This window comes from Legionellales bacterium, assembly GCA_026125385.1.
GTDB lineage: Bacteria > Pseudomonadota > Gammaproteobacteria > JAHCLG01 > JAHCLG01 > JAHCLG01.
This window is the reverse complement of record JAHCLG010000001.1, coordinates 57,672-115,342: the sequence shown is the minus strand read 5'-3', so window position 1 is coordinate 115,342 and position 57,671 is coordinate 57,672. Positions and strand designations below refer to the sequence as shown.

At 36.2% G+C, this 57,671-nt stretch carries 32 protein-coding genes and 4 tRNA genes (2 of these 36 cut by a window edge); 5 read left to right on the top strand and 31 right to left on the bottom strand.

What is annotated here, in order from left to right:
- The 8 genes in view from KIT27_00460 to KIT27_00425 are tightly spaced (at most 17 nt apart) and all read right to left on the bottom strand, a layout consistent with a single transcriptional unit that may run on beyond the window.
- On the bottom strand, positions 1-3,707 hold the 5' portion of the coding sequence (locus tag KIT27_00460; protein MCW5588108.1) for an amino acid adenylation domain-containing protein. Its footprint begins 3,013 nt before the window's first position; 3,707 of the gene's 6,720 nt are visible here — the first part of the coding sequence; it begins with the start codon at positions 3,705-3,707; its stop codon lies beyond the left edge, outside the window.
- Positions 3,704-11,893, bottom strand: coding sequence for an amino acid adenylation domain-containing protein (locus tag KIT27_00455; protein MCW5588107.1), 8,190 nt, complete (start codon positions 11,891-11,893; stop codon positions 3,704-3,706). Before KIT27_00455 ends, KIT27_00460 begins: the two co-directional genes overlap by 4 nt.
- Positions 11,894-11,905: 12 nt before the next feature.
- Positions 11,906-12,619: a hypothetical protein gene (locus tag KIT27_00450; GenBank protein ID MCW5588106.1), complete on the bottom strand. Its 714-nt coding sequence runs from the start codon at positions 12,617-12,619 to the stop codon at positions 11,906-11,908.
- Positions 12,591-14,216, bottom strand: coding sequence for a histidine ammonia-lyase (hutH, locus tag KIT27_00445; protein MCW5588105.1), 1,626 nt, complete (start codon positions 14,214-14,216; stop codon positions 12,591-12,593). Before hutH ends, KIT27_00450 begins: the two co-directional genes overlap by 29 nt.
- Positions 14,209-15,522, bottom strand: a complete 1,314-nt coding sequence (locus KIT27_00440; GenBank protein MCW5588104.1) for an MFS transporter — start codon at positions 15,520-15,522, stop codon at positions 14,209-14,211. The genes hutH and KIT27_00440 overlap by 8 nt, the downstream gene beginning before the upstream one ends.
- Before the next feature lie 9 nt (positions 15,523-15,531).
- On the bottom strand, positions 15,532-15,930 hold the full coding sequence (locus KIT27_00435; protein MCW5588103.1) for a hypothetical protein: 399 nt from the start codon (positions 15,928-15,930) through the stop codon (positions 15,532-15,534).
- Between the two features lie 17 nt (positions 15,931-15,947).
- The gene (locus tag KIT27_00430) at positions 15,948-17,393 is read right to left on the bottom strand and encodes an oligopeptide:H+ symporter (protein ID MCW5588102.1); all 1,446 of its coding nucleotides are present in this window, start codon (positions 17,391-17,393) and stop codon (positions 15,948-15,950) included.
- An 11-nt stretch (positions 17,394-17,404) separates the two neighbouring features.
- A complete protein-coding gene (locus KIT27_00425) occupies positions 17,405-17,704 on the bottom strand; it encodes a hypothetical protein (GenBank protein MCW5588101.1) in 300 nt (99 codons plus the stop codon).
- 391 nt (positions 17,705-18,095) lie between these two features.
- Between KIT27_00425 and KIT27_00420 the strand changes: the two genes are divergently transcribed.
- Positions 18,096-19,352 (top strand): MFS transporter, encoded by a 1,257-nt coding sequence (locus tag KIT27_00420; protein ID MCW5588100.1) that lies wholly within the window; start codon positions 18,096-18,098, stop codon positions 19,350-19,352.
- A complete protein-coding gene (locus KIT27_00415) occupies positions 19,339-20,406 on the top strand; it encodes a hypothetical protein (GenBank protein ID MCW5588099.1) in 1,068 nt (355 codons plus the stop codon). Before KIT27_00420 ends, KIT27_00415 begins: the two co-directional genes overlap by 14 nt.
- Here the strand turns inward: KIT27_00415 and KIT27_00410 are convergent.
- From KIT27_00410 to KIT27_00345, 14 genes are all read right to left on the bottom strand, one after another.
- Positions 20,396-21,187: a class I SAM-dependent methyltransferase gene (locus tag KIT27_00410; GenBank protein MCW5588098.1), complete on the bottom strand. Its 792-nt coding sequence runs from the start codon at positions 21,185-21,187 to the stop codon at positions 20,396-20,398. The genes KIT27_00415 and KIT27_00410 overlap by 11 nt on opposite strands.
- A gap of 19 nt (positions 21,188-21,206) precedes the next feature.
- Positions 21,207-22,571 (bottom strand): amino acid permease, encoded by a 1,365-nt coding sequence (locus KIT27_00405; GenBank protein MCW5588097.1) that lies wholly within the window; start codon positions 22,569-22,571, stop codon positions 21,207-21,209.
- A 4-nt stretch (positions 22,572-22,575) separates the two neighbouring features.
- The gene (locus KIT27_00400) at positions 22,576-30,522 is read right to left on the bottom strand and encodes an amino acid adenylation domain-containing protein (GenBank protein ID MCW5588096.1); all 7,947 of its coding nucleotides are present in this window, start codon (positions 30,520-30,522) and stop codon (positions 22,576-22,578) included.
- The gene (locus KIT27_00395) at positions 30,512-31,408 is read right to left on the bottom strand and encodes a proline iminopeptidase-family hydrolase (GenBank protein MCW5588095.1); all 897 of its coding nucleotides are present in this window, start codon (positions 31,406-31,408) and stop codon (positions 30,512-30,514) included. The genes KIT27_00400 and KIT27_00395 overlap by 11 nt, the downstream gene beginning before the upstream one ends.
- Positions 31,409-31,426: 18 nt before the next feature.
- The gene (locus KIT27_00390; protein ID MCW5588094.1) at positions 31,427-32,959 is read right to left on the bottom strand and encodes an MFS transporter; all 1,533 of its coding nucleotides are present in this window, start codon (positions 32,957-32,959) and stop codon (positions 31,427-31,429) included.
- A gap of 139 nt (positions 32,960-33,098) precedes the next feature.
- Complete coding sequence (locus KIT27_00385; protein ID MCW5588093.1) at positions 33,099-33,308, bottom strand: helix-turn-helix domain-containing protein; 210 nt, start codon at positions 33,306-33,308, stop codon at positions 33,099-33,101.
- Between the two features lie 97 nt (positions 33,309-33,405).
- Positions 33,406-34,287: an integrase domain-containing protein gene (locus KIT27_00380; protein MCW5588092.1), complete on the bottom strand. Its 882-nt coding sequence runs from the start codon at positions 34,285-34,287 to the stop codon at positions 33,406-33,408.
- Between the two features lie 682 nt (positions 34,288-34,969).
- Positions 34,970-38,377, bottom strand: coding sequence for a TM0106 family RecB-like putative nuclease (locus KIT27_00375; protein ID MCW5588091.1), 3,408 nt, complete (start codon positions 38,375-38,377; stop codon positions 34,970-34,972).
- Positions 38,374-39,552 (bottom strand): UvrD-helicase domain-containing protein, encoded by a 1,179-nt coding sequence (locus tag KIT27_00370; protein ID MCW5588090.1) that lies wholly within the window; start codon positions 39,550-39,552, stop codon positions 38,374-38,376. Before KIT27_00370 ends, KIT27_00375 begins: the two co-directional genes overlap by 4 nt.
- The gene (locus KIT27_00365) at positions 39,539-41,212 is read right to left on the bottom strand and encodes an AAA family ATPase (protein ID MCW5588089.1); all 1,674 of its coding nucleotides are present in this window, start codon (positions 41,210-41,212) and stop codon (positions 39,539-39,541) included. Before KIT27_00365 ends, KIT27_00370 begins: the two co-directional genes overlap by 14 nt.
- A gap of 40 nt (positions 41,213-41,252) precedes the next feature.
- On the bottom strand, positions 41,253-44,231 hold the full coding sequence (locus KIT27_00360; GenBank protein MCW5588088.1) for a type I restriction endonuclease subunit R: 2,979 nt from the start codon (positions 44,229-44,231) through the stop codon (positions 41,253-41,255).
- The gene (locus tag KIT27_00355) at positions 44,228-45,481 is read right to left on the bottom strand and encodes a restriction endonuclease subunit S (protein ID MCW5588087.1); all 1,254 of its coding nucleotides are present in this window, start codon (positions 45,479-45,481) and stop codon (positions 44,228-44,230) included. Before KIT27_00355 ends, KIT27_00360 begins: the two co-directional genes overlap by 4 nt.
- Complete coding sequence (locus KIT27_00350; protein ID MCW5588086.1) at positions 45,478-47,508, bottom strand: N-6 DNA methylase; 2,031 nt, start codon at positions 47,506-47,508, stop codon at positions 45,478-45,480. Before KIT27_00350 ends, KIT27_00355 begins: the two co-directional genes overlap by 4 nt.
- The gene (locus KIT27_00345) at positions 47,492-47,704 is read right to left on the bottom strand and encodes a helix-turn-helix domain-containing protein (protein MCW5588085.1); all 213 of its coding nucleotides are present in this window, start codon (positions 47,702-47,704) and stop codon (positions 47,492-47,494) included. Before KIT27_00345 ends, KIT27_00350 begins: the two co-directional genes overlap by 17 nt.
- A 418-nt stretch (positions 47,705-48,122) precedes the next feature.
- Here KIT27_00345 and KIT27_00340 point away from each other — a divergent pair, with 418 nt between their 5' ends.
- Positions 48,123-49,859 (top strand): AMP-binding protein, encoded by a 1,737-nt coding sequence (locus KIT27_00340; GenBank protein ID MCW5588084.1) that lies wholly within the window; start codon positions 48,123-48,125, stop codon positions 49,857-49,859.
- Positions 49,860-49,869: 10 nt separating this feature from the next.
- Here KIT27_00340 and KIT27_00335 read toward each other — a convergent pair whose 3' ends face one another.
- Both KIT27_00335 and KIT27_00330 read right to left on the bottom strand, forming a co-directional pair.
- Positions 49,870-50,685 carry a DUF3050 domain-containing protein gene (locus tag KIT27_00335; GenBank protein ID MCW5588083.1) on the bottom strand — a complete coding sequence of 272 codons (816 nt, stop codon included), beginning with the start codon at positions 50,683-50,685 and terminating at the stop codon, positions 49,870-49,872.
- A gap of 71 nt (positions 50,686-50,756) precedes the next feature.
- Positions 50,757-52,856, bottom strand: a complete 2,100-nt coding sequence (locus KIT27_00330) for a response regulator (protein MCW5588082.1) — start codon at positions 52,854-52,856, stop codon at positions 50,757-50,759.
- A 227-nt stretch (positions 52,857-53,083) separates the two neighbouring features.
- Here KIT27_00330 and KIT27_00325 point away from each other — a divergent pair, with 227 nt between their 5' ends.
- On the top strand, positions 53,084-53,329 hold the full coding sequence (locus KIT27_00325) for a helix-turn-helix transcriptional regulator (GenBank protein MCW5588081.1): 246 nt from the start codon (positions 53,084-53,086) through the stop codon (positions 53,327-53,329).
- Positions 53,330-53,552: 223 nt separating this feature from the next.
- Here KIT27_00325 and KIT27_00320 read toward each other — a convergent pair.
- The 7 genes from KIT27_00320 to KIT27_00290 all read right to left on the bottom strand — a co-directional run bounded on the left by KIT27_00320 (position 53,553) and on the right by KIT27_00290 (position 57,300).
- Positions 53,553-53,641 (bottom strand) — tRNA-Leu (locus KIT27_00320).
- Between the two features lie 14 nt (positions 53,642-53,655).
- Positions 53,656-53,726, bottom strand: a tRNA-Cys gene (locus KIT27_00315).
- Between the two features lie 45 nt (positions 53,727-53,771).
- Positions 53,772-53,847 (bottom strand) — tRNA-Gly (locus KIT27_00310).
- Between the two features lie 157 nt (positions 53,848-54,004).
- Positions 54,005-54,562, bottom strand: coding sequence for a CDP-diacylglycerol--glycerol-3-phosphate 3-phosphatidyltransferase (pgsA, locus tag KIT27_00305; GenBank protein ID MCW5588080.1), 558 nt, complete (start codon positions 54,560-54,562; stop codon positions 54,005-54,007).
- 120 nt (positions 54,563-54,682) lie between these two features.
- Complete coding sequence (gene uvrC, locus KIT27_00300) at positions 54,683-56,521, bottom strand: excinuclease ABC subunit UvrC (protein ID MCW5588079.1); 1,839 nt, start codon at positions 56,519-56,521, stop codon at positions 54,683-54,685.
- A gap of 5 nt (positions 56,522-56,526) precedes the next feature.
- A complete protein-coding gene (gene uvrY / locus KIT27_00295) occupies positions 56,527-57,174 on the bottom strand; it encodes a UvrY/SirA/GacA family response regulator transcription factor (protein MCW5588078.1) in 648 nt (215 codons plus the stop codon).
- A gap of 35 nt (positions 57,175-57,209) precedes the next feature.
- Positions 57,210-57,300: transfer RNA gene (locus KIT27_00290), tRNA-Ser, on the bottom strand.
- A 361-nt stretch (positions 57,301-57,661) separates the two neighbouring features.
- Here KIT27_00290 and KIT27_00285 point away from each other — a divergent pair.
- A protein-coding gene (locus KIT27_00285) for a Bax inhibitor-1/YccA family protein (GenBank protein MCW5588077.1) crosses the window boundary here: on the top strand, positions 57,662-57,671 show its start. The gene runs 668 nt beyond the window's last position; 10 of the gene's 678 nt are visible here — the first part of the coding sequence; it begins with the start codon at positions 57,662-57,664; the stop codon falls past the right edge of the window.

The following is a 57,671-nucleotide window of genomic DNA, read 5'->3' as shown; positions in this document are numbered from 1 at the left end:
TGTATCAGTGGCGAATCAAAAACCTTTATTTTTTGGTATGCATCTTCTATCAATGAATTTTGTACCTGGGATATATCAGTATTTATATCGGTATAGTAGTAGCATTCTTGAATTGGCGAATCAGCGTAAAACTGAATAACGTTTTCAGAATCAAGTGAAAATCTTATTTTTGAAACATCAATATTGTCAAAAAGCTTATTTAAAATACTTTTCATGTCTATTTTCAGAAACTTTTTATTTAACCTGATTGGTAAAACTTGAAGATATCGATCTTGATTTTGTAATTTTTGGTTAAAAAACCATTTCTGTATAGGGGTTAATGGAATTTTTCCATTCAAAGTATCAGCACATTCTTTATCTGATGGGGCATCAAAATTTTTTAAAAACCTGTCAATCTCATATATGTTTTGTAACTTATAAAGATCTCTCGTACTAACTTTGCAACCTAGATCCCTCATTTTGGAAACCAATTGAATAGCCATTAAAGAATCACCACCTAAAGAAAGAAAATCATCATGGGCTGCTATATCCTGATTATCAAAACATTCTCGCCACAATTGAAGTAATGCGTCTCCTATCGGTGAAAGGTCATCATTCTGTAAACTGTTAGCAAATTTAAGCTCTTGGTATGGAAGTTTTCTTAACGTTTTTTTGTCAATCTTGGCATTAGTAGTTAACGGTATTAAAGAAACAACTCTGTAATCTGATGGTCTCATATAAAATGGCAGCTTATTTACAAGCTGTTCTTTAATATCATTAAACGACAGATTATAGTCTTCACTATCAAAAACTAAATATGCAATAATTTGCTTGTTCTCATTCTTTTCATCTATTATTGCCACAGCATCCTGTACCCCAATAATATCTTTTAATACATTTTCAATTTCCCCTAATTCAATACGATATCCATTTATTTTAACCTGCTCATCAACCCTACCGATGTATTGCAAAATCCCATCGGCAGACAATTTTGCTAGATCACCGGTTTTATACATCAATTCAGTACTCGAATTTTGCTTAAATGGATTTTTTATGAAACGTTCTGAGTTCAGATTTTCATTATTTAAATACCCTTGTGCTAACCCAATCCCAGAAATATATATTTCTCCAATTGTGCCTAAAGGTACGGGACGCATAAGGTAATCAAGAATATAGATTTTATAATTTCCTATTGGCCTACCTATCGGAACGGCGGATGGAATTTTTTTTGTCTTAGAGTCAAATGTAAAATTCATTGCTCCGACAGTTGTCTCTGTTGGGCCATACTCATTGACAAAGATTGATTCATGACAATATTTCATTAAAAAATTTAAATGTTCTAAATATAACGCCTCGCCACCAATAACAAAGCAAGTTGATATTTTTGAGAGCACATCTGGTGATAAGTGTTGTTGCATGATTCTTAGATGGGCTGGTGTAATCTTAATCAAACTATAATTTTGCCTTTCTTCTAACGCTCTTAGTAAACCTTCTATTCCCGAGTCATCATGGACCATATAGGTGGTCTTTCCACAGTAGATTGCAGAAAATAAACTGGTTACGGTTAGATCAAAACTAAGCGAAGAGTGAACCAAAGTACCACAACCCTTACCTCTAATATAATGCCGAACACTCCATTGAATGTAGTGTGTTAATGAACTGTGTTTGACAACAACCCCTTTAGGCTTACCCGTAGAACCAGAGGTATAGATGATATATGCCGGATCTGATAGTTTTGAGCAGTCAATAGCTGGAGCAGAATACGTAATATCATTTTTTTGCAAGTTACTAAAATAGTTCTCGACATTAAAACTAGAATAGTTCTTTGTGCTCAAACGAGTACTTGCATTATTGTCAACAATAATACAAACAGCTTGACTATCTTTCAAAATATATTCAATTCTATCCTCTGGATACTCTGGATCAATTGGAACGTAACAATAGCCAGCTTTAAAAATCGCAATAATTGCAGCTAAAGAATATATATCTCTATTCATACATAGCGCGACAATTCCAGGCCCATCTCCACAATTATTTATAAGCCATTTAGCGAAGCAAGATGAAAGCAAATCTAGTTCAGCATATGTCATGCTACCTGAACACCCAACAACTGCTATACTACTTGGATTTTTACAAACTTGTTCTTTAAAAGCTGATACTATGCTTTTTTTATCGGATGAAAAAGAAATATTATTGTAATCCTCTATGACCTTACGCTTTTCTTTAGTCGTTACTGCATGAAGGCATTTAAGAGGCTTATATTTTACCTCGGGTTTTTCAAATTGTTTCAATAGCTCTATAAATCCATCTAATAGCCGTTTTATAGTTCCTTTTGCAAATAAATTATTATTATATTCAACCTCTAAATCAAATCTATCATTTCTAATTTTTAAAACTGAAAGAGTCAAGCTAAATTTTGCCAAGCCACTATCAGGAACAGGAGCATGTTGTATTTTACCATCAAAAAACTCGGTTTCTGAATCTTGAACTTCCTCATAAAGAAACATGGTATCAAATAGATTTTTTTTATTTTCCCCCATTAATAGTTTAAGCTCACTCGTTGTAATTAAGTTATTGTTGAAAATATCCTTAACCTGCTTAGATATAGTTTTTATAAATGTAGAAACACTGTTTTCAGAATCTATTACAACTGACATAGGCAATGAATTTACAAACATTCCCACAATGTCCATAAATTCATATTTCTTTCTAAGTGTAGTAGTGATTCCGATGGTAATATAATCTTGGTTGCAAAAATCTCTCATTAGTAAAACATAGATAGCCATAAAAAAATTAAATGGCGTTATTTTAAGCTCATTCGTAATAATATTGCTTAAGGTTTTGGACAATGATCGCTTAAGACTAAACTTTAATTTACTACCTGAGAAATTTTTCAAGCCATCATCAACAAAATCATAGGGCAAATTTATTTTGGATAAATTGGCTAATTGTTTTTTCCAAAAATGATTTTCACGATCCATATAAATGTCTCGCTGTAAACTATACCAATCGATAAAATCAAAATATGAATAATCATTTTTATTTAAAATGGATCCATCTTCATAATAAGCTTTGTTAAATTCATCCAAAAGGATCCCTATGGATACGCCGTCAAAAACTAAGTGGTGAAAAACAAAAGAGATATAGTATTCACTTTTACTAACCTTAATTACTGATACAAAATATAACGGCCCAGACTCTATATCAAACTGATAATTCGATACTTTCCTTAAAACACTATTTTTATCAAAAGATTCTTGCTGTGATTCATAGTTAAGATATTCAAAGCAGGGTTTTTTATCTAGGATAGATAAATGATAAGAACTTCCTTTTTTATCTATTTTAGCATTAAGTATTTTATGCTTTTGTATAATAGATTCTAATGCATGCTCGAACTTTTTGAGACAAAAATCCCCGTAATAATGCAGAGTAATTGGCACGTTATACAAATGTTTTTTATCTGTTAGTGACACTGCATCAACGATATCTGATTGCATCTGAGGTAATGGAAACTCAGATATAACCTCTTCACTTTTGTGAGTTGTTATTGGATTATTGGATAGTAGCTCTATTAATTCATGCTTATGCTGAATCACTTTTGTCTTTAATATATCTGGAAATACCTCTTTAGCCTTAAATTTTAGCTTTCCATTTTCTACCCATAGTTTCACACCATGATTTCTAACTTGCTCCAGAATTGTCACTACCGAACTCGTTTCATTTATCATATCTCACCCTCTTCTAGTGCATCTGAAAACTCATCAACAGATTCATATAAATAATCTCGAAGCATTTCTATAGATGATGCCAAATCAGATAATATTGGGTTTTCAAATAATAAAGTTATTGGAACATTAACGGAAAATACTTTACGCATTAAGAAAGCGGCCTTTGTTGCTAACAAAGAATGACCACCCACTTCAAAAAAGCTTGAATACCTACTTATATTATTGATATTGAGCAACTGAGACCATATTTCTTTAATTTTGCTTTCTGTTTCTGTCGTCTTTTCTTCAAAAGATACAGGCGGATTTACAGAGCTTGGCAATGGCAATGATTTCCTATCTATTTTTCCATTTTCCGTCAAAGGCAATGAAACAAGCTGGATAAAATAGCTTGGAACCATATACTCGGGTAGCTTTGATTTTAATTCACTGCGAATTACATTTTTTTCTATTTTTACATTATCTACAGAAACAATATACGCAACTAAATAAGTATTATTATCGTTATCCTTATAATCAATGACTATTGCCTTATCTATATCTACTCTTTCAGTAATTTTACTTTGAATTTCTCCTAATTCTACACGGTAACCACGAATCTTAACCTGATGATCATTTCGCCCTAAAAACTCAATATTACCATCCGGTAAATAACGACCTAGATCGCCCGTCTTATAAATAACTTCCCCTGTAGTCGGCAACTTAATAAATGAAGCATTCGTTCTTTCAAAATCGTCCCAATACCCACTAGCAACCCCCGCTCCACCAATATAAAGTTCTCCAGCAACACCTATAGGCAATTGCATCCCTGACTCATTGAGCACATAAAACGATTGATTGCGGAGTGGTTTTCCATAAGGAATACTCTTCCATTCGCGATTAATGGAGCTGACGTCATACGCTATTGACCAAATAGAGGCTTCAGTAGCGCCACCCAGGCTTGTTAAGCTCGCTTGTGCTCCAATATGGTCCCGAATTTTTACTGGTAAATCTAATGGGATCCAATCACCACTTAACAATATATTCTTTAAACAACCTAGTGAGTTAGGTGACTTATTAAGTGATATATAATCACACAGCATTTGCATCAGAGCTGGAACTGAGTTCCAGAATGTAATTTTATTGCCCTGTATGTCAGACAACCATTTTTCAGGATTTTTTTTATCATTTTCACTAGGTAAGACTAATGTTCCTCCAGCAGCAAAGGTACCGAATATATCGTAAACCGATAGATCAAAATTCAAAGAAGAAATACCATAAATCACATCACCAGCGCCGATATTGAATCGATCGTTAATATCTAAAATCGTGTTAACTACAGATTCATGTTTAATCATGACGCCTTTAGGCTTTCCTGTGGAACCTGATGTAAAAATGACATAAGCTAGATCATCCTTTTTCCTATTAATTTTTGGCATATCATCAGAACAATCTTTATATAAATGCTCACTATCAACACTGATACATTCACAACTTGATAAGTTATCTAATTTTCTTCTAAATACGTCTTGCGTTAAGAGAAACTCACATTTTCCAGATACTAGTAACTCATTAATCCTATTAATCGGATCATGCGCGTTTATTGGCAAATATGCTGCACCCGACTTTAGTATTGCGTAAGCTGCAATAATCTGCTCCCAACCTTTTTCCATGACAATTGCGACTAAGCTTCCGCGTTTTATTTTTCTTGAAACTAAATAATTAGCTAATTTGTTAGAGATAGTATTAATTTCATCATACGTTAGTGATCTATTATCTGTAACAAGGGCAACTTTGTTATTTTTATTTATAAAATTCTCGTTTGAAAGCTCATCAAGAAGAAAATCTGATTTATTAAAACAATACTCTGTTTTGTTAAATGATTCTAACAAGAGTTTTTCACTTGACCCCATATATTCATACTCGTTAAGGTTTTTATTAGGGCACTTGCTAGATAATGATAAAAATGAAGCAAAATTTGCAGCTATCCTAGTGATAGTATCCTTATTAAATAGATCAGTGTTATATTCAAAAGTAAAAACTAATTCTTTATCAATTGTTGAAACTAAAACAGACATATCAAATTTTGAGGTGTAATGTGGTGCCTGCTCTTGGCTCGCCTTGATTCCCTCTATTTGAATAGAGTCATCCAAAGTGTCTTGCATGACAAATAATGTTTGAAATATTGGACTTCTAGACATATCTCTATCGTGTACAAATTCCTCCACAAGTCTTTCGAAAGGAGTGTTCTGATGCACAGACAATTCTTCTAACTCTTTACTTACCTTTAATAAAATTTTATAAAACGTATCATTATTATTTATATTTAATCGTAAAGGCAGTGTATTTACGAAATAACCAATGACATCTTCATATTTTTTATTATTCCGATTAGCAAAAACAGTTCCAACAATTAAATCATCTTGACGTGTGTACGCATTTAGTAAAACAAAATAAGCAGATAGTAAGTATGTAAATAGGCTAAGGTTATTTTTTCTTGCAATGTCATTTATGCTATTTAGGACTTTACCCTCTATTTTTATTTGTACAGAATCTCCGTTAAATGTCTGCTTTGCTGGTCTACTTTTATCAATAGGTAACTGAAGGAGTGGTAGTTTGTTCGAATATTTTCCCCTCCAATATGGAGAAATATCGTTTCTAGTAGATTTTTTCTCAGAGTAGACATAATCTAAAAAATCAAATGATTTATTATTAACTGATTGATTAGAATGGTTATAGAGCTTAGATAATTCTTTCAAAATAAGTGAACACGACCATCCGTCAGAAATAATATGATGCATGCTCATTAACAATACGTTAACATCATTATCCTGATGAATAATACGAAATCTAATTAATGGATCATGCTTCAAATTAAAAGGCTTTTTTAATTCAGATTCGATTACTGTTTGATAGTTCTTTGCATTTATGACTTCAAAATCAAATTGTCCGTGCTGAGATTTAGTTTGATATGGCATTCCATCAGTTTGACCAAAATTTAAAAGCAAGGCTTCATTAGAGAGACATAAGGCTTCACAGGCATGTCTGAATCGTTGTATGTCAAGCTCGCCCTCCAGCTTAAAAATAAGTGGAATAACATTTTCAATGCTGCCATTGTTGAACTGATCTAAAAACCATAAACGCTCTTGAGAAAAAGAAAGCGGCATCTTTTTCTCTCTCACATGATTGATATTTAAATCCGGCAACCCAGATTTATCTGCTTTCTCAACTAAAGATGCAATTTCTTTAATTGTCGGATTTTTATAGATATCCCGCAAACTAATGTCAACTTGATAGTTTTTTCTAAGCTCATTCAGCATTTGTATTATCAATATTGAACTTCCACCTAAAGAAAAAAAGTTTTGATCAACAGAAATTTCGTTTATCGAAAGAAGCTTTTTCCATAATTCATATATTTCTTGCTCAACAGGACTAATAGGATGTTTTATTTCTTGATGACTTAATTTTTCATAATTCGCTTGACTGGAGAGCGCCTTCACATCTATTTTTCCACTAGCAAGCAATGGGAAATCATCTAGAATAACTATGATTCTTGGAATCATATACTCAGGTATAATATCTTTAAGAAGGTGTTTAATCTTCTCAGCATCAAGTTGAAAACTGTTATGAGAGTTCGGTTTAATATAGGCAACTAAATATGCTTCCGAGCCACTATCCAATTTCGATAAAACAACAGCGTAGGATACATCCTCAAGATTTCTAATAGCTGCTTCAACTTCACCTAACTCAATCCTAAAACCTCGTATTTTCAATTGACTATCATTTCTTCCAATAAACTCAATGGTTCCATCTTCAAACATTTTAACCAAGTCACCTGTTGCATAAATCTTTTCCTCGTTATCAGTAAAAGGATTTTTTACAAATTTTTCATTAGTCAGATCGGTTCGATTTAAGTAGCCTAATGCTAAACCTATCCCCCCTACGTATAGTTCACCTGGAACACCAAATGGCACTATTTGTTTATTTTGATCTAGCACATAACAAGAGGAGTTAGCAATACATTTTCCTATCGGTACTGAATAGGACTCACCATCTTCCTTCGTACATATATGCAAGGTTGAATTAATTGTATTCTCAGTTGGACCATAGGAATTAAATAAAACCTTATTCGGAAACAGTTGATAAAATTTCTTAACAATTTTCGGCGTTAAGGTCTCAGCACCAGAAATAACATATTTTAATGAATCAAGATCTTGTGAATTGTTTAGTTCAACATAATCCAAAAAAACTCGATGGAGTGATGGAATAAAATTTATTGAGGTAATACTATATTTCTTAATAAGTTCAACAAATTCTTTAGGGTCATAATTAAATTGTCTTGGAGCAAAAACAAGTGTGCCGCCTGAAAATATTGGTAAAAGCAGTTCCTCTAAAGAGGTATCAAAGCTATATGAACCATACTGTAAATGTCGACTCGTACAATTGTATCGATAAAAATCAATCAAGCAGAACACTCTATCAACAATGCTACGATGCGAAATTAAAACACCTTTTGGCGTACCCGTCGAACCTGAAGTATACATAACGTAGGCGATGTCAGTTTCGTTTATCTTATCTTTTTTTAACTTACACTTTTTTTCATGATTCGTATGTTTATCGAAAGAATCAACAGAAATTAGCTTCAATGAAAAATCTTTATACAGGTGTGACGAAACATCATCAATCAATGCAAACTCAGCATTAGTATCTTTAACGATATATTGAATTCTGTCTAAAGGAAGGTCTGGACTAATTGGTAAATATATTGCGCCAATTCTCCAAATGGCCAGCATAGAAATAATCAATTTTTCTGACCGTTCCATTGTAACAGCAACGTAATCTTGATGGCCCACTCCAATGCTCAACAATTTTTTAGCCAACTGATCGACCTGCCTATCTAGGTCTGAGTAATTAAGCTTTAAACCTTCAAACTCAACTGCAAGCCTGGTTGAGTGATTCATAAGAGTCTGTTCAAATAATTCACTTAGTGAGGCTTTGGCTGGATATTGTGTATTTGTATGATTCAAGGTTTTAATTAATTTGTTTCTATCAGACTCAGAAATATAATCAACGCCTGAGATATTCTGATTTAAATCTTTTAGCATCGAGTCCATGACCCTTTTATAACTATCTAAGAATCTGACAATTGTGCCTTCTTTAAACAAAGAAGCATCATATTCAATAACAACTTCACGCTGACCATCATGCATAGGCTGAATAATGAGCGACATATCCACTTCAACTGTGTCACTGCCAATTTCAAACCAACGAATTGAATTTTTATTATCTATTTTTCTTGACGCTTGAAAAGCTTGGTAGGTAAACATACTTTGATAAATAGGATGATATCCCCATTCTCTTGTAACTTCTGCTTCGCTAGCAATACGATCGAAAGGTAAAAATTTGTTCTCTTCAACAGAAATCATATTATCACTGATATGATTAACTACAGATTCCATATTATCTAATGCTTTTCTATCAATCCTAAGCGGTATGATATTAACAAAAAAACCAATTGCATCATTTAATTGAGAAAAATTTCTAGTAGAAACAGGAATACCAACGACAACGTCATTTTGATCGGTATATCTAAACAATAAAATACAATAAGCTGCTAAATATATAGTGTATGGGGTCACGCCTAATTCGTTAGCTAGCTTAGTGATGGCTCTATTCTGTTCTTCATGCAAAAGATGTTTTAACCTTTTAGCTGGCTTTTTTTCATTATCTGTCGATCTGCGATAATCGGTTGGAAAATTTAAAATTCCAGAATATCCAGAAAGATATTCTTTCCAAAATTTAACAGACTTATTATCATTTAGTAGTGATTCATATGTATCAGTAATTGAATTATATGAAGAAAAAGACTTATCTAAACGCGGCTCTCTGCATAAGGATTTTGCTCTGATTATTTTAGAAAGATCTTTTGATAGAACCTCTAAAGACCAACCATCAAAAATTAAGTGGTGGACTTTAAACAAAATATAAAATTTTTTATTCTCAGTAACGCGAGCCAGACAAAGTTCAGTTAAATTAACATCGGTATTAATCGGTATTGAATTACACTCATCGGCGTAAGCCAATAAATCATTTATCTCGTTGAAATCATGAGTTTTATCTTTTAACACAGTGTTATCTGATCGACTAAATATAGCTTTACCATCTACATGCTCTAACTTCATCAATAACAAATGATGCCTTTCTAACAAGGCAATTATTGAATCTCTTATTACACTCTCACCATACTCTCCTGATATTTCAAACACTGACATCAAATTAAAGATGGAATCTGAGCCATTCATTAATTCCTGCTGCATCAGTATTCTTTTTTGAATAGGTGACAATTTAATTTCTTTAGTATCTGGCGTAACAAGCCTTTGGATATCTTTTTTTTCATTTGGACCACAAGCATTTAAAATAATTTCAGATAGTGCCAAAGGAGTTGGGTCTTTATAGAACTGATTAAAAGAGACATAAGAACCAAGCTTTTCCTTAAGTTTAATTAATGCTTGTGAAGCTTTTAATGAATCGCCACCTAATTCAAAAAAACCATCAGCAACACCAACTTCCCTTATACTTAGAAGCTCTTCAAATATTTCCACGATTTCTTGTTCAGTATTGTTTTTAGGCGGAATCAATTTCGATTCGAGTGACCTTTCATACAAATTAGGTATATCTAAGCTTATCCTATCAAGTTTTCCATTAGGCGTTAGCGGTAGCGCTTCCAGTTGAACGTATCTAACTGGCACCATATACTCTGGTAGTTTTTTGCGGAGTTTTTCTTTTAAACTATTTGGGTATATTTTCTCATTTTTAGAAGCCACAAAATAACAAAATAATACTTCATTATCTGGATCGAAAATAACTGCTGCTTTTTTTACTTCAGATAGGCTATTTAAAACCAGCTCTATTTCCTCTAATTCAGCACGTTGTCCCCGAACTTTTACCTGGTTATCTTTTCTTCCCAAGTACTCAATTGCACCAGATTTCAATATACGACCATAATCACCGGTTTTAAAATAGGTTTCTTCAGAATTACTTTCTTTATATGTAAATTGCTTATCTCTTATGTCAAATTTACCTATATATCCTTGTGCAACTCCTGGCCCTGAAAAACAAATTTCACCAGCCTCATTAAATTTCGCAATATTTCCATTTTCTTTTAACACAATTACTTTTGAATTAGCTATAGGAGTACCTATTGGTATAAAACTTAGCTCTTCTGCACTATTAACTCTAAAGAAGCAGCCATCTTCTATTTCTGTAGATCCATAGATATTGACGAGCTCAGCATTTGGAAACAAACTATAAAACTTAGCAGCTAGCCTACCTGAAAGCCGTTCACCACTAGTCATCCATAATGTTAACTCATTTAATTTAATCCCACTTCTGCACACCTCTTCCATCACATTTTCGAGCAATGATGGAATCAAAATGATTCTATTTACTTTATTGTTATCAAGAATTTGTGTGAATTTTCTCGCATCCTTTACATCATTAGATTTTATTAAAACAAGTGTACATCCAGAGACAAGAGGTCCGAATGCTTCCCAAACAGATGGTATAAAATTTAATGAGGTCTTGTGACATAAGACATCATCCTCACTTACGGGAAATTCATGCAAAGTCCAGGTAAATCTATTAATGATTGATCTATTTGAACCAATTACACCTTTAGGGTTCCCTGTTGAACCAGATGTAAATAAAATATGCACAGGATCCAACGTGCGTATATTTATATTAGGTTTGGGCTTCTTGTTTTTTTTAGCTAATCTTATTAACTCACTTATGACAACTAATTTTTTTGATACCGCATCAAATCTATCGCTATAATCCTGATGACATATCACCACATCTACTCCAGCAGTATCGATGATATATTTAATTCTTTCTTTTGGATACGAAACATCAAGCGGAACATATGCACCACCGGCTTTTAACACACCTAAAATTGATATCAATCTTTCTATCGTATTTTCATCTGCGATACCTACTGCTTTAACTCGTTTATTTCCATGTAGTGCTATTAGGTGTGCTGCAACACTATCTGATAAACTTTCCAGTTCTTCGTACGTGATATGGTAGTCATCTTCAATTATCGCGATTTTGTTTGGATTGCTTAAAGAAACTTCAGATATCCATGAGATGAGAGTTGAATATTTACCATATGATAATTTAATACCTTGACTATTGCAGAAGTTATTTTTCATAGTAATCTATCCCTAAATTCCATAAAGTTCATAAACTGTTTCGTGATCAATATCTTTTAGTAGATCAGCTTCAGAACACCATGACATAGCTATAGCAATCCTAACAGCACTCCATACAATAGGTGTCACACGATGCAAGGTTGTATCAGACTTCATTAAATAAAATGAGCCATCATCGTAATGATATATTTCTGATTTATTACTGTTAACAATTTCGTGTACTCTAGGATTCTTTCTATCCCAATTTGTATTTCGTATACACTCAACTGCACCACCTTGATCGGGTGAGGGTGATTTTGCTATAAAAACTAATGCGTAAGAATAATCATCCCAGTGCCACCCATGTGTGTCACTAGAATTAGATAGCCCATTGATTACATATCTTTCTCCTGCCCATGGCAAAGTTTTAACTTCTTCTTGAGCTAAAGTAGAAAGAAACTGTTTGACGGAGGAATCATTATAAAATTCTGGTATAATTTTTGACACTTCATCAATTGCTTTTTCTGGGACAGAGAACATGTTTCTAGGCGTGTTCTCTGTCTGCTTCATTAAGAAATCTTTGCGTTGTAATTTTTTGTTATATACGCACAAAGTATCTTTAATTAGTGAATTGATAAAATCAACTTCAAAAAATTTTGTAATATTAACAACACTTTTCTCTCGAAGTTGCTTAATCGCATCTTCTATTTCACTATTGTTATGCTTGAGCAAATTGAAGTACTTCATCTCGTAAACCTCCATTAATGTTATTAGCCTGACACTCACCTTCATGAAGGAATGAAGGTAATTCCAAATAGTTTTTAATATCTTTAAAACTGTATTTTTTAATAAAATTAAAAATGCTTTTAATATCATCTGCCATATATCGATCTTGAGTATAAAAAGGAACTAGATCTCTTATACTTTTAAAATAGTGCTCTAGCTCTATAGATGATTCCAAGGGTCGTAAAAAATCAAAACCCTGAGCCGCTGACAGCAACTCAATAGCAATTACATTGGCTGTATTATCAAACATATTGAAAAGCCTTCTTGCAGCATGAGTAGCCATACTGACATGATCTTCTTGATTTGCTGAAGTAGGTATAGAATCAACCGAACATGGGTAGCTCAAAGATTTATTTTCACTAACAAGAGCAGCAGCAGTGACTTGCGCAATCATAAAGCCAGAATTAAGCCCGCTTCCATTAATCAAAAATGCTGGTAATTGACTTATATTGGGATCGACTAAAAGTGAAATACGCCTTTCACTCATTGAAGCAATTTCACAAAATATCATCGCAAGTTTATCAGCAGCAAATGCAATTGGTTCTGCATGAAAATTGCCGCCAGATAAGATTTCCATTTTATCTGAAAGTACAATGGGATTATTTGTAACGGCATTAATTTCGTTAGTTAATACATTTGCAATTTCAATTAGTTGGTCTAAGCAGGCTCCCATAACCTGTGGCTGACACCTGAGAGAATATGGATCCTGCACTTTAGAGCAATGTGCATGTGATAATCTAATTTTACTATTTTCAAGTAGTTTAGATAACAGGCGCGCTACTTTTATTTGACCGCTTTGACCACGCAACTGATGTATCTCATCACGAAACGGCGTGCTACTCCCTTTTAATGCATCCGTAGACATTGCACCGCTAACCATTGCTACCGCCATTAGTTGCTCTGCGTCAAAATAAGCTTTTAGTGCAAATGCTGTTGAAACTTGTGTTCCATTTAATAACGATAATCCTTCTAAAGGCGCTAATTCTAATGGTTTTTCTCCAATAGCATTTAAAGCTTCATTTCCTGATATGATTTCTCCATTTTTTCTCACATAACCTAAACCAATCAATGGCGCTGATAAATGTGCCAATGGAGCTAAATCTCCAGAAGCACCTACTGAGCCTTGACAAGGAATACAAGGATAGTAACCCTCATTAATTAATTTTAATAATAATTCTAAAACCTCTTCTCTAATACCTGAATAACCTCTTGCAAGACTATTGACTTTCAAAAGTGAAATTAACTTAACAATCTTGTCATCAACAAGCTCACCAACCCCTGTGCAATGTGAGGCAATCAGATTATGTTGTAGCCTAACTAAATCTTTTGTTTCTATCACTGTATTAGCTAATTTGCCAAATCCAGTATTTCCACCATATACTACTTTACCTTGGTTGATCATGTTATTTACGGTATTAACAGATTTTCTGATATTGCTATATGATTCCTTGCAAATAGAGATCCGAATCTCTTCCACCTCTAAAATTTTCTGCAATTCGCTCAACTTCAGATTTCCTGGCTTTATAATAAACTTTCCATTGCTATCAAAACTATTCATATACTGCCTCCTCGCGCCCAAGCTTTAAATTTACTAAGTGTTCTTTCCTTCCAGGATTTTTAATAGCGAATAAAGAAAGTAAAAACGAAATAAAATAAGCGCCCAAAATAAGCAATAACCCTCTCTTAAAATCAAATATTGAGTAACTAGAAAATGCTTCTTTTCCAAAGCAACTGATAAATGCACCTATGAGGGGTTGAAAAATAGCTCCTGAAGTAACAACTGCCATATTATTGAAAGCAATTGCTGTTGCCCTAACTTTTTTAGAATTATTTCTTTCTACTAAAAAGAAACTCAGTGCTTGACCAGAACATGCAGCACCAGAAAGCAGCAGCACTATAATTAAATAGATTCCGTGAAGGTGTATTTCTATTAGCACCCCAAATGAAACGACGCCTACTAATGAACTCAAAATGAGCGGAAATACTTTATTTTTTACTGAGGCTGAAAGTAAACCAAGTAATGGACTTGCTATCGCCAATCCCAACCACATCATAGAGCAATAAAGTGCTGCACTATTTCTTGTTAGACCATCAAATTTCTCCAAATATGGCACACCCCAAAGTGACGCAAATCCTGACATGGGCGACCATAGCAGGCATGCATATAAACCTATAAACCATGTTTGTGGATTCAATATAATTAGCTTTAATGAATTTCTTATGGGGGTTGAGCTAGCCTTAGTATCAAGTTCTGCTTTCGTTTTATCTGCGTCAACACCACGTAGAATAAAAGAAATAATTAATGCCAATCCAATACCAACTGCCCCTAGTATAAACATCGTATTTCGCCAGCCAGTCTGACTAACCATAATACTAATAGGCAACTGGCCAGACATCGCTCCAAAAGCAGCTAACATCTGAGTAATACCAGTAAGCACAGGAAACCACTTTGATTCAAATAATTTTGATGCCATTACCAAAACTGAAACAAATGCAAAAGCAGATCCTGCACCCATCAATATTCTTGCAAAGCAACCAAAGTAAAAATTACTTACACATCCAAATAGAATAGAACCAACCGAACAAACAACAACAGCAGAAACAATAATAGTTAAAGCATTAAACCTATCAAATAACAATCCAGATGGTATTTGCATACTCGTATATGAGTAAAAATAAGCACTTGACATAACCCCGAGTTCAAACGCACTGATACCTAATGACTGCATCAAATTAGCTGCCATCACACTTGGCGATACTTGCACTGCCATTTCAAACGCCAGAAATAATGATACAACTATATAAATCGCTATAGCCTTATTTTTTGAAATACCATTTTTCAGCTTGCTATGCTCGATATTCATTTTTATCACTTACTGTTTATTTTCAATAATGATTTCGTTGCCGTAGGGAGTACATAAACCGGCATATTGATAATATTTCTCACCGCCTTTGACACTGACAACACCTCCTGACTTCGTATAGTCATAATCAAAGTTGATATACTGATGGTGTTTATTATCTATGTAGCCAATTTCTCCTTCTGCCTTATCGCCTAACATCACATAAGTAAACTCTTTTCCTGGCTCCAAGTTAGGATTGCCGCGAATGGCAATGCCACCGCCACAAATCCCAGTAAAATCAAAATTAGCGTTTGACTTGTCTACTATTTTTAATTCATTCGCACACTGTTGCGTTGCTAAAGCAACTTGTGTCCCTAGCAACACGCCTAGAAGACATAATGCCGAAGCTGCTACTTTTACCTTTTTCATAAAAATCTCCCTTCCCGTTATATTTGTTTCAACACTTTGTTTAAAGCAGGGCGACAAGCCCACATGAGAATTGCAATTAGAGCTGTTGCTATACCAATTTCTCCAAACACATTTCCATAAATGTGTAAACTGGTAACACTCGACATAGCTACATTAGGATTTGACACTGTAGTCAAATCACCAACCCAAGCTCCAATAGGCCCAGCTAACATACAGTTCAAAAACCAAAACCCCATTACAAATCCACAAATATTTTCTGGGCATAATTCAGCAACCATTGCTAATCCAAGACCAGAAATTAATAGCTCACCTGTTGACTGAAAAAAATAGGTCAGCAACATCCATAACGGAGATACAATCCCAGTGACTGAGATATACTGTGGTATGGCCAACACAAAAAATGCGATCGCACATAAAGTCATTCCCATACAGAATTTAGTAACATGAGTAGAAGGATATTTTTTATAAGCCCAAGTTAATATCGGGGACATCACAATAATGACTATTGAATTTAAAACTTGGTATTCGGCAGGCGGTATATTCCAACCTAAAATTAGGTTATTAACATTATGTAATGCAAAAAAGGTTAAGGATGTTGGCATCTGATTGTATAAAACAAAGAAAGCAATACCTTGAAACACTAAAATTAAAGCTACAAACATTCTTGAACGTTCAACGCCACGCAAGCTTAATGCAATTTTTATGAAAATAATAAACGCTACCCCAACAATTGTATAAATCAACCAACTGCAAATTTGTGTATGAACGAGTAATTGTGAAATGCCTAATATTGCTAATATACTCGCACATAAAATTTTAAAAAATAAAAAATTTGAAAAAGGCTTTCTACCAGCATCAGTGGAGATATATTTTAATGCATGGTTATAAACACGATAGTTCGCTAATCCTAGGAATAAACCAGCGGCACAAATCCAAAATGCAATAGACCAACCATAACGCGATGCCACAATCGGTGTAATCGCCATAGATATCATCGAACCAATATTGACAGCCATATAATATAGTGTCATTGCGCCATCAAATTCTGGATCACCCTTTTTATACAATTTTGAAATAAGTGAACTTGGGTTCGCCTTAAATAAGGCATTACCAACAATAATTCCTGACAAGGCATAAAAAATAGTGTGATAATTTGAAAGCGCTAATCCTGAATATGACAAGGCTAATATTATTGCGCCCAAAACCATTGTTCTTTTAGCGCCAAAATACTTATCTCCAATCCATCCGCCAATCCAAGCAAAACCATTCACAAATGCACTAAAAGAACCAAAGATATAAAAACTTGTTGACTCGCTGTAACCTAACTGATTAACAAAATAAAGTGCTAATATTGCCTGAACACCGTAATAACCAAATCTTTCCCAAAGCTCTATCGCCCAAAGTACCCAAAATGGCTTACTGAGTTGCCCTGAAATTTTTATATCTTCGATTACAGTTTCCATATTTCCCTCAACTATCGCTTAAGCTTTATTGAATCAACCAAGCGATTTTGCCTTTCTTCCAATAACGCTTTATATGCTTCAAGTAATTGCAGCTCGGCATCAATTTCAGCCTTCTTACCTTCCATCTCTTCGCAAAAATCATTTAAATCCTTTAGTACTGTTTCAAGTTCACAACGGCTCAAATCACCATTTCTTGCCACTGATGAAAACCAAGCAATATCTTTGTTAGCAGGGCTTATCTCACTACCATTTCCCATATCCGGTATACTTTTGTCTCTAAAGAACAAGCTATTTGTCATTTTTACTGCCATAGCACTTACCTCGCTTTCAGATACCTGGCATGCCTTGCCTACTCACCAACTCCTATGTACAATCTGACCAATGTCTTACCATTCCAAGCCCTGCTAAAAAGCCCATTACTTGGGATGAGAGCGCGCATAGATAAGGCGACTTTTGACCGTTGAACAGCATCAATTACTAGCCGCATTGATGTACCGGCGCTGCTCTCGTTGTGATACATCATTCTGTCCATTTCTTAGCCTCTAATTTAATATGACGACCATGAGCCAACAAGCGGGTATAATTTCCACGCTTAGGCGGGTAAAAACCCACCAAATTTGGTAAAATTTTGAACTAAATTGACTGAATTGGGCTCTTTGCCCGTGGTTGAGGCTTAGTTTTTTGAAAAATAGGGAGTAAAACGTGCCTTATTGGAATGGCAGATCGTTAATCAAATACACTGCTTCTAAACCAGTGAAGCAGTCTTTGGCCATTGTGATGGGAACAATATTCCAGTGGTTTGATTTTGCTCTATTTAGTGCAGTTTCAACTAAACTCGCTAGCTCATTTTACCCCTCCACCTTACCGCACACCTTATCGATGCTAATGGTCTGGCTCTCTTTTGCTGTAGGCTGGCTGTTAGCGCCTATTGGCGGAGCTGTCTTTGGTTATATCGGCGACACCTATAGCAGGAAAATAGCTCTAACTTTGTCTATCACCTTGATGTCTGGAGCATCTTTATTAATCGCACTGCTACCAACTTATCAAGCTATTGGAATCTGGGCTCCCATTCTGTTACTGATCGCCAGATTGTTGCAAGGATTATCCAGCAGCGCCGAATACAATGGTGCAACTATCTATCTTGTGGAGAATGCACCAGATCGACTCAAACCTTTTGCTGGCTGTTTACCTAATATTTCTAATAGTGCGGGCATGATGCTGGGATTTTTAGCAGGCGCCATTTTTACCAAAAGTAATATGCCAGACTGGGCGTGGCGCATACCATTTTTGCTTGCTTTCATTGGATTGATCTGCGCTTATCAACTGAGGGGTAAGGTACTGGAAAGCGATGTAAATTTTATTCATCTACTAAAACACAAAACCATCAGTTATTCAGGAATACTGAAAAAAGCAAGCTTTATGGTTGTGCTTGCCGCTTATAACGGTGTGACGAGCTGGGGAATATATGTATGGTTACCCGTATTATTAACTTATTTTGGCTTGTCTAGCTCACAAGCTTCACTCGTTATATTAATCGGATTGGCATTAGATATTGTGCTCGAAGCAATGACAGGACTATTTGCCCAGAAAATAGATAACAAGAAAATATTTTTACTTTTTTCAACTTTATTTGTTATTGGGCTTTACCCCACTCTTAAATTATTTCAACTAGGGAGCTTTTATCTTGATATAATTGGTATGATTTTTATTACGTTACTTATTTCTCCCGCCACTGCAATGATCAATAGCATTGCCGTTCAGTCTGTCGAGAAAAAAGTTCGTTATTTAACATTAGGTATATTTTGGAATATTGGCATGACACTGTTTGGTGGTACTGCGCCTGCGGTTTTTTCTTTTTTTATGCATTATGCAGATCAAGCAAGTCTGCTAATAATGCTCTACATGAGCATATTTGTATTGCTCGGCTTTATAATGGTAAAACGGTATGCTAGACGATAAATACTTGCGACAAATTCAGGAGTACAGTAAAGAAGAACTAAAACTGTATAGCGATATTCTATCAGTAAAATACTATAAACAAATCGAAGAAGCTTGCCACGATATCACCAACTTTGGAATTGATTATATTTCTTTAGGCATCTTTACAGCAGCACAAGCACCCATTTTTTTAAGCAACATGCCAAATTGGTCAATTCCATACAATAAAGAGGGCTTATGGAAACTGGATACGATTAACACTTCAAAGACCTTCTATCTACTAGGAACCGATCATATTTTACAAAACAGCTTTAAAAAAAGTGATTCGCAAGAAAAATTATATGAATTTTGTGAAGCATTTAATATCTACGAAGTATTTTCAATGCTAAAATCGCTAGGCAAAGTCGATATTAATATCATCGCACACACACGCTATCCTATTTTAGATCTCAATCGATTTTATGTTACGCATCGACAACACGTTATTGATTTCGCATGTTTACTTATAGCTCGACTCCAATCCATATTAATCGAGATATGCCCTTTCTTAAAAGGGAATCCAATATTGTGGAATCAAGAGATCCTCCAGCAAGTTCTTAGCTCAAAACTTGTGTATTCACCGCTAACTAAAAAAGAAACGGAAGTTCTATACCAAACGAGCCAAGGACTAACAGCAGACAAAGTCGCACAAGAACTAGGCGTATCAATAAAATCAGTTAATCGAGCTTTAGAAAGGGCCCGAAAAAAACTTGATTGCACGAGCACATTTCAAGCGGTTGCCAAAGCGCACTCCCTTAATATATTTCAAAATATACCTACTATCGATTCAATAGATAATAGCCTGAAATTTAAGTATCTTGTATCTGAAAGAGAGCTGGAAGCAATTTTCTGGACTTCTCTGGGTTATAGCGCCAAAGAAATCGCCAGATTTATGCAAATTGAATATAAAACGGTAGAGAAATACCTTAGCACTGCTCAAAATAAACTTGAGTGCCATAATAAGGTTCACTTAGTTTATAAGGCACATTATTACGGACTTTTAAACGAACATTTCCTTCGATACATTAGCTCTTAGCAGCAACTATTTGCGTTTGCCTAGAAAGCGTAAAAATATAATCATTGTTTGTTTCTAAACTTTCAATATTATTCAACAAAAATTCGAACTCTTGAGTACCAATTAAATTAGCATTGATAAATTTCTCTGCCGCCGATTTTAATGAAAGTCGTAAAATTGATTTACGTTCTTTAGTATATAAAACGGGTTGAGAAAAACTGACGCTCTTAATAAAGCCACCAAGATTTTTAACTTTAGTTATTAATTTCAATCCAATATCATAATCATGTTTAAAAGTTTCGCCCAACTTGAGCAGAAGTTTAATAGCTTCTTGATATTGCTTTGATTCAGGATAACAAAAGTTACTCGATAAGGTAGGCTCTTCAAGCAAAAGTATGCCATTTTTATTTAATTTTGAAATCATGCTCTTAAGTGCTCGATCAGGATCATCTAAATGCATGAATAGAAATCGACAATAGATACAATCAAAATCATTTAAAGCATTCAAATCATAAACAGAACCTACTTTTAATAACAGATTTTTATTAACATCAATTTTAGACCTGATAACTTTTATTTGCTCATTGTCAGCATCTAAAGCAGTCACACTGCCATCATGGCCTACTTGATCTAAGAACCAAGGTATCATATGTCCATGTCCAGCGCCCACCTCCAATACATTCATCCCTTCTCTTATATAAGGCGAAAGAAAAGCCTGGCTTTCAGCATTACAAATATCATTTAATATTTCCAGCCTACTTTGATCCTCTTCACCGAAGCAAAAGGCGTAATCTTTATTCATGAAATTCTCTCCATAAAATTTATTCAATCTTTGATAGTTGCTTTCTATTTAGGATTAAATAGATAAAACCAAATATCACCCAAACCAATCCCACCCTGTGTGTTTGTGGATCAAGCCCTGAAAAAACCCAAACAATACTAACAAAGCCTAATGAAGGGATAATTATATAAAACAAAATGGTATACGGTTTATTTTTAATGTCTGTTTTTCTAAAATTAGTAAAGTAAAAATAAATGACTGATATATTCAATATTGCAAAGCCAAGCAATGCGCCAAAATTTACTAAACTAGCAATATCGACTAAATTTATTGTACTTCCCAATAAAATCCCAACAACCACAATGATCAAAATATTAATGTGTGGTGTTTTCCAGCGATTGTTAATTTTTGCAAAAATATTCTTATTTAAAACACCGTCTCGACCCATGCCATATAATAATCTTGCCGTGGCTGCTGTTGCCACAATATTGAATAATGCCATACTGGTTACGAATCCAATTGAATAAAATAATGCAAACTTGTTCCCCCCTGCTAACCTAGAAACATGAAATAATGCTGTGTCGATCCAATGTGGTTGGATTATTAACTCTCGCCAATTAGGTATTGCCAATACAGCTAAATAACCTGTAAGCATCATTGTTAATCCACCTATAAAAATAGATAGAAAAATTGCTTTTGGAATATCTCTAATTGGATTTTTTGCTTCTTCTGCTAACGTAGTAATAGCATCAAACCCTAGATAACTTGCTACCGCAAGTGAAGTGGCACTTATAAGTGAAGCAACACTCTTGAAGTGAAAAGGCATTAAACTAAATAAATGATCAACTCCCGCATGCTGGATAACCTTATCACCCCAAACTAAAAAACTAGACAGCACTACCAACTCTATAAATAACAACATGATAAGACCGAAATTAGCAACCAATTGAATGCCAAGAATATTGATAACTCCTGTTATGCAAAAAAATATAATTAATGTTATTTCATATGGAATTTGAGGGAACAACTGATGAATATAAAGTGAAGCACTCATGGAAGTTACTGTCGTAATAAGCAAATAATCAAGCAGCAAAATCCATCCTGCCATAAATCCCAGGTATGGGTGACAAGCTCGGCTTACAAAATTATATAATGATCCCGCTAAAGGAAAATGCCTAACCATTAAAGAATAACTAGTCGCCGTAAAAAGTATAGCAATACCCGCGATAAAAAATGGCAAAACAACTGTCCCACCTGATCGTAATAGGACAAAGCCAAAGAAAATAGCTGGAGATAGTGGGATCATGTAATTCAAGCCAAAAGCAGTTAACTGCCAAACGTTTAAATTACGCTTCAGTTCTTGCTTATAACCAAATTGCTTTAAGGTCTTACTAAAATTATGCATAAAACTATCCCCTTGTAATACTATCTAAACTATCATCTGGGGATTTGAGAATTTTTTTTAAGATCTTTTGATATCGAAAAACCATTTGCTTAATAGTATCTGAATCAAATAAATCAGTATTGTATTCAAAAATACCAAGATAACCTGACTCTGTTTCAGAAAGACCCAGCATTAAATCAAGCTTGCTAGTATCATTATGACTAAATACACTTTCCGTTTTTATGCCATTGAAAGATAATGTATCGCCGCCAATACTATCTTGTAACAACAGCATCACCTGGAAAACTGGTGTATAACTTTTTTGGCGCTCGATTCCTAATTCATCAAGTAAAACCTTAAATGGGATATCCTGATGTTGATAGGCAGCTAAACATGTTTCCTTGACTTGCATTAATAGCTGACGATAATTCAATGTCTGTAAGTTGACACGCAAGCCCAGTATATTAGCAAAAAATCCAATCATGTTTTCTAAGTAGGGAGCATTTCTGTTAGCAACAGCCGTCCCGATAACGATATCATTTTGATCAGCATCCTGACCTAACATGATCGAAAAACCAGATAGCAAAGTCATAAACAATGTACAACCATTCTGAAAAGAAAAATGCTTTAACTTATCCATCAGGTCTTTTGAAAATTGAAAATGATATTGAGCACCGTTGTAAGAAAAATTTTCTGGCCGAGATCCTTTGGTTTGTAATAATAACGGTTGCATATCGCTTAATTGTTTTCGCCAATACTCCTTACATTGGTTAAAGCACCGTCCTTTTAAACATTCCCTTTGCCATCGAGCATAATCTGAATATTGAATTGTCAACGGAAATAAGTTCTTTAGCGGATCGATTTCACCAGTGGAAATTACATTATACAATGTAGATATTTCACTTAATAATATTTGGATTGACCAACCATCTGTAATGATATGATGATGATTAATAAAAAGATAATATTCACCACTATCAGAAACGCAAAATAATTTAATATAAAATAATGGTGGTTTCTTAAGATTAAATTGATGAAGTGACTCCAGACCAAGAACTTCCATACATTCTTCAATTGAATCTAACTTTAGGATATCAAATGGGTAACTACCTTCTTTTTCATAATCTACTATTTTTTGATAGACTGAGCCGTCTTCATCTTCGACAAAATAAGTGCGCAAACTTTGGTGACGATCAATTAGTAAATGAAATGCTTTTGCTAATGCTTCAACATTTAAAGCTCCCGTTAAATGATAGGCCATTGGAATATTATAGTGATGGCTATCACCATGCATATTTTTATCAACAACCCACAAACGTTCTTGGGTAAGGGAAATTGGTGCTAAATCGTTAGCAGATGCGGCAGGTATTTCAAAATTAGTTGGATAGGCACTTAATAACATACTTTGTATATGAGCAGCTAAAGACTTAATAGATTGAAATTTGAAAATTGCATCTATAGAGACATCAATATTGAAAATCTGTTTAATCTTAATAATGGATTGCATCAACTTGAGAGAGTGTGCACCTAACGAAAAAAAACTATCATTTAAACCAATTTTATCCACTCCCAAAATTTCACGCCAAATACCAGCAAGGATTTGTTCAATTTCATTACGCGGCGCTATGTATTGTTTTCTATTAAGAGTAGTTAAGTTAGGAATAGGAAGAAGAGCACGATCAATTTTACCATTATAAGTTAACGGCATCTGTTTCAGATAGACGTAAACACTCGGAATCATATACTCGGGTAACTGAGTGAACAGGTATTGAACTATTGTTTGATCTGGTATTTCCTCTTTTGCAACATAATAGGCAACTAATAATTGCTCATCTTTATGATTTAAGTATATCACTACGCATTGTTCTAACTTAGGAAATTGGGATAGTATGGTTTCGATTTCAGCTAGCTCAATACGATACCCCCTTACCTTAACTTGAAAGTCTCGCCGCCCCACAAACTCCAATATGCCATCTTTATCCCATTTTGCCAGATCTCCTGTTTTGTATAAGATGGCATAAATATTTTCTGATTGATGCCATTCACTATAATAAGGATTTTTGATAAAGCGTTCCTTGGTTAAATCCTCTCGATTCATATAACCAGGAGAAACCCCGTAGCCAGCCACATGAATTTCACCCAAAGCACCTATTGGTACAACTTCTTGCTCTTGATTCAAAATCAGGATTTTTGTATTGGCAATGGGCTTGCCTATTGAACTACTGGTAATATTATTTTCTGTAAGGTAAGATTCAGTCACCACATGTGTTTCAGTTGGACCGTATTGATTAACCAACCTAATTTTTTGGCTATTTTTTATAAAAGACTTAACTGCTCTGCTTACATTCAGCTTTTCACCCGCGATGTAAATTTTTGTTAAACTCGTTACCTCATCAGTTATGATCTCAACAAATATTTCGAATACCTTGGTTGGCAAGAAGATTTCGTTAATGTTATTCGCTTTGATGAAATTTAATAGTAAGGTTACATCTTTCTTCATAGCCTCAGTTGCTATATTCAAAGTATATCCGTTTAATAACGCATAAAATATTTCTTGAACATGCACATCAAAGCTAATAGAGCAATATTGCATAGTATTGAGGCTGTTATTCTCATTAGTTGTAGTTGCTTGAATCAAATTGACGATAGTTCGATGAGTTTGAACAACGCCTTTAGGGAGGCCTGTGGTTCCTGAAGTATAAATAATATAAGCAGGCGAGTCAGGGGCGACTTTAGAAAAAGTCTTTTTTTGCACTTTAATAGAATTAGAAATTCTATTAAAATTAATGATGAATGGATCTGTCAGCTCAGTTATTTCATTATTTTCATCATCGATAATCAAACACGCTGACTCGCTGTCTTTTAAAATGAATTCCTTACGTTTAATCGGCAGTGCTTTCTCTATTGGCAAATAGCAAGCGCCTAATTTAACAATTGCTAATATTACAATAATTAAATTGATTCCTCTATCCATGGATACAGCAACTACAGATAAGTCAGATACTCCTTTCGATGAAAGTAAATTAGCCAAGTTATTTGATCTATCATCTAACTGGGAATATGTAATTTCTTCTTCTTCAAAAGCTACTGCTATTCTATTCGGCGATTTCTTAACCTGTTCAGAGAACAAATCAATAATAGAGTATTTCCCAATATTAAAATTCTTGGTGTCGTTCCAATCATTTATTATCTTGTTAAATTCAATTTTCGGTATAATATGATGAGCACTAATTTCATTGTCTAAATCAGCACTCGATAACAGATCGTCAAGTGTAGTTTGATAATACAAAACCAACCTTGATACATCATCCTTGAGTATTTTATTAGGGTCATATAAAAAATTTACATTAACGGAGTTAGGCAGCTTTTCACAATTTACCAATAATGGGTAATTAGTGTGGTCATAAACGCTTATCTGCTTAATTTTCAGACTTGATAGTTCATTTGCATTTTCTACAATATAGAAATCAAGATAATTGAATAATATGTCAAACAAGTTTGAGTGATTCGATGCTTCAATTATATTTGGCAGAGGGTAGGAAGAATATTTATTAATTTTTGCTTCATTAGCATAAACCGTTTCAATCAATTGCTTCCATGTTTTATTCCTAAAATGATCAACTCGAATAGGCATAGCACTAACAAAAACCCCAAGCGATTTGTCAAAGCCATCTATTGGCAATCTGCCATTAACTGTAATTCCAGTAATAATATCTTTTTTACCCATTAATACTGAAATCACTTTTAGGTGAACTGCAATAAATATTGTTTTAATTGATACAGAAAGCTCATCAGCTAACTGTGAAATCTTTTCTAGATAAACTTCAGACAAAGACAATGATTTAGTCAATAATAGCCTCGAAGTAGAACTAGCCCCCTTCTTAATAAATGGAGCTAGTTTATAGTCAAAACCGTCAATGTAATCTTTCCAAAATTGTTTATATTCGATATTTTTTTCAGCCTCATGTTCTGAGATTAGATATTGTGGGATACCAATATTTGAAAACAAACTTTGTGCTTTAACTTCTTGATCATCAGCGTTCAAAAGCTTTAATAAACTAGACAAAAGAACTGCGATACTCCAGCCATCCAATATAACATGGTGATAGGCAATTCCTAAAAAATGCGTGTTATCATCAAGTGTGCACAAGAAAAATCTAATTAATGGTGCGCTCGATAGTTCAAATTTAGCATCAATTTGATTATGCCACCAACTTGAAATATATTGATCATATTTCTCTTTGCTTTTTTTGGTACAATTCAAATAGGAAAATGGCAAGTCAATAGTTTTATAAATTAGCTGTACTGGTTGTGAAAATTGATATAAATCAAAGCTTGCTCGAAGCGCTTGATTATTGCGTAAAATAATTTCTAAACACGCCTTAACCTTATCTTCTCTTATTTTACCTGACAACTGGATTCCGAATACCGTTTTATACATCGAATTTGATTGATTTTTTTCAGCATAATAGAGCATAGCCATTTGAGTATTAGACAATGGATAAGCATCTTCTATACCAGGCAATGATTTTACTTTTTCTTTGTCATCAGCCTCAAGTAATGAGAATGCTGTTACCGATAATTTATTTCTCCCATCTTTTATATCAGCAGATTTAGCCAGTTTTCTTATAGTTTTCAATCTAAGAACATCATAAATTGAAAAAAATATTTTATTATCTTCCGATAATGAAATCATTCTAATCAGCTTTATAGAATCACCACCTAATGAAAAAAATTCATCATCTAGGCTTATTTGCTCCTGATTTAATATATCTTTCCATATTTCTACTAGTTTTGATTCTATATCATTACGAGGTGAAACAATTATTCTTTTTTGGTGATAAGAAATAACAGGATCTGGCAAAGCTTTTCTGTTCACTTTACCATCTAGTGTCATTGGCAAATGTTTAATAGATACAAAATAATTTGGAATCATGTAATCTGGAAGGTAACGCTTTAAATACGCTTTTAATTTTTCTTCTTGAACTTCTACATCTGAGACAAAATAAGCAACCAGTATATTGTTTATAACACAAATATATGAAGAATTTATGCCAATAAAATTATTCATCCATGCTGTGATTTCTCTAGGCTCAATTCTAAATCCTCGAATTTTTAATTGTTCATCTCTCCTACCAAAAAACTCAATGTTCCCATCTTCCAACCAACGAGCCACATCGCCCGTTCTAAATAATCTATTGGCTGCTTTATTATTAAAGGGGTTAAGAATAAATCGTTTCTTGTTCTCGTCTTCATTTGACCAATACCCCTCAGCCAAGCCCATACCCCCCAAATATAGTTCCCCATAAAATCCAACTGGGACAGGGTTTACTTTTTCATCCAGAATATATGCAATATTGTTTTGTATAGGCTTGCCAATAGGTGTGATTTTATAATCTTTATTATTAACCTTATATAAAGTCGCGCAAACTGTTGCTTCAGTAGGGCCATAGCCATTAATTACTGTTATATCTGATATGTTGTTACTGATTTCATATAATATTTCGTTATCAATTGGCTCAACACCCACTAATAGTCGCTTCAAGCTTAGTTGGTGTTCTTTAGAAAAATCCTTCAACTCATCTAAAATATAAGCAGGCAAATATAATGAGTGGATGCGATTATTATGCAGATAATGCAACAATGCCTTTATATTTTTTCTCAGTTTGTCTGCCAAAATATGTAGTGTTAAACCATATAACAAACAAGACCAGATTTCATAGATCGACACATCAAAGCCAAACGAGGTCCAAAGTGTTCCACTCATTCCAGGTTTAAGAGGCCTTAGTGATTGAAATGATTCAAGCAGATTAATAACACTACCATGTTTACAACAAACGCCTTTTGGCTTACCCGAAGAACCTGAGGTATAAATTACATAGGCTAAATCGTTTGCATCGATTGAAGGCGATTGTAGACTATTAAATTGATCTGATGATTCCAGTAGATTATCAACAAACACCGATGATACATTTAAATGATCTATTTTTTGTTTTAAATTTTTTTCTGAGACTATAATCCTTGCGTCAACGACATCTAGGATTGCTTGAATTCTTTCTGTTGGCGTTTCAAAATCAATTGGAAAATATGCCGCACCAAGTTTGAGTATACCTATTATACCCTCGATAAAATGAATACTTCTTTCAAAGTAAGCGGGCACAATACTAGCCTTCTTGACACCCTGCTGCTTTAAAACTAACGCAACTTGATTGCTTTTTTGATCTAACTCTTTATACGTAACCGAATTTCCATCGATAACAACCGCATTAGCCTCTGGATTCTCCCTTACTTGCTCTGCAAATAAAGACACAATGGTTTCATTTTTTCTAAATGATTCCTTCGAAACAGAGAATTCATTAAGTAATCGTTCAGAATCAGCATCATTAACTATAGAAACTTTATCAATAAAAATTTCCCTGTTAGCATTATATTGCCGCAATACATGCTCTATTCCTGATGATACTGAATTAACAATATCAGCTAAATCACTCTTGAAATAAATATTTAATTGCTTGTCATGCTTACGCCACTGAAAAACAATGAGATATTCACTTAACAAGTCATCTTCATCCGCGTCTGTAAAAGCAATTCTATTAGACCCTATATCAATAGTTTTTTTGTATCTGATAAAAATATCTTTTAATATATTTTTTTGGTTATTTGTAATTTGAGATGCGACACTAGACACAATATCCGCTAATTTTTTGGTTTTTAAAAAATCGCTATTAATCGGCGTATAGCCCAAAAAGCAAATATTTTCCTCACTATTATTTCTACACTTAAAAATATCAATTGATATGGCGGATTGAGAAAGTGCTTTATGAAAAAAAGTTAAAATAGACGATATTAAAATATCATAATTTTCTGAAATATTATTCAAATGTATAGTACTGATAAGGGGAAAATCGTTATTTATCGTGACTCTATTATTTTTTGGAAGAATTGGTGGGCTATAATTAGAAAATCTATCAACAAAAATTTGCTCATCTAGCTTTGCTTTAGAAATTTTACTGATTAAAGTTTTTGATAAGCTTACCTCCGCTGATAAACTATCATTAACGCCTAAATTTAACTTATTGATCAATTCCTTAAAACAAATTAATTGGCCGCGAAAATCAAGAATAGTTTTGATTCCAACGTTAAAGTCAGCAGTTGCAATATAGACACACTCATCTTGTATTTCGGCAATTTTTCCTGGATCAACTGTAGATATTTTTTTTGTAACAAAAACTTCACTTACGACGTAAAGTTTTCTTTTTAACCATACCTTTGCAGACGTTAATCGGTTATTGTATGAACCAAAATTTAACGATCGGCACACTCGATCGATATGACCTGCTTTGCAATTCCAATCTATGATACCAAATCCTGAAAATGCTTTATTACTAGGGTAATAAGTACGTTTAGATAGATCTTGTTGCTGTGCAGTAACAGTAGATAGTTCTATTTCATGAATTAATTCTTTAAATGCTTCAATTGCCTTAGAAGCACATTTTATATTAAGTGATTCCGCTGTTTCAGAAACTGAATTTATTTCGACAGTTTTTTGAATGAGAATTGGTCCCGTATCAATTCCATCATCAATAACATGCCAACTAATACCATGGGTTTCTTCCTTATTGAATATGGCCCAAGCGGTGCTATTTAAACCTGCATAATCGGGCAATAAACTGTCATGATAATTTATATTCAAACATCTTGTTTTTTCTAGTAACGACTGACTGAGAATTTCATCATTAATAATACTAAAAATATAATCAACAGGTTCACTAGAGAACTCTCGTTTACGCGAACTTTCATATAGTTGAATCGATTTTTCATTTGCCCATTGAATGACATCTCTATCCCGAGTAACAACTCCCTTGATTACCCAAGCATGGGAAAGCAAATAATCCGCACACGCAATAAGCAAGTTTGTTGAACCCAATAAATAGCAAGTGCGAATCTCTGCATTGTACGATTCAATTTTCATCCAGTACGCTCTCTACCTTTTCTAAAAACTGCTTCACGACAGCTATGTAATTATCAGTGACTTCCAAATAGGTATTATGCGCACTATCCTGGAACACATACATATCGCTAGATGATGGCAAATTCTTCATATATTTTTGTAAAGTCTCCTTGCGAACTTCATCTTGATCACCACACAATAATAATATGGGAACACCCAATTGAGCCAGATCATCCCCTCTTTCGTATGAAGAGAGATTACCCGTACAATTAAACTCAGATGGCCCCCACATAGTTTCATAAATATCAAGATTGAAGTTTTCTAACGCTTTCTGATAAATGATAGGCTTAGGGTCTAATCGACATAAGAACCGACGGTTAAACTCTTTAATAGCATTTTTATATTCTTCGCTATCAGTTGTATTTTGTGCTTCATGTTTTTCAATCGCCAACTGTATAGCTTTTGGAAGTTCTTTTTTTCTGATATTAGTATCAGCAATCCAATCTTTTACACTAACGAGTGCACTCGACAAGGTGATGCTCAGCAAACTTGAGGGATGGGTTAATCCATGCTCTAATACAATACTGCCACCGAATGAATGTCCCAAAACATGGTAACGATTCAAATTAAAATACTTAACAATGTCATCTAATTCTGTGGTATATCGCTCTAATTGCCACAAAGATTTATCATTTGGCCTATCTGAACGTCCACAACCTAACTGATCATATAAAATAAGTGTTCTATCCGTTGATAAAGGAGCTAAAACTTCAAGCGTATCGTGAGAAAAGCCTGGGCCACCATGTGCAATAATCAATGGCGCGTGTTTATCATTTTTTTTACCATATAAAACATAATAAATCTTCCCTCCCTTGACCGGAATGAAGCCGTCACTTTTATCATACATAAACATCCTCCATTAAATTTATACTTCCCTTGCTATTAATCGATAGCAAGTTATTGCTGCTAATATCGCCATCAACATTGCAATTGATAGCGCCACATTAACACCATGATGAATGGCAGTTGGAAATAATTCTAAAACCTTATGCTGTAATGATGGGGAAAAGGCCGTAAAACTATAATGCGTTTCTCCGACATGGCCAATTGCTTGGCGAATTTGATTAATTTGCGTCGGTAACAAGTCCGTATGCTTTTTAAGTTTGCCTAATAAATCAGAAAAACTGACAACCTCGAAAATAATTGTTGTAAAAATAACACCTAGCGTATTACCAACTAATGAGCACAATAAAAATAAACTTGATCCTATACCAATTTTTTCTTTATCGAGTGACTTAACAAGTCCCGCACGAATAGCCGCAAATGCTACACCCATGCCAATACCAATAATCAGTAATATGAAAATAAGCATTGATAATGGTGCTTTGTTAGTAAGCAATACAAAAAGCAATAATCCTAGAGATAACGTTACAAAACCTATAGCCGCAGGAAACCTCACACCGCGTTTATCTACCCAATAACCACCGAAAGCAGCAATAAATCCAAATACCAAACTGACGCCTAAGAAAATAATACCGGCTTCTAACGCGGAATAGCCTTGCACTTTTTGCAAATATAAAGCAAGCATCACAATAAGAGCAGAAAACGCATATTGTTCCAAAAAGATTCCGATAATAACGCCTAAGTATGAACGCTGCTTAAATAAACTAAGTGGGATAATTGGAAATGCGCGCCCTTTTTCCCAAAAAATAAAAATTAAAATCAACAATATTGATAACAATAATATTGATAAATTCCATGCAGAAAACGTGAAGTAATGTACCTTGCTCAAGGAAACGACTAAAAATACAACCGCCGCTCCTAAAATAATGCTGCCTATTCCATCAAACTTAGCATGGCTTCTAGTAAATTTGTGATATCGCGTAGTCCTAGCAATAATCAAGAGTGCTAATAATGCAATAGGAATATTTATATAAAATATCCAACGCCAGCCCAACCATGCTAACAAGCCACCACCAAAGGTTGGGCCTAATGCCATCCCGATCCCAACGCCAATACTAATCAGTCCCATCGTTAAGCCTCGCTCTTTTTGAGCAAAGCTAGAAATAATTAATCCATATACCGTGGGAATATAAATAGCAGCCGCTAGACCTTGCAATATTCTCGCTATAATCAACACAGGCGTTGTCGGAGCAAGCCCTGCTATTATGGAACTTACTATAAATAATAGTAATCCTGTTATACAAAATCGCCGCTGCCCATGGATATCAGCCATTTTCCCCGCAGGAATCACCACCGCAGCCCAAGCAAGCACGTAAGCAGCTAAAATCCATTGAATGGTATTCAACGAACTATGCAATTCTCGTGAAATGGTAACCAGTGCTAAATTTACTGCTGTATAATCAATATTAATAAGCAGTGCCATTAAGCTAATTGCAAATAACAGCCACCAACGACCTTGGCTGTTTATTTCTTCATCATTCTTCCATTCAGTCATAATTTAAACTGCCGTCCTATTTGTGTCACTAAGATTTGACATATTATCATGGTTTAATCCTAAGCTTTAGGATTACTGGGTATTTCCTTGTCATTATTAGCCTAAATAACCTAAATGCCGCCATAAAGCCAACTGCCAGTTATCCATTCTCTGGCTTACTTTTTTGCTTTTTAACCCACTTAACCAGGTCTTCCTTGTCATAAAACACACGCCCTCCTATTTTGATGTAGGGTATCCCTTTATGCTCCCAGCGTTGTCGCTCAAACCAAGCCTCAGACATGCGAATCATGGCCGCCGCTTCTTTTTGTGTTAATAAATCAAACTCTTGTGTATTATTTTCGCTACTCATGGCTTCGTACCTCAACGTTACCTATGCACTATCACTTTTGCTACTGAAGGTTAAAATTATATCAAAGTTAAAGATTATGTCAATATATTCGACATATTTATGTCGTTCCGCCGATGTATTGACTCACTATGTTGCGGCGGCTATGCCCTAATTCTAGGCTGACTTGTAACCGTGCAGCGCGATCCAAGTGTTTTTGTTCTGAGTTCATATCGGCCAATTTAGGACCACCTTTTACTGGCGACTCCCAGCCAGTCAGTTCTTTATAGCGACGCTGCGCATAGCAGTGCCGCAAACCATGCCGGCTATCAATACCAGCCCGCTTGCAAGCCTTGTCAAAGCGACTGCGATAGCTCTTATAGCTGGTATCCGTGGGGATGAGAGAATGGCTTTTATGCTGAGCTAACTGTTTTGCTGCTTCAAGCCATTCTCTCTGCTCGCTGGTTAAAATGGGGATCATCCGTTCACGATTACCTTTCGTCTTTTGCACATAGAGAAACTGTCCAGCATCAGCGATGAAAGGCTGAAGCTTAATACTTTCTTCCATTCGCAATCCAAATAAGGCTTGACCCTTCAAACTATGGCGCATCATTGGATCTTTGATTTGCTCAAAATCCATAGCGCTTAACTGAACAGACTTATCTTGATTACTGACGTAACTTCGTTTAGGAATCCCTAATTCATCATTGCTAGGCACCATGTGAATTTTCCCGTCAAATTTTCGCATGAGCCATCGTAAATGGCTCATGCGATTTTTCATGCTGCCAGGATCATCACCATTAGATTTCCAGTGCTTCACCAAAGCATGAATATGCTTAGGTTTCATATAACGAATGTGGTCGAGCTTATACCCAAGCTCATGTAAATTTTTCGCGACCTTTATTAATGCATGCCGACGATCATCCTGCGTTCGATATGAGCCGTCCTTATTATTTTTAATCGTTGTAATGACTGAACTAATCATTTTATGTTTTTTACTCATGTTGCACCTCGGTTAATAATCGTTTTGCAAACCGTCACGGAATGGTGACGAGTATTCTTTCATTTGAATGTGATTTATCTTATTGAATAATAGGTTTTCTTTTATAACGCGCTCTGCGCGTCACGTTAGACATTTCTGTGCTAACGTGACGCGCAGAAAAAAATAATTTCGGATATCGTTTATGAAACTGTGTTTAGTGATGGTACACCACGCGATAATCCTTGCGGGTTAACAACGTGCGATACAAGATCGCTTTGGTGTAACAAACAACCAAGGCCATAAGCCTATTAATTATCTCGGTGTAAAACCCAGACTATTAATCTGTTGCCAGTTGGTTGCATCATACGATATAAGCTGTTCTAGCTTAGTAGTGAATGTGAACTGCAATAGCTCACGCCATCAAATCCATTGCGGATTTACAGTTGTTAGAGACGCCAGGCTTAGCTGGCCAGTAGAGAGGAATAAATCCTAATGAGTTGTGCAAGATCTGTTGATACCAGATTGAATGAGTGAACAGATAGCCTATAAAAAGCTATCTTGGGTGCCAAAGGCTTTTGCCTCTACGACTTTCATGGCATGTCGTTTTCTTTAATTCGATCATAACGTTGACTTTTCATCTCCAATAATAGGATTATTTTGCCTGTTATGGGCGATGAAATACCATAAAAAATAATTTTTCAGCTTAACTGCCTTCACAGCAAAGTGCATTAAACAAATTAATCAACTTGAGCTGTTCAATTTTGCTGGCCGATGTACTTTTTATTTGAGGATTTGCTACTACAATTGCCAAGCTTTGAGCCCTTGAAATAGCGACATTAATTCGATGCTTATCAAACAAGAAATCAATTCCTCGCGGTGACTCATTCGCATCACTAGCACACATACTCAAAAATACAATGGGTGCTTCTCGTCCCTGAAATTTATCAACACTGCCCACACGCGCTTGTTCACCCAGCGCCTGCTTGAGCTTATTCACCTGATAGTTGTAGGGAGCAACAAATAATATATCATCCCAAGCAATCAATCGCGTTTTTCCAGACGCCTCACAAAAAGTTCTGCCGATCAAATCAGTAGCTAAGGATTTAATCTCACTGACCTCTTCATCTGAAGCATAAGTATTGCCTTCATGCTCTACAGGGACAAATAGTATACCCGCTTCTTTGTTTAACTTTCCTTGATACCCAACTGGCACTTTAACAACACGCCTATCATTATCAGGATGCGATTCAAGTTTACTATCATAAATAAAACGACTAATAAATTGGTTGATTGTAGAATGCATTCGATATGTCGTTCCTAAGAACACACCCATTTCATCAGAAATTGTTGGTGTTTCATGCAATAAATAATCCAAAATAGAAAGTCCACTTTCAGCAGGATGCGTGCCTTGTGACGGTTGCCCTAATTGCATTTGATCACCCATGATCACTAAATTTTTAGCTGAACGACTCATCGCAACTAGATTAGCCACTGACACTTGCCCTGCTTCATCGACAAATAAATAGTCCAGTTGATTTGCCATATCATCTCTAGCGTAGCCCCAAGCGGTTGTGCCAATGACACAGGATGTCGTTACATGATGAGCAAGTTCATTATTTTTTAAGATAGCAATATTTTCTGTCCGCAAGTTAGGATCAGTATCTTTGGTGCAAGCAAACATTCCAGAAATATTATTTTCTGAACAGTATTCTTTTGTTTTCAATAATAGATGATTGATGGCTTTATGACTGTTGCTTGCTATGCCAACTTTAGCGCCGATTTTAATAAGCTCAGCAATAACATGTTTCGCAGTGTAAGTTTTTCCCGCGCCTGGCGGGCCTTGAATAGGTAAATAGCTGTTATCTAAATGCTTAACAGCATGAATAATTTGTTGTAGTTTCTCTTTTGGATCTTGAGCAGGTGCAATAGCACCACCATGATGATTTTTTATTCTTGGCTTTGCGCGATTTAAAAAATCCAATATGGCGCAATGATCAAGTTTATCAGATTCATAATCAGCTACTAATTGATAGATAGCTTGCGGTATCGGCTCTGGATTAACATATTCATCGGGTATTAGTGTAACAACCGAAGGTGGTTCATTTTTCGATTGTAAGCAAATCAATCCATGCTCTAAATCACTTGCTTCAACACAGAATTTTACTTTAATGCTCTTCTTATTTTCATCTTCAAGACCCAATAAATAAAAATAATCCGTTGCCCCTTTAAACTCTTGATCAACATCAAATTGATATTCATAAGCTAAATTTCTTGCTCTAGGTGTTGGCTTAAATGGCTCTCTCCCAGTTCTCCTGCAAAATGCCAAGCAATCTAAATCATCAAACAATTCTTCTTCACTTAAACCCAATCTATCGAATAAACGCCAAAATAGTGGTTTTAACTCACGACGGTGAAACTCCAACATCCAAGCTAAATTTTCTGTTAATGTTGCACGCTTCGGATCTTCAGAAAATGCTTGTGTCGCCGAGCTTATCAAGCGGTATCGCAATTCAATGCGCTGCGTGACGTCTACTTTTAGCTCAGGCTCTACTACTTCTGTTTTTCCTAAATAAACAATATCATTTGCTTGCTGTTGCCCTCTCAGCCAAGCGACCAACTCCTGAGTTGAATTGCAATCATCAATATTATAATCACGTATACTCTTCAAAATGTCTGATGATTCCCAGTGATTTGTATCGACGCCATTTGCAAATAAGTCACGCCATCTTTCATAAACAACTACGGAGTCGCCGCCGGTACCGATGTCTGTTTCACGCTTACCGCGGTACAAGTGCTCTACATTTTTTATTGAATATTTTGGTTCACCTAATAGTAAACTACTTTTTACGATCTTGTATAAATCAACAAATACTTCATTTCGCAATAACTGATCAAGCTCATGCTCACATATTCCATAGCGTCCCATTAATTTGCGACAAGCCGCTATTTCATAGTTGGCATAATGATAAATATGCATTGTTGGATCACGTTGCCATCGCTCATAAACCCATTCGATAAACTGCTTAAAAGCCTGCTTTTCTTGTTCTCGATCATGCGCCCAAAAATCTTTAAAACATCGCTCACCCTGTTCATCAAAATAAGCGCAGCCCCATAAATATTCCAAACCACCCTCTTCTAAAGGGTATCCTTCAATATCAAAAAACACATCAAGCGGTGAATGTGGTGGTAATAATGCAAGCCCTAACTTTTCATCAGGAGCTGGTGTAATAATTTTATATCTCGGTCTATCTTCACCTATACTTTCTTTTTGTATAGCAGCCTGCGTTTTAAGGCGTTCTAAAATAGCTGGATTAATACCAGGTATACGCTTATTAAGATTCGTATTGACCAGTTGTTGCGTGGTTTGGATGTCGGCTTTATTCAGCTTTTTAATTTGACCCTTTGTAATATTAGCCACTTGAAATAAATGATCTCTTTCGGTCAAAAGTTTTTCTGCATAGCTTGACCAGCAACCCCAATCTTTTGAATCGGCGGGATCAGGCGTATTTCGACAATCAAATTGTTCTTGACTCAACAAGAAAATTTCTTTTAATGAGAGGTAATAATAAAAATAATCGTCGACTTTTAATTTTTCATTTTCACCATTACCAAGGACAATACTAATATTATCAGGCCGTCTATTTTGAATGGCTTCTAACATCTCAGCATAACAACATAACTGAATAATAAATTCAGGTTTTGCTTTATGCGATAATTTTGTATCCCAGACTTCATAATGAAAATTGCCAAATTTGCTTTCGCCAGGTACTTTAACTAGAAAGTCTGCATATCCAAAAAACTGTTTATTTTCCAAATAAGCTTGAACAATAACATCTGAACCATTTTTCATAGCATCTAACATTGCTTGTTTTTTCAGATCAATTGTATCTGCTTCTATTTTCTGGACTGATAGGCCTTGAGATTTCAATAATTCTTCTTGCGCTTTTTCATGTTGAAACCCTTTATTTTGAAGTACTTCCATTAGTTCATCATCTGAGTCTCTTTCAGGAGCTTTCTCAGGAAATTCCAAAACAAAGCGATTCATCCAGGATGCGAATGGGCTGCGCATGAAGAGGGTTAGGTCTGTAGGAGAATACTTAAAATAATTCATTGCCCATCCCAGTTAGGTATATCACTTAATTCATCAGCATCGACCCATACAATGCCTACACTATATTTGGCACGTGTAATAGCAACATAAAATTTGGCTAAACTTGAAAATTCTAGTTTTTTGGATTCTCTCAACCAAGTAACAAAAGGCTTTGTGGGATAAATAAGGACGTGTTCGAATTCAAGTCCTTTTGAAACTCCAAAGTTATGTACTGAGAAATCTTCATTAACTTGGGTAGTTTTATCCCACCTTAATTGCATTGGATTATATGTACATAAATATTTATTGATATCATCCTCCCTAACTAAGTATATTCCCCGATGGTCAGTATCGTCATTGCTTCTACAAAATTTGCAAGCACATGGCTCTGGCGCTTGATAGTCAGGATATAATTTTGATGAGAACTGACATATGGCGAAATTATTTCTATGACTATATTTGAGACTAATCTCATCTATGTTCTCTACAGGAAAATTTTTCTTACATTCACTTTTAATAAATTCAACGATCTTACCATTACGATATTTTTTATATTTTGACTCATTATGCGTCAAATATGTTACTTGTCTTGGGTCACCAACCATTAACACGGTAATATCAGTATTAAACAATAACTTTAATATCTCAAGATCATAACCGGCCAGATCTTGAATTTCATCAATATATATGTAGCCGTATATTTTAGATAACCTATTTAGACTTAGCTCAACAAATTTTCTTCTATTTTCATTTTTCCTAAATTTTTCTCCACCACCAACAACTAATTTCGAAAGTTTATCTGAGTAGATTTTGTTTTCAGGTGAAAAATAATGCTTTAGCAACTCATCTTCTTTGTAGCAAACAGGAACACCTTTTTTGTTAATATATTTAACCGCTGATTTCGTATTAGTTAAGAGCAGCCCCTTTACAGCATATTCATAAAGACTTTCATCAAAGTTTCCTTGAAAAGGTTTAAGACCATGTTGAATTAAAAACGAAAACCATGTTTGGATTGTAATGTTTTTCGGTATACACCCATTAAGTTTAATAAATTTGTTGCGTATCCCTTCTTCATTAGCTTGAGTATAAGTGGTTATCAGTATACTACTATCTTTATTCTGTAATGCTTCATTAACTAGAAAAGTAGTTTTGCCAGACCCAGCCGCAGCGATTATTAATTTACTATCCTTGTTCATCAGTAATTGCATCTAAAATATATTGTGGGAATTTTATTTCATCGGATGAATCAAAAATTTTCAGCGCGCAATCAGTTTTATTTCGATACATATAACGATACAGATCATCAATCTCTGAAAAATCCACACCAAAGATGTTATTAAATACGCTTAAATCATTACCATTTTCTTTTACAAATTTTGGCTCAAGCGTATTATAATTAAATGGCTTATCTTTGATTTTAAATTCACCGCTATCTACAACATCATCAAAACAAATTTTTATATTACCTTTTTTATTCTCGCCCAAATAATCAGAGTATTTCTCTTTTATTACTTCAGGATTTCCATCATTGTCAGTGACAATAGCAATTTCTTTTTTTACCTTATCGGCAATCTCTAAAAATCTTAGAAAAGCCGTCCCTACCGATATAACATCTATCCCATCCTGAATAGGCAGTCTATTTTGGTGTGTAGACATATATGCTTTTTGAACTATTAACTCATCTGAATCACCCTCGACAAGAATTGCTTTTTTACATAGAATTAATCTTAAAGTATCGTAGCCAGCTAATTTTTTAAAGAAATTCTTAGTATCCTCAGTTAAATCATTTAAACTAAAATTTTCCTGATTATTAAGTAATACTAAGTTTTCTAAACCTAGCTTATTAGCAACAAAACTACTGTGCGTAGATATAATAATTTGCTTTTCATTATCTTTATTGATTTCACTGATTAACTGATTGAGACGAGTATGTGATAAGTGATTTTCTGGTTCTTCAATCAAAAGAATATTTGCTTCTTGTGCTTTTTTGTGGCCAAGTGCTAATTTAGTTTTAACAATACATTGTTCGCCTTTGCCCACATAATGGAATGGCACTTCATCTAAGTATGTCATCAAACTATTTTCCCAAGCATTTTTAGATGACAACTCGACTGATAACTTAACTTCCTTATTTGAAATACTCGCGGCCTCTTGAATTTTGCTGTTAATATTTGCAATTGACCCATCATTCATGAACTGATCTTTCATATTTCTATGTGCTTGAGCAATATTTACAACATCATCAATATCTAGCAACTCTTTAATGATTCGTGAAATATAAATATCTGAACCATTTTGATACCTGTACGCCGCTGAATCTATCAACGCTGATTTGATTGGAATACTTCTTGCAGTAATACTTTCTCTCGCAAACGACGACCAATAAATTTCATAATATTCTATTGGCAGTGTTTTAAGCTCACCTGATTTAACAAGGCTTTCATATTCCGCCTTGTATTTATCATTAAAGGCTATTTTGTATGAAATTCCATTCGCTTTCGTTCTACTGCTATTTCCATCACCTTCAAATAACGGAAATTGATCATTTGAAAAATATACCTCTATCAAAATATGGGGTAGTATCGCTTCGCCTCTAGTTTCTTCATTATTAATTTTTCTCAAAAATTCAGTGACAATCGCATTATTAAAAAGATATTGTGTTAATTCATTTTTTAAATATTTACCATGGAATAAACCTGTTAAAGCCACATGGGTCGCCTCAAGAATTGTAGACTTACCAGACTCATTATCACCAACTATTATATTTAATCCTCGTTTAAGGTTAAGAATAAATCTACCCTTAAAACATTTAAAATTTTCAATTACTATTTTTTCAATGCAGATCCCTTCCATCATGCCACCCTATAAGACTATGTGATAAATTATTTGGATTAGTTCATTTATCATGACCAACCTCCCTCAAGGCTCGACTAAAGAAATGCTTAATCGCTTTATTGCGCGCCTCAGCATCTGTCATGACGATATTCTGTAATTGGTTATCACGTTGAAATAATTGAATAGCACTTTCAAAAAAAGCCTGTGAAAAAGCGCCAAATACAACATCCGGCGGATTGTTTCGTAACATATCTTTCAAATCATCATCACGTAATATTTCTTGATTCACTTGCTCAAAACGCAAAAAATCTTCCTTTGTAAACTCTGTCCCATGGCGTTGATTAAATGAATTTATAATTTCAGATAATGAGCGCTCTTCGTCCTCCGTATAAGGATTAGCACCAAACTCTTTAATGGCTGACAGAGGTGACGTTGAACCAGAAGATAACGAAGCAGAACCTTGCTCTTTTTTTTCTACTCTAAATGCCTGGAGTCGCACCATATCGTCTGTGATTTCAATTTCTGGCGGCACTTCACGGTTAGGTAACAGGCGACTTAGCCATGAAGCATAAGAAAAAAGTTTTTCTAACGATGTATCTTGCAACCTCATGACCTGTGCCACAAAAGAGTAAAAGCGCATATAACTCTTGAGCAGTTGGCGAAATTCTTCTTTTCTTCCTTCTTCTTCATACTCAAAACGCTGGACGGCATTCTTAACCAGCTTTTCAAGCGTAATTCTGTCATGCGGATCAAGGAGCCCTTTATAGAATATTTCAGAAAATCGATTAACCTCATCTTCATCAATAATGGAAAATGATTTAATACGGCCTTCCAATGCATAAATTTGATTAGGGTCAGACACTTCCTCCAAAGAAGTTACTTCATAATAAGGTCGAAACGCATTTTGAATATCTTCAATAGTGTTCTGAAAATCGAGCACATAAGTGCAATCTTTACCAGGCGCAGTGCGGTTCAGTCTTGAAAGTGTTTGCACGGCTTGCAAACCCTCTAACTTGCGATCAATATACATCGCACATAACTTGGGTTGATCAAAGCCCGTTTGATATTTTTCTGCGACAATCAGCAACTGAAAATCTTTATCAAATTTTTCCGGTAATTGTGTTTCTGAAAAACCATTGATCTCGGCTTCAGTATAGGTCTCTCCATCCAGATTAAGTTCACCGGAGAAAGCAACCAATGCTTTCACGCCCACATATTTCTTTTCTTCAATATATTTCTTAATACCAAAATAGTATTTCAGTGCATGTTCGCGACTCTGAGCAACCACCATGGCTTTGCCTCTGCCATTCAGCTCTCGTATAACATGGCGACAGAAGTGTTCTACAATCACTTCGACTTTCTGAGCAATTGCGGTGGGGTGCAATGTTGCGAATCTGGCGACACGACGCTGTGTCTTACGTCCCTGTAATTCTGGATCGTCCTCAATCGCTTTCTCTAGTTTGTAGTACTGCTTGTAGGTCATGTAGTTTTGCAGAACATCAAGAATAAAACCTTCTTCAATTGCCTGACGCATTGAGTAAAGGTGAAATGGATGCGGTAGCCCATCTGGCCCCTTTGTTCCAAATCGTTCTAAAGTGACATTGCGTGGTGTAGCTGTGAAAGCAAAATAACTAATATTAGGTTGTGGTCCACGCTGGCGTTGGTAATTAGCAATCATATCTTCAATATCTGAAGCACTATCCTCACTATTTTCACGTGCTAAAGCCTTAGATAGGTTATCAGCGTGTTTACCCGATTGTGAAGCATGCGCCTCATCAATCAACACAGCAAAACGACGCTTACTTTGACCAGAAATTTCTTTCAGGTGATCAGTCGAAAATTTATGAATAGTAGTGATGATAATGCGCGCACCTTGCTGAATGGCCCCTTTCAACTGTCGTGATGTGCCATCAATCTTCTTTACCACACCTTTGGTTTGCTCAAACTGTGCTACCGTATTCTGCAATTGTCGATCTAATACAATACGATCGGTCACAATAATGGCCGTATTAAATACCGGTTGATCATCTTGATCATGTAAGGTAATCAAACGGTGGGCAGTCCAACCAATGGTATTCGATTTACCTGAACCTGCCGAATGCTGAATCAAGTAACTATGCCCTGGACCATGATTCTTGGCATGTCTCAGTAACCTTAACACGGCATCTAACTGCTGAAAGCGCGGAAAGATCATTGATTCTTTACCGTCTTTTACTTCCAGATGCATAAATCGTCCAATGATATCCAGCAAAATATCTCGCGAAAAGATAGCTTTACCGATTGGTTGATCCGCGTAGAGATAAGCAACACGAAATTCATCGGGGATATCAGGGTTTCCTGCACCACCATTATGGCCACGGTTAAAGGGTAAGAATCGAGTTTTGCCATTTGCTAATCGTGTCGTCATTGAAACATTGTCATCGTCCATTGCGAAATGTACCAATGCGCCTTGTTTAAACGTTAATAATGGCTCACCGGCTGGAGAACGATCAGTGCGGTATTGTTTTTCAGCGTGACGAAACGTCGTGCCGGTTGATTGATTTTTACATTCAATAGTTGCTAGCGGAATGCCATTTACAAACAAGCCAATATCAATACGCTTGTCATGCTTATCACTGTATTTCAGCTCATCAATCACTGAAAGAATATTGGATTGAAAAAGTTGCAACAGATCCTCATTAATACCGGAGGCGGGTTTAAAAAAGCAAAGCGAAAACTTAATACCAGGAATTAATTTGATACCTTGACGCAGCACATCAAGCGTTCCGCGAGACTTTAGGGCTTTTTCTAGCTGTTTAAAAAATTCATTTTCAGCACTAGCAGCATACTGTTCTTCCAAGCGTTTCCATTCTTCAGCTTGGGTAGATTTGATAAATTCTATTATTAATTCTTTATCAAGCGATAAACTGCAATCAAAATCATCTGCGGTACGGTGAACATATCCTTGATTTGCGACAAGCTGGTCAATCACATGATATTGCAATACATTTTCTCGGCGGATGGTATCTTGAGAATAAGTTCGCTTAGTCGTTTCTGTCATGTCCGCATTGCCTCTTCAATATTATCGAGGCGCTTATCAGTGTTGCCTCCTTTTTTCCAAGATTTGATGTCTAGTTGGCCTGTTACAGCTTCCGTAATAAGAGAAGCTTTATACTCACATAACCTTTCTATAGACGCAGTCATTCTAATGGATAACTGTTTCTCATAATCAACTAACTTCCCAACAGCTTCTTGGACTTTTCTATTTGGTATAGGTATTTTTTCTTTTTCTAACAAATTTGTATTCAATGGGCGGTTTCTACCAGCAGCACCCCTAGAACTTTCAGATAATATAAACTGCCCAGGCTCGGTTCTAAGGAAGGCAAAAAGATATTTTGTGCACACCCCTCTTATGCCTACATAAATTGGATATCGATGAGATACTACACAACCAGTTTCATCAACTCCTGCATAAGCGACAGCACCCTCCCAGGCAAATTGTCCGCTTAATATTAAATCTCCGCGCTCAATCCAAAAAAACCTAGAATCACCGAGATCTTTTCCAGAAGTTTCAGGTTTTTTAAAAGTTCCTCTGCCTCTATTGAGAAGCCCTAATGGAATATAATTTTGATCATTTTGGCGTATTATATTACTCTGTTTACGCTTTGTAACAAAACCAAAGCGCACTCTCTGTGTGTCATCGTTTGTTAATGAATTGTATATCATTACCTCCCACTTAGGACGAATGAGAGACTGAAGCCTCTGCTTCTTAGCTATTAGCTCATCTATTTTAGCAATCTCTATATCTAGAAAATCGGATATTTGCTTTTGGATATCCTTATCTGGGACAGGAAGATACATATCTAAAAAGGCATCTGGATATAATCTTAATCTGGATGACCAAACGCCCTTAGATCGGCGGTTTACATCTGTAACAAAAGGTTGACAGCGAAATAGGTAATCATAATATCTTGCCTCCATATCACGGACTACTGGATAATAAATCCCATAAGACGGGCTAATAATACCATCAATAGTGCTGACTCCCATGGCGCCCATCCAAGCCCACATAGTATTTATTACAGCATCTCCCTCTTTAACTATTTTATAACCTTCGTTTGTTTCGGCTAAAAACATACCAACTTCTTTTTCTGAACGTTTTGTTATGCCCGTGATATGAGAAGCAGAAAGCAATTCTTCAGAGCCATCGACGCTCAGTTCTTTTCTCTCTCTAAACAAAAACTTCGCCCTTAACCTAGGCCATGAGCTGGGTATACAGTCCATTAATGTTTTATCTGCATTATGAATCATGAGGCTACCTCTTTGAGTAGACTAGCAATCTCTGACTCCAGTTGTTTAAGTTCTTCATCAATTTCTGCGACAGGACGTGGCGGTATATATTTATAGAAATAGCGATTGAAATTAATTTCATAGCCGACACGACCCACTTTACCGTCGGTGGCATCTTTATGATTTTCATCCACCCAAGCATCTGGCACAAACGGCTTTACTTCTCGCTCAATATATTCTCGCCAATCTTCTTTCAACGGCACCAACTCATGATCGCGCAAATCGGTGTCAGGTTCAGGATTGCCTTTAGCGTCACAGCAAACGTCAGCCGTTTCGTCTTTCTCTGAAAGCGCTGTAAGAATCACTTTTTTCAACGATGCAGTTAATTTAAAACTTAATTTTTTCAATGCTGTTTTAAGTGCTTTTTCAAATGCGTCACGATTTTTAAATTGTTGTTTTAGTGTTTTGTTATTAAGTGCTGCTAACAACTCTCGCTGCTCTGTGTCAGAGAGCTTTAGAAAAGTTTTTTCTTGTTGAAGCAATTCCAATCGCTCTTCACTACATTCAAAATTTAGCTTTAATGGTCGCTCAATACGTATTTCTCGATAACCGAACTCTTCTGCCTCAAAAATTTTAGAAAAGTCGCTCCAATCGCCACCGCCATTGAGCATTTCATGATAAATTTTAACGATGTCATCACGTGCCTGGTCGGGAATTTCTCGGCGTTTGCTACCAAGACTTTTTCGCATGGATTGCCAAAATCGTTCACTGCTTGCATCAATGAGCTGCACCTTGCCTCTACGGTTCTTGTCCTTCTTATTCGTGAGCATCCAAACATAAGTTTGAATACCGGTGTTATAAAATAAATCGGTAGGTAACGCGATAATCGTCTCTACCCAATCATTTTCTAGCATCCAACGACGAATTTCACTTTCACCGGAACCGGCACCACCCGTGAAAAGAGGCGAACCATTCATGACTATACCAATGCGCGAACCTGCCTCATCATCTCGCATTTTTGAAATCATGTGCTGCAAAAAAAGCAACTGGCCATCAGATATTCGAGGTAGCCCAGCGCCAAAACGCCCATCCATCCCTTTTTCTTGAGCTTCTTCTTTAATAGGATCTTGGTATTTTTTCCAGTCTACCCCATACGGTGGATTAGAAAGCATGTAGTGAAATTTTTTATCTTTATGTGCGTCTTCTGTTAACGTGTTACCGAATGCAATTTGCTCTGGGTTATGGCCTGTCACTAACATATCTGATTTACATATGCCAAAAGATTCGGGGTTTAATTCCTGCCCATAAAGTTCAACTCGAATTTTTGAATTATATTCTTTCATCGCTTCTTCCATGAGCGCAAGCATACCCCCAGTTCCACAAGCGGGATCATAGACAGTGCGAATGATACCTGAGCCAGCCAGCGCTTCAGCATCATTAATTAACAGCAGATCAACGATCAAGCGGATAACTTCACGAGGTGTAAAGTGCTCTCCCGCCGTTTCATTTGAAATTTCAGAAAAACGACGAATCAAGTCTTCAAAAAGATACCCCATTTCTATGTTAGAAACGTTATCAGGGTGCAAATCTATCTGGCAGAAACGATCGAATACTTGCCATAATATGCCACCATCCTTTAAACGTTTGAGCTGATCGGTAAAGAGAAATTTTTCAAGGAAGATATCGCGAACGCTAGCATTAAAGCTAGTTACATAGTCTAACAAATTCTTATGAATATCACCTGGATCTTGATTTCGAATTTTACTAAAAGCGAGCTTATTGTAGTTATAAACTTTTAGCCCTCCGCCAACTGCACCAAACAACATCATGTCTTTAGTATGATCATCAATCCCTTTGGGTAAGTTTTCATAAGCAACAACGACTGCATCTTTTGAAGGTTCTAAAATACAATCCAAACGACGCAAAACAACAAACGGTAAAACAACCTTACCGTATTCAGACTGTTTAAAATCACCTCGCAATATTTCAGCTATAGACCATGAGAATGAACTCAGGTTTTGTATTTTTTTGCTATTCGCTTTTTTCATCTTCGCTTCCCTTATCATCAAGCATTTTTATCGATTGCGTATTTATCCAATGCTCAATTTCACTTTTCCTAAAACGCCATGTGCCACCTACTTTAAAACCAGGAAATTTTTCCTGTGCTAACAGCCGATAAATGGATTTTTCAGCCACCTTCAAATAAGCAGCAACTTCTTTAATGGTCAAAATTTTTTCAGCCATTTTTCTACGCTTCTATAAAATTAGATTAGTGACAGCAAGCGCAATTAAAGCAAAATCGGGCAAGATTGTCCAATAGTGGATGGCGGTGCCATATAGATGGCTGAATGCTCTGCATCTACGCATGAAATAGGGCACACGAATCCCCCAATAAAATCCAACACCAACCGCATGTACCCCCAGGTCGCCCGTCGTTTTAAAACCGTTCAATAGTTACTCAAAAGTAGCAAAACATATCGACATGGCTCAATTATATGATTTTAGCCAATAATGTCCTGCAACAAATTCAAAATGTTTGATAAAATGCTACCACTTTCTGAATTTTTAAGAAGAAACCGATGTGTTTATGCGAAGATCAATCTCAATAGCAAATACAATATGGTCACCACGCTCAAGATTAGTCAGACCAACTCGATTAATCATGCAGCAGAGACGTGCCTTATCTACCCATGTAAGGAGCGTGCATCCTGCAATTGGCGACATTTATGATAAGTTACTCCATCAAACTTCTAAACCTATTCCTTGTAACTTCGCTACCCAAATAGTAGATCATTGGTCACGAGACCCAGACAAACTAGCGATACGCTGTATTGACCAAGATAGTGCTTACCACGAAGATATCTCTTATTTAGATATTGTGAAACGAAGCCGACAAATTGCACATTATTTTGCAAGTAGAGGACTTAAAAAAGGCAGTACTGTTGCATTGATGCTAGGTCAACGACCCGCTTGGTGGTACAGCTTAGCTGGATTAATGCGACAAGGTATTGCTACTGTACCATGCCCTCGGCTACTAACACCTAAAGACTTAGTTTATCGCATTAACGATTTAGGTATTAACGGAATTATCACTGCACCCGAGTTACAAGGTCATATTGATGCTATTCGCAAAGACTGTCCTTCATTGGTTAGTTCAGTGACAACAGGAACCGCAAGTACACAATGGGATTCTTTAACTGACATATTTGATAATAATGTTACGGAATTAGAAGAAAGTCTCACAACGACAGAAGACCCGTGTTTATATCTTTATACTTCGGGCACCACTGGCCAACCCAAAGCCGTCCAACACAATCATGATTATCCTTTTTTTCATTGGCCAACGGGAAGACGTTGGCTAAAAGCAACACCAGAAGACCTGGTTTATAATGCCAGCGATACCGGTTGGGGCTTTACCGTATGGATCACAACGGCGGCATGGGCAATGGGAGCTAAGTTGCTGATTACTCCGACAAACCGTAAATTTAATGCTCAAGCCATGCTCAAAACTTTGCATGATCAACCCGTTTCTATTTTTTGCGCAGCACCTACAGTCCTAAGATTACTGGTGGCCAATAAAGATTTTGATCGTTATCGTTTTCCCCATCTCAAAAGAATCGTCACTGTTGGTGAAGCGTTGGATGAGACGGTGATCAAGCAGTTTGAATCTCGCGATATCGAAATAGCCGTTGGCTTCGGACAAGCTGAGACGCCCTTATTAATGGGGCGTGTCGATGATCAACCCCATGTTTCTGGCACTATGGGCAAACCTATTACTCCTTATCATGTTGCTATTCTTGATGAACAATTAGAACCATTAGCTCCTGGCAATGTTGGCCAAATAGCCGTTGATCTCATCAAAGGAAGTCGAGGCGGTATTATGCGTGGGTATGCAAATGCTGCTGAAAAAACCAAAAAAGCATTTTCGCCGGATGGGCGCTACTACTTAACGGGTGACTGGGCAAAGCTACGGCACGATGGTTTATTTGCCTATCAAGGCCGAAAAGATGATCTTATCAAAAGCCGCGGCTATCGTATTGGACCTGATGAAGTTGAAAAGGCGGGCATGTCACACCCAGCCGTGGCTAAAATCGCCATTGTAGGCATTCGAACAAATCCCGATTCGTTAAACGTCACTGTAAAAGCCTTTATTTTGTTGAAACCTGACTACACTGAAACACCTGGCCTCATTAAAAATATTCAAGCCCACATCAAACAAGAAACTGGCCCTTATAAATACCCACGACTCGTCGAATGCTTACCGCTAGAAGAATGGGAAAAATATGAAACCACAAGCGGGAAAATTCGCCGCGCTGGATTACGAGAACGTGAAGAACGCCGTTTAACTGAGTCCGCAACACTAACGGATGAAGAATCTCTTCATACTTTCCGCCGCTAATCTGGCCTGTTTAAGTCACTTGGGCAATAACATCAACCTTCTGTTGTTGATGCAATAAATTTTGAATTCCTGTTAAAAAATGAACTCTTGCCGTTAATGCCTTTATAGCAGCGTTTTCTGCTTCTTTTAATTTTTTCTCATCGCCATTCACAAGATTGGATAGCATCTTAAGCGCTTTAGGAAAATGATCATGATTGTCTAGTTCAATATGACGCTTAAAATAATAAATTAGGGTACTTAATTGTTGCTGATTACGATGATTCATTTCTACTTCAAGCTGCTTAATTAAAGGTGAAAACATAGCAGCAGTAATTCCTTCACGACCATAAACAAAAGCAGCCGCTAACTCATGAACCTCGCCCTCAAAAAAACTAAATGTGGTTAAAACAAATTCCTTTGTGCTTGTTTTTAAGGATAGTTGTTCAAGCGCTTCAGTAATGTTACTTCCATTCATTAAGAGAGACTGTAATTGCTTTATAGGCCGAGTATCCGCATTAATGTTGTCCATCCCATGAATATAAATATCATAATGACTAGCATAATCGACCCCATTCTCAGTAAGATCACCTTCTTCCTCAACCAAAATACTACTGATCAGATTAGCACTCAAAGCATCCCTCGGAGGGAACCAGGGAGCAGCAGTCGAGACAATGCGTCGATGCAATTCCTTGAGCAAACACATAAAATCCCACACAGCAAATACATGCTGCTCCATAAATAAACGTAATTGGGGGATGGAAGCAATTTCACTATAAAGTGGATGCGACACAATTTGTGAAGTTAGTGGTGACAACCGTTGAGTCAGTTGCTGGATGTGACTTGTCATTCTGATCTCTCATTCGAATAATTATTGGACGAAGCACCGCCACTCTGGCTTTCAAAGCCATGACCATCTTATCATACCTTCCTGTACTCTAATTGTACATTTTGAATTTCAGCAATCAAGTCCTCATATCCCTGAGCGATCTCCTCAAAATCCCTAGATTTCAAACTGTCTTCCAGCTTTCTTGCGATGTCTTTTAAGCGCGGAACCCCACAGTAGCAGGCTCCACCGTGCAACTTATGAACATCAAACTGAAGCTGATCCCAATCTTCTGTTTCGTATGACTTTTTCAAATTATCTTCGGTTTCAGGCAAGGAATCAACAAACATCTTCAACATGTCTTTTGCAATTGCCTCATTACCGCCAGTCAACTGTGCGCCTAACTTCAAATCAATGCTAGGTATTGATTCCTCAACGTCCTTTTCCTCAGCACCCAACACCATAGAAGAATCTGGTGCTTGATACACAAAGGTCTTCAAAATAGTTTGTGCGTTTTCATCAGTCAGAGGCTTAGTCAGCACCTTCTCCATGCCAACGTTTAAACATTGCTGCTTATTACTTTCATCAATATGAGCGGTTAAGGCAACAATAGGAGTGTGTCGTTGATGTTGTTTTTCCCATTCCCTGATCTCAGCCGTCACATCACAACCACTTTTATCTGGCAACCCAATATCCATAAAAACCAGGTCATATTGATTCTTCTTTAAAAGAGTAAGTGCTTCTTCGCCCGTATCAGCAACATCTATGTCACAACCAAATTCTTCGAGTTGATTTTTTGCGGCAAATTGAGCCATTTTATTATCTTCAACCAACAGCACCTTAGCTGCTTTTTCACTTGTATTCGCAGGTAATTTTTCTGGTGATAATGCTAATTGACCCCCGACATCCGACATAATATTGAGATTATATGGCCTTAATTCGTGAACCGTTGCTTCGTTAAAATGTATTTCTGTTTTGTTTTCGGGTTCATCTAACAATGTTTTTTTCAAAGGAATGACACAAGTGAACGTTGATCCTTTTCCTGCTTCACTATCAACATAGATTTCGCCATCGATTTCAGCAATAAATTGTTTAACAATCGATAATCCTAATCCAGACCCTTTATAACTTCCTTTATAAGACGGATCTAATCGATGAAATCGTGAAAAAATAATTTGTTGCTTATCTTCCGGTATACCAATGCCTGTATCATTCACCTCGATTTTTAACACAACATCCCGTTCTTGTTCTTTAGCTAATTTAACTGAAATTCCAACCGTACCTTCTTCGGTAAACTTAATGGCATTACTCATTAAATTAAGCAATATTCGGTGTATTCGAGTCTGATCGCCGATCAAATAATTGGGAATACTTTCATCATAATCGACAGTGCATTGTAAATTCTTTTCATTGGCCGATGGCGTAACTAACATGGCGAGATTATCGATAAGCTCTTTGGCACTAAACTTAACTTCATAGACAGGTAAATCACCTGAATCCAGTTTAGTAATTTCAATGACCTCATTGAGCAAATCTAAGAGGATGTTACCGGCTTTTAATAAATTATTCGCAGCTTCTTGTCCTTGGGTGTTTTTTAATTCCTTAAAAATAATTCTAGCCATACCAATCATACCGGTCAGCGGTGTGCGAATATCGTGGCTAATATTCGTAATAAACACTGACTTGGCTTGATTGGCTGCCTCTGCTTGCTGTCTTGCTTTAATTAATTCCTTTTCCTTTTGCTTAATTTCAGTGATATCTGTGAAATAACCAACAATGCCAATCACCTTACCTTCATCAACAATAGGCAATTTACTCACTAAAGTAATCAGTGTCTTACCGTTGGGTAATACCAAAACTTCTTCTTGATTGGTGATTGGGTGGCCTGAAATCGTATCCTGATCGCCTTGTTGAAAAGTTTCTGCCGTGTGTCCTGTCGGTTGCCAATTAATATCGGCATCTGTTTTGCCAACAATTTCTTCAGGTGTGCTTAACCCAACCAATTGCGCAAAATTCTTATTACATCCCAGATAAACCGATTTTAGATCTTTCCAAAATACATATTGCGGCAATGATTCCGTGATATTTTTTAGAAAAACCTTGGTAATATGAGCTATTTTTTTAGCAGACTCCGTTTCTTTGATCAATCGAGTAAATTCTTTTTTCGCCTGCTTATTATCTTTTGGTATGTTCATTCACACTCCATGCGCCAAGGCACCAAACCTCTTAATTCCATAAATCTCAGTTGTATTGATAACACAATTCAAGTTAGCGAGACATCAATACATACTGGTTAAAAAATAACCAATTTTAGCATGTGTAGCTGTTATCTCAATCATTATACCTCAGAAAGCTATAGAAACGTAGAAAATATACCTTATACGGCGTGGCTTGAAAAGGTACTTCAACTTACGCTTTCCACATGGAAAAGCGTAAAGAACTCATTGTTATCGGCAAAAATATCCGAACCCTACGGAAAGCGGCGGGTTTTTCACAAGAAAATTTCGCCATTCATATTGATATGGGTCGTTCATTTTATGGCCGAATTGAGCGAGGAGAGCAAAATATCTCAGTGCTAAACCTCATCAAGATTGCACTCGCTCTTGATGTTGAAATAGCCCAAATATTGCCAACCTTAAGCGAGCTTAAAAAGGGAGCTTTTCAATAACAGGCCAGACCCTAGCCAAACATCCTAGGCGCTCTAATCAACCAGAAAACACGTTAAAGCGCCTCAATTGGTTCGAGCGGCATTGATGGGAATTCCTCGTCTTTTTCTTAGCAACTGAGGACGAATTTTCCAACTATTTTCCACCTATTTTCCACCCGTCAAAAATTGACCATTTCTTCCGGTGGAAAATTTCGCTTTAACTAATTGATTTATATAAAAATAATGGTGCCCGGGGCCGGAGTCGAACCGGCACGGGAATTACTTCCCGAGGGATTTTAAGTCCCTTGCGTCTACCTATTCCGCCACCCGGGCATACTATCGAGACTAGGCTGGGGCCGGAATCGAACCGACGTCCAAGGCTTTGCAGGCCTCTGCATAACCACTCTGCCACCCAGCCATATGAAACTTTTACGGCAATCGCTGCGTAGCATTACAAACGATTTGGAGCGGGAAACGAGACTCGAACTCGCGACCCCAACCTTGGCAAGGTTGTGCTCTACCAACTGAGCTATTCCCGCTTGACAGGCGCGTATTCTAACGTAAGCAGAGATACTGTCAAGTAAATATTAGAGCGTGTTGATAATTCTACAATCATCCACACGCTTTAGATAAGTAATTAAAAAATATTGATTAAAATCACTTAACTAACAGCGTTCGCCAGAGACGCTATTATTCTTATTTTGACTGTAAAGTCAAGTCTGCCCAAGCTGCTTTTAAATATAAAATCATCGACCAAAGAGTGAGAATGGCTGCAGTATAGAGAAAAATATAGCCTAAAATTAAAATCCACGTGGGGCCATTTTTGGTGTATAGCACTAAGGTGACTAACGCTACCATTTGCACAATGGTTTTCACTTTACCAATTACAGAAACCGCAACACTGGCACGTTTACCCACTTCCGACATCCATTCCCGCAACGCCGAAATCACAATTTCACGTCCCACAATCACCGCGGCTGGTATAGCAATAAATTTGAGATAAGGCTCACCCACCAAAAGCACCAATGCGGTGGTAACGATTAATTTATCAGCGACCGGATCTAAAAAAGTGCCGAGAGGTGAAATTTGATTTAAATATCGCGCTAACATCCCATCGAGCCAATCGGTAATGGCAGCTAAGGCAAAGATAATCGCTGCCATTAAGTGTGCCCAATGAAAAGGTAAATAAAATACGATGACAAAAATGGGAATTAAGATAATACGTCCTAAGGTCAAACCATTGGGTATGTTCATTATCAGCGGTGTCCTGCTGGAAGAGTGATAGGTAAATCGTACCAGAAAAGTTTTCTAGTACAAACGTCTTTTCGCGATTTTATAAATTCTTCGAGTTTCATCCAAAAGGTGAAGCGCATTTTAATGAAAGGTATCGTAGATTTTCTGCGCCATGGCCAATGAGATCCCAGGCACTTTGGCAATTTCTTCAATGCTTGCGCCGGTTAAAGCTTGTAAGCCACCAAAATAATTTAATAGCTCACGGCGTCTTTTGCTGCCAATTCCGGCAATGTCTTCTAATGAAGAAGTCATCCGTGCTTTATTACGTTTATGCCGATGACCCGTAATTGCAAAACGATGGGCTTCATCGCGTAATTCCAATAAAACTTGCCAAGCATAAATATCATCTTCCACTAACATCGCCTGCAGGGTTTTGCCGAAAATTAATTCTTCGTGGCCTATTTTTCGCGTGGGTCCTTTAGCTAAACCTAACACCATAATATCGGATAAATTCAGTGTTTGGAGAACTTGATTGGCCACTTGCACTTGGCCTTTACCACCGTCGATTAATAAAATATCGGGAAGTGGTTTTTGTTCTGCAAGACGCCGATGATAACGACGATAAATTGCTTGCTGAAGTGCCGCATAATCATCACCTGCTTGAATATCGTTAATATTAAATCGTCGATATTCATCGTGACGTAGCCCAGTTTGATCATATACCACACACGATGCCATCGTAGCTTCACCTTGTGAATGACTAATATCAAAACATTCGATACGTTGTGGTAATTGGGCTAATGCCAATTTAATTTGTAATCGTTGTAAACGAGTGTGGATCATGCGTTTATGATTATTATGTTTTTGTAACGCTTGTTTGGCATTGGCTTCTGCCATCGTTAACCAACGCACGCGTTTACCTCGTTGTGGCTGGGAAATTTTAATTTTACGATGCGCTAAATCATTTAATACGGAATTTAACCAAGTGAGATCGGGTATGGCTAAATTTAAAATAATTTCCGAAGGAATTTCAGTTTGATGATTTAAATAATATTGAGAAATAAAAGCTTGTAAAATGTCATGAGGTTCACTGTCTTCTGGAATTTTTGGGAAAAAACTTTTCGATCCTAAAATTGATCCATTGCGTAATAAAAGTAATTCGATACAGTAAATCATTTGCTCTTGCGTAATCACAATAACATCGAGATCAGCTTTTTCTTGCGTAATGTATTGTTGTTCTTGCACGTGACGTAAACTTAAAATTAAATCACGATATTCTGCAGCTTGTTCATAATGTTGCTGCTCCGAGGCTATTTGCATGTGCTCTTGCAATTCTTGTATAACGGTTTGACTTTTTCCCTCTAAAAAAAGTTGCGCTAAGCGCACGGCTTCTTGATATTCACTCGGTTGAATATATTGCACACAGGGCGCGCTGCAGCGTTTAATTTGATATTGCAAACAAGGACGTTGACGATGATTAAAATACGCGTCTTGACACGGGCGCAATTTAAACAATTGCTGTAATAAATGTAAAGTTTGCCGCACACTTTTGCCATTGGGATAAGGTCCATAATAACGGCCTGGTAGTTTTTTCGCGCCGCGATGAAAATCAATCCGCGGATAAAGATCGTGGGTGGAGACATAAATATAGGGATAGCTTTTATCGTCGCGGAGCAAAATATTATAATGAGGACGCAAGGATTTAATTAAATTACATTCTAACAGCAGGGCTTCGTTTTCACTTGCCGTGACAATAATTTTGATATCGGCAATTTTATTGATCATGCGTAACGTTTTGGTATCATGCGCCCCTTTATGAAAATAAGACGAAACACGATTTTTTAAATTTTTGGCTTTGCCAACATAAATGACGTCGCCTTGTTTATCTAACATTTGATAAACACCAGGGCGTTCAGTAAGATTTTTTAAAAATAAATCGATATCAAATGATAGATCATTTGCTTTAATGTGCTTAGTCATTGACCTTAAATTTGTGTTTGTGGATCCAGCAAGCCATGACGAATAGCTAGATGGGTTAATTCCACATCGCTATTAATATTTAACTTTTCAAATAAACGATAGCGATAACTGTTGACGGTTTTAGGGCTTAAACACAATTTTTCGGAAATATCTTGGACTTTTTGACCACTGGTGATCATAATCATCACTTGCAATTCGCGTTCGGATAGAACATCGAAGGGAGATGCTTCATTGTCGGAAAGGTGTTTAAGTGCCAACTGTTGGGCAATTACTGGGCTAATGTAACGCTGACCTGCATTGACCGCTTTAATGGCTTGTACCATTTCATCTACCCCACAATCTTTGGTGAGATAACCCGCCGCTCCGGCTTGGAGTAAGCGCGAGGGAAACGGATCTTCATCGCAGGCGGTGAGAACCAAAATTTTAACATCGGGGTCAATTCGCAGCAATTTGCGAGTGGCTTCTAGACCACCGATCCCAGGCATTTTAACGTCCATGAGCACGACTTGTGGTGTTGTTTTGCGAGCATTGTTAATCGCTGCTTCTCCACTCTCGGCTTCGCCCACTACCTTGATGCCAGCTTGATCGGCTAACAACCGTTTGACACCGGCTCTAACAAGATCATGATCATCGACTATGAGTACTTTTATCAAGGTTCACTTCCTTTCTTGTCTATTGTGAATTCTTGTGGCGGAGAGGCAGGGATTCGAACCCTGGGAGGGGGGATGCCCCTCAACGGTTTTCAAGACCGCCGCTTTCGACCGCTCAGCCACCTCTCCCGTTGAGTAAAGAATACCTGAAATTTTTGATTAGGAAAAGTATTTCCGGTGAATATCTTGCATAATATTCTTCAAGAAAGGAGTTTCACGCAAGCGCGAAACTCCTTTAAGATAACTATGCTAACGTTTCTTGAACTTTTCTTACTCGCGGCTATCTAAATTTATACCCAAACCCTTTCAAAATAGGTAAGTTTAGGTGGTATTCATCGCTAAAGAATATACCGCTTGTTACCTTTTATTCGCATCTTCATTAGCGAGCGATATAGGATGAAAATATTTTCAAGATTAGCTATTGAAACTTGGTAAATTCCCCTTATATTGAATATAATAGGCTTAAGTTAAATTAGTGAGGTAAAACTACATGTCACAAC

Coding starts and splice junctions, on each gene's coding strand:
- KIT27_00455 (MCW5588107.1), bottom strand. CDS start 11,893: ATGAAAAATAACTTCTGCAATAGTCAAGGTATTAAATTATCATATGGT.
- KIT27_00450 (MCW5588106.1), bottom strand. CDS start 12,619: ATGAAGTACTTCAATTTGCTCAAGCATAACAATAGTGAAATAGAAGAT.
- hutH (MCW5588105.1), bottom strand. CDS start 14,216: ATGAATAGTTTTGATAGCAATGGAAAGTTTATTATAAAGCCAGGAAAT.
- KIT27_00440 (MCW5588104.1), bottom strand. CDS start 15,522: ATGAATATCGAGCATAGCAAGCTGAAAAATGGTATTTCAAAAAATAAG.
- KIT27_00435 (MCW5588103.1), bottom strand. CDS start 15,930: ATGAAAAAGGTAAAAGTAGCAGCTTCGGCATTATGTCTTCTAGGCGTG.
- KIT27_00430 (MCW5588102.1), bottom strand. CDS start 17,393: ATGGAAACTGTAATCGAAGATATAAAAATTTCAGGGCAACTCAGTAAG.
- KIT27_00425 (MCW5588101.1), bottom strand. CDS start 17,704: ATGGCAGTAAAAATGACAAATAGCTTGTTCTTTAGAGACAAAAGTATA.
- KIT27_00415 (MCW5588099.1), top strand. CDS start 19,339: ATGCTAGACGATAAATACTTGCGACAAATTCAGGAGTACAGTAAAGAA.
- KIT27_00410 (MCW5588098.1), bottom strand. CDS start 21,187: ATGAATAAAGATTACGCCTTTTGCTTCGGTGAAGAGGATCAAAGTAGG.
- KIT27_00405 (MCW5588097.1), bottom strand. CDS start 22,571: ATGCATAATTTTAGTAAGACCTTAAAGCAATTTGGTTATAAGCAAGAA.
- KIT27_00400 (MCW5588096.1), bottom strand. CDS start 30,522: ATGAAAATTGAATCGTACAATGCAGAGATTCGCACTTGCTATTTATTG.
- KIT27_00395 (MCW5588095.1), bottom strand. CDS start 31,408: ATGTATGATAAAAGTGACGGCTTCATTCCGGTCAAGGGAGGGAAGATT.
- KIT27_00390 (MCW5588094.1), bottom strand. CDS start 32,959: ATGACTGAATGGAAGAATGATGAAGAAATAAACAGCCAAGGTCGTTGG.
- KIT27_00385 (MCW5588093.1), bottom strand. CDS start 33,308: ATGAGTAGCGAAAATAATACACAAGAGTTTGATTTATTAACACAAAAA.
- KIT27_00380 (MCW5588092.1), bottom strand. CDS start 34,287: ATGAGTAAAAAACATAAAATGATTAGTTCAGTCATTACAACGATTAAA.
- KIT27_00375 (MCW5588091.1), bottom strand. CDS start 38,377: ATGAATTATTTTAAGTATTCTCCTACAGACCTAACCCTCTTCATGCGC.
- KIT27_00370 (MCW5588090.1), bottom strand. CDS start 39,552: ATGAACAAGGATAGTAAATTAATAATCGCTGCGGCTGGGTCTGGCAAA.
- KIT27_00365 (MCW5588089.1), bottom strand. CDS start 41,212: ATGATGGAAGGGATCTGCATTGAAAAAATAGTAATTGAAAATTTTAAA.
- KIT27_00360 (MCW5588088.1), bottom strand. CDS start 44,231: ATGACAGAAACGACTAAGCGAACTTATTCTCAAGATACCATCCGCCGA.
- KIT27_00355 (MCW5588087.1), bottom strand. CDS start 45,481: ATGATTCATAATGCAGATAAAACATTAATGGACTGTATACCCAGCTCA.
- KIT27_00350 (MCW5588086.1), bottom strand. CDS start 47,508: ATGAAAAAAGCGAATAGCAAAAAAATACAAAACCTGAGTTCATTCTCA.
- KIT27_00345 (MCW5588085.1), bottom strand. CDS start 47,704: ATGGCTGAAAAAATTTTGACCATTAAAGAAGTTGCTGCTTATTTGAAG.
- KIT27_00340 (MCW5588084.1), top strand. CDS start 48,123: ATGCAGCAGAGACGTGCCTTATCTACCCATGTAAGGAGCGTGCATCCT.
- KIT27_00335 (MCW5588083.1), bottom strand. CDS start 50,685: ATGACAAGTCACATCCAGCAACTGACTCAACGGTTGTCACCACTAACT.
- KIT27_00330 (MCW5588082.1), bottom strand. CDS start 52,856: ATGAACATACCAAAAGATAATAAGCAGGCGAAAAAAGAATTTACTCGA.
- KIT27_00325 (MCW5588081.1), top strand. CDS start 53,084: ATGGAAAAGCGTAAAGAACTCATTGTTATCGGCAAAAATATCCGAACC.
- pgsA (MCW5588080.1), bottom strand. CDS start 54,562: ATGAACATACCCAATGGTTTGACCTTAGGACGTATTATCTTAATTCCC.
- uvrC (MCW5588079.1), bottom strand. CDS start 56,521: ATGACTAAGCACATTAAAGCAAATGATCTATCATTTGATATCGATTTA.